The 57,671-nt window shown below is 43.1% G+C and carries 59 protein-coding genes and 1 tRNA gene (2 of these 60 only partly in view); 11 read left to right on the top strand and 49 right to left on the bottom strand.

The window, feature by feature from the left end; genetic code table 11:
* The 22 genes from NRF22_RS04860 to NRF22_RS04755 all read right to left on the bottom strand — a co-directional run.
* A protein-coding gene (locus NRF22_RS04860) for an ABC transporter ATP-binding protein (RefSeq protein ID WP_263779453.1) crosses the window boundary here: on the bottom strand, positions 1–102 show its beginning. It extends 1,713 nt beyond the left edge of the window; only the first 102 of its 1,815 coding nucleotides appear in the window; the start codon lies at positions 100–102; its stop codon lies beyond the left edge, outside the window.
* Positions 102–1,865: an ABC transporter ATP-binding protein gene (locus NRF22_RS04855; protein ID WP_263779452.1), complete on the bottom strand. Its 1,764-nt coding sequence runs from the start codon at positions 1,863–1,865 to the stop codon at positions 102–104. Before NRF22_RS04855 ends, NRF22_RS04860 begins: the two co-directional genes overlap by 1 nt.
* Before the next feature lie 202 nt (positions 1,866–2,067).
* Positions 2,068–3,036: a mannose-6-phosphate isomerase, class I gene (gene manA, locus NRF22_RS04850; protein WP_263779721.1), complete on the bottom strand. Its 969-nt coding sequence runs from the start codon at positions 3,034–3,036 to the stop codon at positions 2,068–2,070.
* A gap of 70 nt (positions 3,037–3,106) precedes the next feature.
* Complete coding sequence (locus tag NRF22_RS04845) at positions 3,107–3,487, bottom strand: DUF956 family protein (protein WP_007744501.1); 381 nt, start codon at positions 3,485–3,487, stop codon at positions 3,107–3,109.
* Between the two features lie 105 nt (positions 3,488–3,592).
* Entirely contained in the window at positions 3,593–4,510 is a 918-nt protein-coding gene (locus NRF22_RS04840; RefSeq protein WP_007744503.1) for a PTS system mannose/fructose/sorbose family transporter subunit IID, read from the bottom strand.
* Positions 4,511–4,529: 19 nt separating this feature from the next.
* Positions 4,530–5,333 (bottom strand): PTS mannose/fructose/sorbose transporter subunit IIC, encoded by an 804-nt coding sequence (locus NRF22_RS04835; protein WP_007744506.1) that lies wholly within the window; start codon positions 5,331–5,333, stop codon positions 4,530–4,532.
* On the bottom strand, positions 5,334–6,320 hold the full coding sequence (locus NRF22_RS04830) for a mannose/fructose/sorbose PTS transporter subunit IIA (RefSeq protein ID WP_007744508.1): 987 nt from the start codon (positions 6,318–6,320) through the stop codon (positions 5,334–5,336). It lies immediately after the preceding gene.
* A 205-nt stretch (positions 6,321–6,525) separates the two neighbouring features.
* A tRNA-Pro gene (locus NRF22_RS04825) sits at positions 6,526–6,599 on the bottom strand.
* A 35-nt stretch (positions 6,600–6,634) separates the two neighbouring features.
* Positions 6,635–8,479, bottom strand: a complete 1,845-nt coding sequence (locus NRF22_RS04820) for an APC family permease (RefSeq protein ID WP_263779449.1) — start codon at positions 8,477–8,479, stop codon at positions 6,635–6,637.
* Between the two features lie 68 nt (positions 8,480–8,547).
* The gene (locus NRF22_RS04815) at positions 8,548–9,393 is read right to left on the bottom strand and encodes a peptidylprolyl isomerase (protein WP_007744512.1); all 846 of its coding nucleotides are present in this window, start codon (positions 9,391–9,393) and stop codon (positions 8,548–8,550) included.
* Between the two features lie 103 nt (positions 9,394–9,496).
* Complete coding sequence (locus NRF22_RS04810; protein ID WP_263779448.1) at positions 9,497–11,317, bottom strand: oligopeptide ABC transporter substrate-binding protein; 1,821 nt, start codon at positions 11,315–11,317, stop codon at positions 9,497–9,499.
* Between the two features lie 144 nt (positions 11,318–11,461).
* Positions 11,462–12,367 carry an ABC transporter permease gene (locus tag NRF22_RS04805; RefSeq protein ID WP_007744515.1) on the bottom strand — a complete coding sequence of 302 codons (906 nt, stop codon included), beginning with the start codon at positions 12,365–12,367 and terminating at the stop codon, positions 11,462–11,464.
* A 12-nt stretch (positions 12,368–12,379) separates the two neighbouring features.
* On the bottom strand, positions 12,380–13,339 hold the full coding sequence (locus NRF22_RS04800; RefSeq protein WP_007744516.1) for an ABC transporter permease: 960 nt from the start codon (positions 13,337–13,339) through the stop codon (positions 12,380–12,382).
* Positions 13,340–13,341: 2 nt separating this feature from the next.
* Entirely contained in the window at positions 13,342–14,343 is a 1,002-nt protein-coding gene (locus tag NRF22_RS04795; RefSeq protein ID WP_007744517.1) for an ATP-binding cassette domain-containing protein, read from the bottom strand.
* Entirely contained in the window at positions 14,340–15,380 is a 1,041-nt protein-coding gene (locus NRF22_RS04790; protein WP_412178717.1) for an ABC transporter ATP-binding protein, read from the bottom strand. The genes NRF22_RS04795 and NRF22_RS04790 overlap by 4 nt, the downstream gene beginning before the upstream one ends.
* A gap of 106 nt (positions 15,381–15,486) precedes the next feature.
* Entirely contained in the window at positions 15,487–16,491 is a 1,005-nt protein-coding gene (locus NRF22_RS04785) for an NAD(P)-dependent oxidoreductase (protein ID WP_263779447.1), read from the bottom strand.
* 26 nt (positions 16,492–16,517) lie between these two features.
* Positions 16,518–17,588: an AEC family transporter gene (locus NRF22_RS04780; RefSeq protein ID WP_263779446.1), complete on the bottom strand. Its 1,071-nt coding sequence runs from the start codon at positions 17,586–17,588 to the stop codon at positions 16,518–16,520.
* Positions 17,589–17,676: 88 nt separating this feature from the next.
* Entirely contained in the window at positions 17,677–18,033 is a 357-nt protein-coding gene (locus NRF22_RS04775; RefSeq protein WP_007744524.1) for a type II toxin-antitoxin system PemK/MazF family toxin, read from the bottom strand.
* Positions 18,026–19,186, bottom strand: a complete 1,161-nt coding sequence (gene alr, locus NRF22_RS04770) for an alanine racemase (protein ID WP_263779444.1) — start codon at positions 19,184–19,186, stop codon at positions 18,026–18,028. The genes NRF22_RS04775 and alr overlap by 8 nt, the downstream gene beginning before the upstream one ends.
* Positions 19,167–19,562, bottom strand: a complete 396-nt coding sequence (acpS, locus tag NRF22_RS04765) for a holo-ACP synthase (protein WP_007744528.1) — start codon at positions 19,560–19,562, stop codon at positions 19,167–19,169. Before acpS ends, alr begins: the two co-directional genes overlap by 20 nt.
* On the bottom strand, positions 19,559–21,136 hold the full coding sequence (locus NRF22_RS04760) for a DEAD/DEAH box helicase (protein ID WP_007744530.1): 1,578 nt from the start codon (positions 21,134–21,136) through the stop codon (positions 19,559–19,561). Before NRF22_RS04760 ends, acpS begins: the two co-directional genes overlap by 4 nt.
* A gap of 112 nt (positions 21,137–21,248) precedes the next feature.
* A complete protein-coding gene (locus tag NRF22_RS04755; RefSeq protein WP_263779443.1) occupies positions 21,249–22,634 on the bottom strand; it encodes a UDP-N-acetylmuramoyl-tripeptide--D-alanyl-D-alanine ligase in 1,386 nt (461 codons plus the stop codon).
* A 409-nt stretch (positions 22,635–23,043) separates the two neighbouring features.
* On the opposite strand from NRF22_RS04755, the gene NRF22_RS04750 reads away from it, so the two are divergent.
* The gene (locus NRF22_RS04750) at positions 23,044–24,270 is read left to right on the top strand and encodes an MFS transporter (protein WP_263779442.1); all 1,227 of its coding nucleotides are present in this window, start codon (positions 23,044–23,046) and stop codon (positions 24,268–24,270) included.
* 9 nt (positions 24,271–24,279) lie between these two features.
* On the opposite strand, the gene NRF22_RS04745 is transcribed toward NRF22_RS04750, so the two are convergent.
* Complete coding sequence (locus tag NRF22_RS04745) at positions 24,280–25,794, bottom strand: ABC transporter permease/substrate-binding protein (RefSeq protein WP_263779441.1); 1,515 nt, start codon at positions 25,792–25,794, stop codon at positions 24,280–24,282.
* A 55-nt stretch (positions 25,795–25,849) separates the two neighbouring features.
* Between NRF22_RS04745 and NRF22_RS04740 the strand changes: the two genes are divergently transcribed.
* Both NRF22_RS04740 and NRF22_RS04735 read left to right on the top strand, forming a co-directional pair.
* Positions 25,850–26,434 carry a TMEM175 family protein gene (locus tag NRF22_RS04740; protein ID WP_263779440.1) on the top strand — a complete coding sequence of 195 codons (585 nt, stop codon included), beginning with the start codon at positions 25,850–25,852 and terminating at the stop codon, positions 26,432–26,434.
* A 70-nt stretch (positions 26,435–26,504) separates the two neighbouring features.
* Positions 26,505–26,945 carry a universal stress protein gene (locus NRF22_RS04735; protein ID WP_263779439.1) on the top strand — a complete coding sequence of 147 codons (441 nt, stop codon included), beginning with the start codon at positions 26,505–26,507 and terminating at the stop codon, positions 26,943–26,945.
* 42 nt (positions 26,946–26,987) lie between these two features.
* On the opposite strand, the gene NRF22_RS04730 is transcribed toward NRF22_RS04735, so the two are convergent.
* The 6 genes from NRF22_RS04730 to tpiA all read right to left on the bottom strand — a co-directional run bounded on the left by NRF22_RS04730 (position 26,988) and on the right by tpiA (position 33,879).
* Positions 26,988–29,129, bottom strand: a complete 2,142-nt coding sequence (locus tag NRF22_RS04730) for a copper-translocating P-type ATPase (RefSeq protein ID WP_412178716.1) — start codon at positions 29,127–29,129, stop codon at positions 26,988–26,990.
* Positions 29,126–29,569 (bottom strand): CopY/TcrY family copper transport repressor, encoded by a 444-nt coding sequence (locus NRF22_RS04725; RefSeq protein WP_263779437.1) that lies wholly within the window; start codon positions 29,567–29,569, stop codon positions 29,126–29,128. The genes NRF22_RS04730 and NRF22_RS04725 overlap by 4 nt, the downstream gene beginning before the upstream one ends.
* A 67-nt stretch (positions 29,570–29,636) precedes the next feature.
* Positions 29,637–30,269, bottom strand: a complete 633-nt coding sequence (locus NRF22_RS04720) for an NAD(P)H-binding protein (protein ID WP_263779436.1) — start codon at positions 30,267–30,269, stop codon at positions 29,637–29,639.
* A 55-nt stretch (positions 30,270–30,324) separates the two neighbouring features.
* The gene (eno, locus tag NRF22_RS04715) at positions 30,325–31,671 is read right to left on the bottom strand and encodes a phosphopyruvate hydratase (protein ID WP_007744552.1); all 1,347 of its coding nucleotides are present in this window, start codon (positions 31,669–31,671) and stop codon (positions 30,325–30,327) included.
* 102 nt (positions 31,672–31,773) lie between these two features.
* Entirely contained in the window at positions 31,774–32,982 is a 1,209-nt protein-coding gene (locus NRF22_RS04710) for an ABC transporter ATP-binding protein (RefSeq protein ID WP_007744554.1), read from the bottom strand.
* 162 nt (positions 32,983–33,144) lie between these two features.
* Positions 33,145–33,879, bottom strand: coding sequence for a triose-phosphate isomerase (gene tpiA, locus NRF22_RS04705; protein WP_007744555.1), 735 nt, complete (start codon positions 33,877–33,879; stop codon positions 33,145–33,147).
* Positions 33,880–33,899: 20 nt separating this feature from the next.
* On the opposite strand from tpiA, the gene NRF22_RS04700 reads away from it, so the two are divergent.
* Positions 33,900–34,880: a beta-1,6-galactofuranosyltransferase gene (locus NRF22_RS04700; RefSeq protein WP_263779435.1), complete on the top strand. Its 981-nt coding sequence runs from the start codon at positions 33,900–33,902 to the stop codon at positions 34,878–34,880.
* On the opposite strand, the gene NRF22_RS04695 is transcribed toward NRF22_RS04700, so the two are convergent.
* From NRF22_RS04695 to murB, 5 genes are read right to left on the bottom strand one after another with little or no spacing between them, the layout of a single operon-like run.
* Positions 34,852–35,160, bottom strand: coding sequence for a hypothetical protein (locus NRF22_RS04695; RefSeq protein WP_007744557.1), 309 nt, complete (start codon positions 35,158–35,160; stop codon positions 34,852–34,854). The genes NRF22_RS04700 and NRF22_RS04695 overlap by 29 nt on opposite strands.
* Positions 35,160–36,170, bottom strand: coding sequence for a YbbR-like domain-containing protein (locus NRF22_RS04690; RefSeq protein WP_007744558.1), 1,011 nt, complete (start codon positions 36,168–36,170; stop codon positions 35,160–35,162). Before NRF22_RS04690 ends, NRF22_RS04695 begins: the two co-directional genes overlap by 1 nt.
* Positions 36,157–37,035, bottom strand: coding sequence for a diadenylate cyclase CdaA (gene cdaA, locus NRF22_RS04685; RefSeq protein ID WP_007744560.1), 879 nt, complete (start codon positions 37,033–37,035; stop codon positions 36,157–36,159). Before cdaA ends, NRF22_RS04690 begins: the two co-directional genes overlap by 14 nt.
* 15 nt (positions 37,036–37,050) lie before the next feature.
* Positions 37,051–39,168 (bottom strand): cation:proton antiporter, encoded by a 2,118-nt coding sequence (locus NRF22_RS04680; protein ID WP_263779434.1) that lies wholly within the window; start codon positions 39,166–39,168, stop codon positions 37,051–37,053.
* Positions 39,168–40,073: a UDP-N-acetylmuramate dehydrogenase gene (murB, locus tag NRF22_RS04675; RefSeq protein ID WP_318528712.1), complete on the bottom strand. Its 906-nt coding sequence runs from the start codon at positions 40,071–40,073 to the stop codon at positions 39,168–39,170. The genes NRF22_RS04680 and murB overlap by 1 nt, the downstream gene beginning before the upstream one ends.
* Positions 40,074–40,118: 45 nt before the next feature.
* Between murB and NRF22_RS04670 the strand changes: the two genes are divergently transcribed.
* Positions 40,119–40,943: an exodeoxyribonuclease III gene (locus NRF22_RS04670; protein WP_263779433.1), complete on the top strand. Its 825-nt coding sequence runs from the start codon at positions 40,119–40,121 to the stop codon at positions 40,941–40,943.
* Here the strand turns inward: NRF22_RS04670 and NRF22_RS04665 are convergent.
* From NRF22_RS04665 to NRF22_RS04625, 9 genes are all read right to left on the bottom strand, one after another.
* Positions 40,940–42,073 (bottom strand): toxic anion resistance protein, encoded by a 1,134-nt coding sequence (locus tag NRF22_RS04665; RefSeq protein ID WP_007744568.1) that lies wholly within the window; start codon positions 42,071–42,073, stop codon positions 40,940–40,942. The two genes, NRF22_RS04670 and NRF22_RS04665, sit on opposite strands and share 4 nt — an antisense overlap.
* A gap of 8 nt (positions 42,074–42,081) precedes the next feature.
* Positions 42,082–43,218 (bottom strand): hypothetical protein, encoded by a 1,137-nt coding sequence (locus tag NRF22_RS04660; protein WP_263779432.1) that lies wholly within the window; start codon positions 43,216–43,218, stop codon positions 42,082–42,084.
* Positions 43,219–43,307: 89 nt separating this feature from the next.
* Complete coding sequence (locus NRF22_RS04655; RefSeq protein WP_162141368.1) at positions 43,308–43,451, bottom strand: hypothetical protein; 144 nt, start codon at positions 43,449–43,451, stop codon at positions 43,308–43,310.
* The gene (locus NRF22_RS04650) at positions 43,423–44,040 is read right to left on the bottom strand and encodes an N-acetylmuramoyl-L-alanine amidase family protein (RefSeq protein ID WP_263779431.1); all 618 of its coding nucleotides are present in this window, start codon (positions 44,038–44,040) and stop codon (positions 43,423–43,425) included. Before NRF22_RS04650 ends, NRF22_RS04655 begins: the two co-directional genes overlap by 29 nt.
* A gap of 11 nt (positions 44,041–44,051) precedes the next feature.
* Positions 44,052–44,585, bottom strand: a complete 534-nt coding sequence (locus NRF22_RS04645; RefSeq protein ID WP_007744576.1) for a 3'-5' exonuclease — start codon at positions 44,583–44,585, stop codon at positions 44,052–44,054.
* Complete coding sequence (tsaE, locus tag NRF22_RS04640; protein WP_007744578.1) at positions 44,582–45,040, bottom strand: tRNA (adenosine(37)-N6)-threonylcarbamoyltransferase complex ATPase subunit type 1 TsaE; 459 nt, start codon at positions 45,038–45,040, stop codon at positions 44,582–44,584. Before tsaE ends, NRF22_RS04645 begins: the two co-directional genes overlap by 4 nt.
* Positions 45,041–45,055: 15 nt before the next feature.
* Complete coding sequence (locus NRF22_RS04635; protein WP_007744579.1) at positions 45,056–45,904, bottom strand: amino acid ABC transporter substrate-binding protein; 849 nt, start codon at positions 45,902–45,904, stop codon at positions 45,056–45,058.
* A gap of 2 nt (positions 45,905–45,906) precedes the next feature.
* Positions 45,907–46,548 carry an amino acid ABC transporter ATP-binding protein gene (locus NRF22_RS04630; RefSeq protein ID WP_263779717.1) on the bottom strand — a complete coding sequence of 214 codons (642 nt, stop codon included), beginning with the start codon at positions 46,546–46,548 and terminating at the stop codon, positions 45,907–45,909.
* The gene (locus NRF22_RS04625; RefSeq protein ID WP_007744581.1) at positions 46,548–47,198 is read right to left on the bottom strand and encodes an amino acid ABC transporter permease; all 651 of its coding nucleotides are present in this window, start codon (positions 47,196–47,198) and stop codon (positions 46,548–46,550) included. The genes NRF22_RS04630 and NRF22_RS04625 overlap by 1 nt, the downstream gene beginning before the upstream one ends.
* Positions 47,199–47,637: 439 nt before the next feature.
* Here NRF22_RS04625 and NRF22_RS04620 point away from each other — a divergent pair, with 439 nt between their 5' ends.
* The 5 genes from NRF22_RS04620 (at position 47,638) to NRF22_RS04600 (ending at position 52,555) form a co-directional block, all read left to right on the top strand.
* Positions 47,638–48,648: a LacI family DNA-binding transcriptional regulator gene (locus NRF22_RS04620; protein WP_007744582.1), complete on the top strand. Its 1,011-nt coding sequence runs from the start codon at positions 47,638–47,640 to the stop codon at positions 48,646–48,648.
* 119 nt (positions 48,649–48,767) lie between these two features.
* Positions 48,768–49,523 carry a sugar phosphate isomerase/epimerase family protein gene (locus NRF22_RS04615; protein WP_007744584.1) on the top strand — a complete coding sequence of 252 codons (756 nt, stop codon included), beginning with the start codon at positions 48,768–48,770 and terminating at the stop codon, positions 49,521–49,523.
* Position 49,524: 1 nt separating this feature from the next.
* Positions 49,525–50,787: a hypothetical protein gene (locus NRF22_RS04610; protein WP_007744585.1), complete on the top strand. Its 1,263-nt coding sequence runs from the start codon at positions 49,525–49,527 to the stop codon at positions 50,785–50,787.
* A 25-nt stretch (positions 50,788–50,812) separates the two neighbouring features.
* Positions 50,813–51,595 carry a glucose 1-dehydrogenase gene (locus NRF22_RS04605; RefSeq protein WP_007744586.1) on the top strand — a complete coding sequence of 261 codons (783 nt, stop codon included), beginning with the start codon at positions 50,813–50,815 and terminating at the stop codon, positions 51,593–51,595.
* Between the two features lie 24 nt (positions 51,596–51,619).
* Entirely contained in the window at positions 51,620–52,555 is a 936-nt protein-coding gene (locus NRF22_RS04600; protein ID WP_007744591.1) for a phosphoglycerate dehydrogenase, read from the top strand.
* A gap of 93 nt (positions 52,556–52,648) precedes the next feature.
* Here NRF22_RS04600 and NRF22_RS04595 read toward each other — a convergent pair whose 3' ends face one another.
* The 3 genes from NRF22_RS04595 to NRF22_RS04585 form a co-directional block, all read right to left on the bottom strand.
* Positions 52,649–53,590 (bottom strand): nucleoside hydrolase, encoded by a 942-nt coding sequence (locus NRF22_RS04595; RefSeq protein WP_263779430.1) that lies wholly within the window; start codon positions 53,588–53,590, stop codon positions 52,649–52,651.
* 38 nt (positions 53,591–53,628) lie between these two features.
* Positions 53,629–54,339, bottom strand: coding sequence for an aspartate/glutamate racemase family protein (locus NRF22_RS04590; protein ID WP_263779429.1), 711 nt, complete (start codon positions 54,337–54,339; stop codon positions 53,629–53,631).
* A gap of 107 nt (positions 54,340–54,446) precedes the next feature.
* Positions 54,447–54,806, bottom strand: a complete 360-nt coding sequence (locus NRF22_RS04585; RefSeq protein ID WP_263779428.1) for an iron chaperone — start codon at positions 54,804–54,806, stop codon at positions 54,447–54,449.
* A 311-nt stretch (positions 54,807–55,117) separates the two neighbouring features.
* Here NRF22_RS04585 and NRF22_RS04580 point away from each other — a divergent pair, with 311 nt between their 5' ends.
* A complete protein-coding gene (locus tag NRF22_RS04580; protein ID WP_007744597.1) occupies positions 55,118–55,858 on the top strand; it encodes an SDR family NAD(P)-dependent oxidoreductase in 741 nt (246 codons plus the stop codon).
* Positions 55,859–55,939: 81 nt separating this feature from the next.
* Here the strand turns inward: NRF22_RS04580 and NRF22_RS04575 are convergent, their stop codons facing one another.
* The 3 genes from NRF22_RS04575 to NRF22_RS04565 all read right to left on the bottom strand — a co-directional run.
* Complete coding sequence (locus tag NRF22_RS04575) at positions 55,940–56,428, bottom strand: VOC family protein (RefSeq protein ID WP_263779427.1); 489 nt, start codon at positions 56,426–56,428, stop codon at positions 55,940–55,942.
* 69 nt (positions 56,429–56,497) lie between these two features.
* Positions 56,498–57,340 carry an alpha/beta hydrolase gene (locus tag NRF22_RS04570; protein WP_263779425.1) on the bottom strand — a complete coding sequence of 281 codons (843 nt, stop codon included), beginning with the start codon at positions 57,338–57,340 and terminating at the stop codon, positions 56,498–56,500.
* A 26-nt stretch (positions 57,341–57,366) separates the two neighbouring features.
* Positions 57,367–57,671, bottom strand: the 3' portion of a protein-coding gene (locus NRF22_RS04565; protein WP_263779424.1) for a Gfo/Idh/MocA family protein. It continues 691 nt past the right edge of the window; only the last 305 of its 996 coding nucleotides appear in the window; the start codon falls outside the window, past its right edge; the stop codon is at positions 57,367–57,369.

Below are 57,671 nucleotides of genomic sequence, written 5' to 3'. Positions count from 1 at the left end.
TTTAATCAAACGCCAGACAACAGCTAGCTGTTCATGTACTGGAATTGATTGCGACCAAATGCTGTTATTTTTTTTGTTTTTTTCTACAGTATTATCTGCCATTAGTTATCACCTCCAGTCAGTTTAGCTTCATAATGAGAGGCCATCTCCTGCTGATGGAAGGTATCTGCATAGTAGCCGTTTTGTGCAAGAAGTTCTGCGTGGCTGCCGCGTTCGATGACCCGTCCATGCGCAAAGACAAGAATTTCGTCTGCGTTAATAACCGAAGAAATTCTGGAAGCAGAAATAATTGTCGTCTGATCTTGACGCTGATTTTTCAAAGCTCCCAAAATCTCTTTTTCTGTACGAGCATCAACAGCTGAAAGAGCGTCATCTAAAATAAGAATTGCTGGATCGACAATCAATGCGCGGGCAATGGCAACACGCTGCTGCTGGCCGCCAGAAAGGCTGATGCCGTTTTCGCCGACTTCAGTCTCATATCCATTCGGCATTTGCAAAATATCGTCATGCAGCGCAGCTAATTTGGCAACTTGCTCGATTTCTTTTTGCGGTAGCTTTGGATTTGAAAAAGCAATATTTTCCGCAATACTGGTCGAAAAAAGGAAATTATCCTGGCTGACATAACCCAAGGAACTCAAATAGGCCGAGAGCTTATAATCGCGGATATCGTGTCCAGAAAAGTCAATCTCACCATCATATGAATCGAATTCACGCAAAAGCAGGCGTAATAATGTCGTTTTTCCGGATCCCACCGGGCCCACTAAACCCAGGGTCTTGCCACGGCCGACCTTGACATCGATATTTTTTAAAACCGTCTTGTTACCATCCGGATATGCGAAGCCCTTCAAACGAATATTCAATTCGCCTGGCTTGACCTGGGCAATGCCATTAGGATCATCGTGGATAGCACTTTTCTCATTCATCAAGTCCATCACACGATCATAAGAAGCATTGCCTCGCTCTAGAACATTGAATAATTGTCCCAAAGCAAACATCGGCCAGACCAATTGACTCAAGTAGGCCGCAAAACTAACTAATTGGCCAATAGAAATTGTCCCCCGCAGAACAAATTCGCCACCCAAGATAATCGTTAGCACATATGAAAAGGACATCACAATCGTTGCCAGCGGGTCAAAAAGAGAATCGACGCGAGCAACATGCGAATTCGTTTTAATCTGTTCGTCAGTCTGATGATTGAAATAATCGATATCTTCCTTAGACTGGCCAAGCGTCTTAATAACTTTCATACCCAAGAAGGATTCCTGTGTATGATCCGACATCTTGGAAAAACCTTCCTGATAAGCTGTAAACGCTTTACGCAGTCTCGGCATAATCAGTGAGACACCAAAAGCCAAAAATGGCAGCGGAATAATCGCAATCAGCGTTAAACGCCAGTCAACGGTTAAAATCATTGATGCCAAAACCAGAATGATGTTTGCCGATGAATCAAAAGTCATTAAGATGCCGCCGGAAGCAACTCGCTGGATCGAAGACAAATCATTAGATGCGTGGCTCATTAAATCGCCAGTCCGGTATTTTTGATAAAAGGGTGCATCCATTTCCATGTAGTGATCGTAAAGACGTTTGCGCAGCGTCCGTTCCAACAAGGCAGCACCCTTAACGATGTGCGTGTTCCAGCCATAACGAAAAACATAAGACGATAGAAAAAGCAAAGCCAGAATCAGCAAAAACACCAGCAGATATTGCCAGGTCAGATCTCTTTGAACGACTTTGTTTGTAAATAGGCCGATCATGTAGGGCGGGATGACATGCGACAAGTCAGTCAAGAACAGCAAAAATATCCCAACCGCGTACATCCGCCAATGTTCTTTAAAGAACCATTTTAACTTCAAAAATATACTCATAAAAAACTTGCTCCGAATAAAAAGTCGAATTAAAAATCCCGATAGCTTCCATTCTATCTCATTGCGTCAAGCCCATGTTTACAGCTATGATACAAATTTTTCCGCTCGCTAAAATCTGCTCGCTGCCAATTGGATTTGTGATCTAGCCTAAAAAACTGCTGTCATTGCAATGATCAACAATAACAGCAGTTTAAAATTCAACTTAATCGACGGCTTCAGAAGCAATTATGTGTAATTGGCCTTCAATTTGCCAATCAGATACAGTTGCCAGAATCAAAAAATGCATCCCCTTTTGCAGCAAATGTGATTCGTGATTGATAACAAGACTGCCCGAACCAGAAATAACGGAGCAGAGTGTATAGGCACCAATCTCATGATGCAAGACTAGACTGTCGAAAATTTCCCAGCCCCAGACTGCAAAGTAAGGTGAAAGGGGTGGTTCAACATAATTTGTTATGACATTGTCTCCGATCCGTTGATAGGAGATCTGCAGTTCTGGCGCCTTGAAAGGTACCGTTATCACCTCTTCAGACTTTTGAATATGCAAGGATCGTTTTTCATGAGTCTGCTGATCCACTCGGTCATAGTCATAAAGACGATAAGTCGTGTCCGAACTCTGCTGAGTTTCAAGCGCGACAATTCCTGCATTCAAGGCATGGACCGTACCACTGGGAACATAGACAAAATCACCAGCCTTCACAGGCAGCCTTTTTAAAAAATGTTCCCAATCGCCCGCTGCAATCATCTTTTTCATCTCATCTCGAGACTTGGCCTGATGGCCATAAATCAGATAGGCGCCTGGATCAGCACTGATAATATACCAACATTCCGTTTTCCCTAATTCATGCTCATGTTCTTCAGCATAGGCATCATCGGGGTGTACTTGAACCGAAAGGCTGTCTTCGGCATCAAGAATTTTCGTGAGTAAAGGGAAGGGTTTGTCAGCATTATGGCTACCAAACAATTCGGGCTCGTGCGCCCATAAATCATCTAAAAACTGTCCACGATAAGAACCGTTCTCTACTTGCGATCTACCATGAGGATGAGCTGAAATGGCCCAACACTCGCCAATCCTGCCATCTGGCAGATCGTAGCCGAACATATCAGCCAACTTACGGCCACCCCAAATTTTTTCATGAAAAACCGGTTTGAAAAATAAGACATCCACAATATTTCCTCCATCCGGACAGCCGTCAATGCAAATGCAATTTAGTCAAGGAGGTCAAACATTTGTTCAGTAATTATGCTTTTTTATGGCTAAAAAGCGCTTTGATACCACGTCTGATTACTTGAAAAAAAGTCAGCGAACGTACCATGTGACCAGGTTTCACATACTTCTGCATGGCTTTCAACACTTTTTGAGGCTGACGCGAAGCAAAGGTATAACTACCGTTATGGTTCGTCTGCACCGTATAGCGCGGAATCCATTTGCCCTTAAACATCACTGAAGCAATGACGTAGTTAACATCTTTCCAGGGGATCTGAATATACTTTCGCAAATCTTTCTCGTTGTAAAATTCAAAACCCTTGTTGCCAATCATGATCTTGCCGTATTCAGATAAGCCTAAAAAAGACGTTGCCGGAATAACTAAATCAACTTTCGAATTAAGCGACTGTACCATTTGGTTCTCCTTTTTAATAACAGCGAAACTAGCTTTTCAGCAAAAGAACGATCCCATTCAGTAAGCCTGAACTAAGATCGTTCTTAAATAACTTATAAACTCGGCTTACAAGATATTCAATACGTGAGCCACAATACCAAAGACGAAGATACCAATAATAATGATAATTGGCGAAACCTTTTTCTTTAATAGCCACATGCAGAAGAAAGTCAGCAATAAAGCTGCCAGTCCTGGAATCAAAGAATCCAAGTTATTCTGCAAGGTGGTAACACGTGTTGCACTCAGCGCCAAACCGCTCTGATATTGAGTGAAAGCTTCCTGCAATCCGTTGTGGGTCAAAGGAATCTTGGTCCAATCAATGTAAGCACCTTTAGCTAAACGCACATTAGAAACGACTGGCGTAAATCGAATTGAAACCCAGCGCTGTACCAAGGCTGCCAGAACAAACATACCCATGATTGAAGCGCCCTTTGTCACATCCTGCAGCAAACCGCCGGAAAGGTCTTCTGTAATTCGAGACCCGGCCCGATAACCAAATTCCTGGGTATACCACATAAATCCCCAACGAATAATGTTCCAAAGAACAAAGAACAAGATTGGTCCAAGAATATTACCGCTTAAAGCTAATGAAGCACCTAAAGCACCTAAGATAGGACGAACCGTGTACCAAAAGACTGGATCACCGACACCAGCCAGCGGACCCATCATGCCGACTTTAACACCTTGAATGGCAACATCATCAACAGCTGCACCGTTCGCACGGTCCTCTTCCAAGGCCAAAGTCACACCGATAACCGGTGAAGCCAGATAAGGGTGAGTGTTAAAGAATTCAAGGTGCCGCTTCAGGGCGGCTATCCGATCATCTTTATTTGGATATAATTTCTTGATAGCTGGGATTAAGGAAAATACCCAGCCGCCGTTTTGCATACGCTCATAATTCCATGACCCTTGGATAAAGGTGGAACGCCAAGCAACAGCTAAACGGTCTCTCTTAGTTAAATGAACCTTTTTTTCATCTGCCATTTTCTATTCCTCCTTTTCCTCAGTAATCATTCAAGATATTGTCAATCGGATCACCAGCATTGCTGCTGCCACCGCCATTTGACGAACTGCCTTTTTTAGAAAGATCAAGATAGATCAAGGCAAGCGAGATACCAATAGCACCAATCGCAATCAAAGTCAGATTTGTGACGGTTGCAATAACAAAACCGAGAATAAAGAATGGCCAAACTTCGCGGCTGGACATCATGTTGATAACCATTGCATAACCAACAGCCACAACCATGCCACCACCGATTGTCATACCGGCGTTCAGCCATGCAGGCATCGCACTTAAGACACCTCTAACGGCGCTAGCCGGAATGAAGAGCAATAGTGCAGCGGGAATTGCTATACGCAGGCCCTGCATGCAGATCGCAATAATATGCCAGAGATCAATACTCCCAATATCACCACGATCCGCGGCCCGGTCCATGATATGGATAATCGGTACGGCTAAGGTACGTGCGACCATTGTTAGGAACAAGCCAGCAACAGCCAGCGGAATCGCTAGGCCGATCGCAGAAGAAACACCCTTAGTTCCTTGTCCACCCAAAACCAGAATAATTGATGAAGCAACTGAGGCCAGAGCGGCATCAGGGGCAACTGCGGCACCAATGTTAGCCCAGCCCAAAGCAATCAACTGCAAGGATCCGCCTAACATGATACATGGAACCAAATCACCGGTAACGAGCCCGATCAATGTACAAGCGACCAAGGGCTGATGAAACTCAAACTCGTCTAGGATACCTTCCATACCAGCAAAGAAGGCAACTATGACAACTAAAATCATTGATATGACTGACATTTACTCTTTCTCCTTCGTGTCATCCAGCTGGAATCCGGCTTTTTTAATCATTGGCATCAGATCCTGACTGTTATCTGCAGGCACCTTCCGAACATCAAACTTGACACCCTCATCACGCAGATGTTCAAAAGTCTTGACATCATTTTCATCAACGGCCAACACATTGTTGATCATGGTCTTGCCTTCTGAATGGGCTAACGAACCAATGTTCAACTCAGGTATTTTGACACCGCCATCTACCGCGCGGGCAACATCTTGTGGTGTTTCAAAAAGAAGCAGGAAACGCTGATTACCAAACCTTGGATCATGCCAAATCTCTATCAATTTCTCAATCGGTATAACATTGGCTTTAACTTCTGGGGGAGCCGCTTCTGTAATGAGCGACTTCCTTAATTGGTCCTTGGCTACCGCATCAGAGACAACGACAATCCGTGTCGGATGAACCGACTTAGACCAAGCAGTTGCCACTTGTCCGTGCAGCAGGCGAGAATCCAGCCGAGCAAGACTGATCTTCAATTGCCCATTGCCTTGAGCAACCATTGCTGGTGCCGGTTTGGGCTGAGATGCGTTTCCAGTATCATTCCCAGCCAAGCTCTCAGGCTTGATACGAACACCAGCCCGGCCTTCACCAAGGATGTGAGCTGCAATCTCGTGAGCGCTATTTAAACTCAAACGCGAAGAGTAAGCTTCAATCAGCATCGGCAAATTCAAACCGGTGACAATCGCCATCTTATCCTTGTGTTCTTCGTAAATAGCATTCGATTGATTGAATGGAGAGCCTCCCCAAAGATCAATCAGGAACAGAACTTCATCGTCACTCCCAAAGCCGGCAATGGCAGCTTCCAAATGTTTTCTTAAGTCTTCCGGCCCTTCATTGGGCATAAAAGTAACAGCAGTTACTTCTTTTTGCTCTCCGAAAATCATAGACCCCGACTGAAGAATACCCTTGGCAAATTCGCCATGACTTGCGATGACTATTCCAACCATCGTGCTATCCTCCTTAACTTCCATTCTGGAAGTTTCTTCATCGTACTTGATCTATTCTAATCTCTTTCTGAGATAATCGCAAGCGCTTACATATTTAAGCGCTTACATTTTGTAAATTTTTCATATTTTCTAAAAGAGATACGAAAAAACAGGCACAAAGTCCTGCTTTAGCATCGAATATCCTGAATTAAAAACATTGATCTGATCGGGATGACGGGATTCGAACCCATGACCCCCACGTCCCGAACGTGGTGCTCTACCAAGCTGAGCTACATCCCGTACATGCGGTTTTTAAACCCGCAATAACTATTGTATCAGTCTCTGAGGTGATAGTAATAAGAAGAAATTGTGATATCGTCACGAGAGATAAAAGCACTTCTCAGCCTAAATGCAGTCTGGTTGTGCATAGCATTCTGCCACCAATGCTTGGGAACAAACTGCGGCACCATAATCGTCAAAGACCAATTGCGTTTGGCTGCCTGCTTGCTCATGGAGTCAATGAATTCACGTGCAGGCTGAATGACCGAGCGATAACTGGAATGGATGTCCACATAACGAATACCCGGGAAATACTTTTCAAATTCCTCGGCAGTCTCTTTCTCTTTTTTGATATTTGTATCAAAAGAGACATGCATGCCGATAACCTCGTCCCCAATGGACTTGGCATAATCCATAGCAGAAATTGTGACCCGCGTAACATTACCCATAAACACAATCACCATCGCACCGTCATAATTATGTCGATGCAAGCGGGCTGTAGAAGGTGTTAATTTCAACTGTTTAGCAATGCTAACATAATGTGAATGTACATCATTAAAGAAGTGCAGAAGTATTGGCATAATGATTAAGTAAGGCCAAACACCACCAAAATGCAGTGCGAACATCGAAATAACCAGCACCAAAGAGATCAAAGCACCTATGAAGTTAACAAACGCTTTAAAAATCCACAGTCGGCCGCGTGCGCGCCACCAGTGAATAATCATGCCGGATTGGCTCAAAGTGAAAGGTACGAAGACACCAACTGCGTACAAAGGAATCAGAGCCTCTACTTTGCCCTTAAATACCAGCAGCAGGACAATCGCACCAATTGACAAACTCACAATACCATTAGAATACCCGAGACGATCACCACGGTCTTTAAACAAATGAGGCATAAATTTATCGTTGGCCATATTATAGGCCAGCATCGGAAAGGCCGAAAAACCCGTATTCGCGGCCACAGTCAGGATAAGCGCAGTTGATAGTTGGAAAAGATAAAAGCCAATTCCGCCCGCTCCAAAGATACTACCGGCGATTTGCGCCATGACAGTTGTTTGGCCATTAGGCACAATTCCCAAAAAATAACTGAAGAATGTCACAGAAACAAAGAATAGCCCTAACACGATGACAAGAATAACCAATGTCTTTGACGCGTTACGTTCCTTTGGACTATGAAAATTCGGAACTGAATTCGATATAGCTTCCACACCTGTTAATGACGAAGAACCAGAGGAGAATGCCCGCATAAACAAAATGAAGCCCACGCTCATGGTTGGTGCTATTTTTTCAGCCATTGTAGGTGCTTGATAAACAATTTGGCCCAGGCCAATCCGTACAAAACCGATAGCTAACATTGCGAACATGGCCACAATAAAGAAATATACCGGTATCATCAAAAAATTAGCAGATTCGCTCAATCCACGCAGATTCATCAGCATTAGAAGGATGACAATGATAATAGAAATTAGTGAAAGGTGCCGCACTTCTGGAATCGCTGAAGAGATGGCATCAGTGGCTGAAGCGGCCGATACAGCCACAGTCAGCATATAATCGACTAATAAGGATCCACCGGCAACTAAGCCGGTCCAAGAGCCCCAATTTTGAGAAGCCACGGCATAAGCACCGCCACCTGACGGATAAGCGTGGATGATCATCACATAAGAAAGTGCAATCGCACCCAATAGTAAAAGAACCAAGCCCGCGATTGGCAACTGCAGCCACAAAGCCGCCGCGCCACCGGCAAGCAAGGCCGTGGTAATCATTTCAGTTCCATATGCAATGGATGATAGTGCATCAGACGACAAGAGCGCCAATGCCTTAAATACATTCAGACTTTGAGAGCCTGTATCGTTAGTCTTTAATGGCTTCCCGATCAGTACTCTCTTCAAATACTTCAACATGACTAGATCATTATAGTAGCTTCACTCTTTTTTGTCAGACAAATATAAAAATAACCACACCTAGGTGATTATTTACTTTCTTCGACTGTGACCTTAGTGATTTTAATCGGGTTCTTAGGGAAAGTCTTTTCGGAAGTTGTGGCATTGGTTGTCACATCCGCTTTAGCAATCTGATCAACAATGTTCATGCCGGAAATTACCTGACCAAAAACTGTATAACTGCCATCCAAGCTCGGTGTGCCGCCATTTTTATAAGCATCATATATCTTAGTCGGATAAGCATTTTTATCCGTGATCTGTGCCTGTACATTGCTGCTGCTCTCTTCAATAAAGAACTGTGAGCCATTCGTATTAGCAGTCCCGGCATTCGCCATACCAATCGCACCACGAATGAAATATAAATTAGGGCTGATCTCGTTTTTAAACCCTGTACCAGCATCAATTTTAGCGTTCTTGTGTGCACCAGAGGCCCAGATCGATTGGCCGCCAGTACCAACATTTTTCGGATCACCACTTTGAATCATAAAATCTTTATAGACACGGAAGAATTCCAATCCATTGTAATAGCCCTCTTGAGCATGAGTCAGAAAGTTCTCCGCTGCCAAAGGCGCGTATTTATTGAAAATTTTAGCTACAACCGTTCCGGCTGTGGTTTCAAAAGTAACTTTTGTTTCTCCGCTGCCGATTGTTGTTGTTAATTGAGGTAAAGCCATGTTGTTCAACTCACTTTTGGAATATTTCGCATTTAGTGCACTACTGCTGCTAGAACTGGTATCACTGGCTGCCGTACTACTGGAAGATGAGGCAGCCTCACTAGCACGATTCTGCTGATAAATCGCAACGCTTTCCCATATAAAGAAAACCGCCACTAGGACCGATCCTAAAATAATTAAAATCTTATTTTTTTTATTCATAACCTATCCATCATAACGGTATTGCCCAAAAATTTCATTAAACGGGCATAAAAAAAACTCGCGTTTCGCGAGTCTTTGAATTTTTTTATAGATACTCGAGAGATTACTTTTTCGCAAGAGTCTTAGAAACAACTTGCATAGTCGCCCAAGAATTACCCTTAGTACCACCAGGGTTGTTACCATATGCCGAAGAGTAAGTCTTAATACGGTTATTATTCGGAATCCAGTTAATAGAATAAGAAGTTGGAATAACGAAAGCTGTATCATAAACATACTTTTGATACTTTTGGAACTGCTTGACACGATAAGAAGCCTTCAAAGACTTTTGGTTGTTAGTAGCATTCAGCAAAGAAGTCAAGCGCTTAGAAGCAAAATGGCCAAAGTTGAATGGTGCAGTAGCGGAGAAGAGATCAGTCTGTGATGGTTCAGAAGATGTGGACCATGCACCATCGGTGAAGTCCCAGCTTTGATCAGCGGTCGGATCAGTCATCATCGAAACCCAAGTGTTGAAATCAGTCAGTTTGCCCTTATAAAGCTTAACGGTAATACCAACCTTCTTCCACTGTTGGATGTAGTTCTGCGCAATGATTTCTGAATTGGCAGCACCGGAACGTGCCAAGTATGTCAGAGTCAAACGCTTTCCAGTAGATGGGTCAATACGGAAAGTCTTCTTGCTGTTCCATTTGAAGCCAGCTTTAGTCAAAAGACTGTTAGCACGTTTCAAATTCTGAGCAGCGGCATATCCAGGAACTGAAGAATCCCAGAACTTACCAAAAATAGGAGGTACAGTCGTGTTAGCAGGAACAGACAAGCCATTGTTATATTTCTGCAAAACTTGAGCTGTGTTACGTGCATAACCGATAGCCTTACGCAGATCGGTCTTTTGCAATGGCGTCTTACGGTCGGTGACGTTCATACTTGTCTTGGCATCATAATGTCCCAAGTTGAAGTACAAAGCTGAGAAGTATAGCGCTTGATTTCCAGTAATGGTATAGCCCTTAATACGGCGAGCCTGCTTATACTGATCATTGCCCAATCCTTGGTAAATATCGTATTGATGTGAACGCATAGATGCAACAGCTTGAGCAGTAGAAATGATAGTAACATTCACACCGTTCAGCTTTGGTTTAGCGCCCCAATAGTATGGGTTACGTTCGTAAGCAATTGATTCACCTGGAACAATTTTCTTAACACGGAAAGGTCCAGTAGTCAATGGGCGTGTAGTCGTCTTGGCATCAGAAACTAGTTTCTTAGGATCAACTGACTTCAAATACTGATATGGTTCAGCTGATTCCAAGAAAAAGCCATTTCCCGATTGAGTAAAACCAGGACGCATCGTCTTAAACTGAATGCGCAAAACTTTCCCATTTTCACCATCTGGATAAGTAATACCAGAAATTGTCTTTGCCTTACCAGCATGATAATCAGCCAAACCAACAATATCAGCTAAAGAGTCTGTCCATCGAGATGAACCATAGGCTGGATTTGCAATCAATTCATATTCATATTCGACATCTTTGGCAGTTACTTGAGAACCGTCAGACCATCGAAGATTTTTACGCAAAGTAATCGTTGCAGTCTTATTACTGTTGTTGAAGGTGATGTTAGCAGGGCCGCCCTTTTTGAATTTGAACTGTGAATCAGTCCAGAACAATGATTCAAGAGCTGGTGCCTCAACATCGGCATCAGTAGCCTCTTGTGAAAGTGCCTGAACCCACTGCCCAACGAAGGGCGTATCAGATACCTCAGCTACTTTAACAGTGCCGCCCTTAATTGCTTTTTTCGAGCTCTTATAGGTCACAGGGAACGGATTTTTAATTTTGGTAGCAGCACTAGCGGTTAGTGGAGCAACAGTAGCAACTGCTGATCCAGCTAACGTAGCGAATGCAGTGGTACCGGCAAACCATTTAGAAATTTTTTTCATAAGTACATTCTCTCCTTATCCTTCCAAAGAATTGAAAATAATATTATACGAATATTAAATAGTTGTCAACTAGTTTGTTATCTTTTTTACCGATAAAATGGACCAGAAACTATTTGAATGTTAGCTTGTCTGACAAATTAGCGATCAAGCCAAAGATTGGCGTTGATCAGCCACACGGCGCAATGCTTGACCGATAAAGATCAGTGAAACAGACAACGCAAGAATCAAAAAGGAAGCTGGCAGCCACATCCATGGGCTTTGTGTCATAACCTCTGGATCAGTCGCTTTATTAACCAAGGTTCCTAAAGACGGCGTTGTGTATGGCAAGCCATAGCCTAAGTATGAAATACCTGTTTCCAAGCCAATATTGCCAGCGAAAGCCAAAGCGGTTTGTGCATAAAACTGAGAACTCAAATTAGGAAAAATCTGTTTCCACATAATAGCTAACGAACTCGACCCGCTGAGCTTGGATGCTTTAACATAATCGTTCTCTCGTTCGGCAAAAGTCAAGGCTCTGAAAAAGCGCATGGAACCAATCCAAGAAAATAGAGAGATGACCCAAACCAAGGTCCAAATACTGTAGTTATTGATGATCGTTAACAAAGTCAGCAGGATCATCAGAGTTGGGACAATCGACAGATAGTCGGTAATTCTCATCCAAATCCAATCAAAGAAACCACCATAGTAGGCAGACATTAATCCTAGAAAAATGCCGACAGCCATGATCACAATCGTGACAGGGATCGAAATTGACAACGAATTTCTAGCAGCGATGACAACCAGCAGAAATTCATCACGTCCCCCATCGTCAGTACCCAAAATATGACCATTTGTGAATGGGGCAAGATTCGTGTCCATGATATCAACATTTGAAAAAGCATCTCTTGGGATAAACATTGATCCGATAAAGACACCAAAAACAACAATTACGAGAAAAAAGAAGCTAATCATTGCGATCTTATCTCGTTTAAATTCACGTACAGCTGCTTTCAAAAAAGAGTGAGCGTGCGCTTGCGATTCTGATTGTTCTATTTTTTTTGCTTTTGCCATATCAGCTCCTCCTTATTTAATCCTGATTCTTGGATCAACCCAAGACATAATAATATCGTTCAGCATGGATCCAATAAGTGTCAAGGTTCCAGAAAACAGCATGATGGCATTCATTGTTGTATAATCACGCGTCGTGATAGATTGAACGAATAGCCTGCCCATGCCTGGATAACCGAAAACAGTTTCCAGAATAACCGCACCGGAGAAAATCCCAACAAGATCAAAACCGAAGGTAGAAGCAACCGGGAGCATTGAATTTCTAAAAATATGACGCCAGAAAACACGTTTATTAGAAACACCCTTAGCTCTGGCTGTCCGAACATAATCAGCTGAGCGGGCATCAAGCAATGAGGTCCTTAAGGTATTGAACAGTGAGACGGTACTGAAAAGAGCAACTGACAGCGCCGGCAGGATCAAATGATAAAAGCGGCTGCCCAATACGGGCCAAAAACCGTTAGCATCGATGCTGACAGAACCTGTCGTAGGAAACCAGTTCAGTGTGAATCCAAACAAGAAGAGCATAAAGATGTAGATGACGAATGCCGGGATACCACCTGTAATTGAGTTATAAGTAGTCCAGAAACGGTCTCTGAAAGATCCTTCATGGGTCGCAGAAGCAACGGCCGTCGGAATACCAATTGTATAAACTAGGCCTAAGCTCAACAAGCCAAGCCAAACGGTATTCTGGATTCTTTGGCCCAGTAAGGTCGCGACAGGCTTCTGCAAAACAAAGGAATTTCCTAGATTACCATGAAAAATATTATTAATCCAACGAAAATATTGTGTTGGCCATGGATCGTCCAAACCTGCTTCCCGACGAAGCCTTAATAGCGTATGAATATCAGTGTGCGCTGAGAAACGTCCCGTAAATGGGTCTCCTGGCATCATCTTTGCAAGTGCAAATAGCAGGATCGTCATCAAAATTAATTGTGGAATCATAATTAAAAAACGACGAAGTATTAATTTCCACATTGTTACTCTCCTCCCTTTGCCAAAGCATCAGCCTCAGCTTTGCCCGAAGCCACACCTGCCGCTTCGGCCTCTTCACGCGTCATCGCAACAGAATGCGTATCTGTCAATTTGCGCATCGGATACGGCCTGCCGCTGGCATCATAATAATCTGCATGGTGGTCCTGATACTGCTTCTCAATTGCCAAACGATGCGCTTTATTTTGTTCACGATTGGTGACATCCATTTCCGGAATCGCAGCCAATAGACGTTTTGTATAAATGTGCTGTGGATCATCAAAAACATCATCACGAGTACCGATTTCAACAAAACGACCCAAATGCATAATCGCAATATTTTTCGTCATATGCCGAACGACGCCCAAATCATGGCTAATAAATAAATAGGAAATATTGAATTCTTTTTGAATGTCCTTCATAAAATTCAATACCTGAGCCTGGACTGATAGATCCAAGGCCGAGACTGGCTCATCAGCAACAATGAGCTTGGGATTGGTCGCAACCGCTCGGGCAATACCGATTCTTTGGCGCTGGCCGCCGGAAAACTGGAAAGGATACTGATATAAAGTCCGTTGCGGCAGGCCCACAATATCAAGCAATTGTTTGATACGTTTATCCATAGCATTGTTATCCAAATGCTCAAAGTTGTGCAATGGTTCAGCAATGATCTGATAAACCGTCTTTCTAGGGTTCAAAGAAGACATCGAATCCTGGAAAATCATTTGAACATCTCGGTTATAGTGTATCTTGCGCCGAGACGAAGCTTTGGTGACATCCTGGCCCTTATAGATAACTTTTCCAGCAGTTGCTTTCTCTAAACCAACGATCACCGATCCAATAGTCGTCTTACCAGAACCAGATTCGCCAACCAAGCCATATGTTTCACCCTCATTGATTGAAAAATTAACACCGTCAACCGCATAAACATAGTCTGTAATTCGATTCCAAAAACCTGTCCGAATCGGATAGTGGACTTTGAGGTCTTCAATTCGCAATAATTCCGTCATTTACTTTGGGCCTCCTTTTGTCCGCGGCCGGGTTCAAGGTAGCCATCTTGAAATTTGAAGTCTTTCCATGCGTTGCCACGGACAAAATGGCCTTCTTCCGGTTCGGCCGGAACATCAGAAACTTTTTCTTTAGCGGCTTCCTGCATCCAAGGAACACGCTCCAAAAATAAATCACGCGAATGATCCATTTCCGACAACGCAGGTACAACGCCTGGAATGACGTAAAGTTGATCATTCAGCGTATCCAATGATGGATTAGCACGCAGCAGCGAACGCGTATAAGGATGCAAAGGATTCTCAAAAACTTGTTCGGCAGTCCCACGTTCAACAATCTGGCCAGCATACATAACAGCCACAGAGTCCGCCATTTCGGCCACAACCCCCAAATCATGAGTAATCAACAACACACCAATATTTTTTTCCGCTTGAATTTCCTTAATTAAATCCAAAATTTGTGCCTGAATCGTAACATCCAAAGCCGTAGTTGGTTCATCAGCAATCAGCAGATCGGGTTCATTGGCAATCGCAATCGCGATCATAACGCGCTGGCGCATACCACCAGATAGTTCATGAGGAAACTGATCAGCAACTAATTCAGGTTTGGAAATACCTACTTCATCAAGGAGCTTGATAGTGTGTTCCTGCCATTGTTCCTTAGGAACAATTGAGTGCGCTGACATGGATTCCTGAATCTGGTCGCCAATCTTCATTAAGGGGTTTAAGGCAGACAAGGGATCCTGGAAAATCATGCCGACCTTAACGCCGCGAAGCTCCCTCATTTCTGCTTCCGTTGCGTCAACGATTTGATGACCATCGAGCATAATCGAGCCAGTCACACGCGACTGGTTGGGATTATGCAAAGCCATAACGGACATCGCAAAAGTCGACTTGCCAGACCCCGATTCGCCAACAAGCGCTAATACTTCCCCAGGCTTTACCGAGAGATCAACGTTATAAAGTGCTGTCAGCCATTCACCATTGATTCTAAAATCAACACCGACACCTTTGGCTTCCAGCAAATTTTTGCCAATTATCATTTCAATCCTTTCTCTTTTAGTTTAATTAATAGTATGTAATGACTATACACAAAAAGCAATTATTAATCACAAAGAAAAAGACCAATTCTCAGAAAGGTCTTTTAAATTATTTGGCTTTTAAAACATTTTTGCTGGTACCTGTTGTCAGCACATCGTTGAAATTTTCATATGAAATCGAAATCATGTCGTGCAGCGCTTCTTGCGTATAGGAACCCATGTGCGGTGTGATCAAAACCTTGGGATAGAGCTTTAAGGCACGATCCGCTTCGGAATCACCAGTAGGCTGGCCATTGAAGTTCTTCCCAAAAATACTACCTTCGTTTTCAATCACATCAGTCGCAAAGCCTTGAATCTTGCCGGAGGCCACAGCATCCAAAATAGCAGATACATCCGTAATTTCAGCTCTAGCAGTGTTAACTAATATGGCACCGGTTTTCATCTTAGCCACATAATCCCGATTGAAATAATGGTGATTGCTATTCGGGAAATACGGTACGTGTAATGAGATGATGTCGGATTGGGCCAAAATCTGATCTTCATCAACATATTCCAAAAGTTCTTTACCTGCTTCAGATGGATATAAATCATAGCCAAGAACACGTGCATTGACACCTTTCCACAACAGTGCCTCATCTAGACCAATTCGACCTGTGCCAATAATGCCGACTGTTAAATCATGAATTTCTGTTGCAAATTCATCTGGCTTAATTTTAAAATCCCCAGCAGCTGTACGAGAGGTCGCTAAAGCAATATGCCGTTGCAGCGTCAATCCTAGACTAAAAGCTAGTTCAGAAACCGAAAACGGTGAGTAACCAGGCACATAGGCGACAATCTGACCATTTTTTTCAGCAGCCTTTAGGTCAACATGGTTGTAACCGACCGTACGTGTGAAAACATATTTAACACCGTAAGCCTTCAATTGGTCTAAATTCTGTGCATCACCGACACTGTTGCCACGCAGCAAAACAGCATCACAGCCTTCAGCTGTCTGGACATTATCGTGAGTGAGATTTGCAGCAATCAATTTTAAATCGTAGTGATATTTATTCAAGTCGTTAAAACTTTGGATTTCGTTTTCGCGAACACCATAAGCAGCTATTTTAAAAGTCATTTTTTTCCTCTTAATCTAAAAATTAGTTATTTGAACAGACCTGTCGCACTTAAAATTTGCGTAGCAACGATCCAAAAAGGCATCAGCACTGTGGCGACAACTGTCGATAGCAGCGACGCGTTAGAAGCCAACACGGCCTGCCGGTCAAAAGCGATGGCGTAAGTCGAGGCAACGGCAGCTGTCGGTGTAGCCATCATGATGACAATCGTTTCCAAGGCATCAGCACTCACAGGCAGAACGTGAGTAAGAGCCAGGATAGCCAACAGCACGATATTAATCAAAGGCACCAATAATACCTTATTAAATGAATAGTACCAGGAATCACGATCAACAGCAGCTTTACTTAAGGAAATCGATCCCAACGTCGAACCAATACCCAGCCAGGCCAGAGGTGAAGCCAGGCCGGCCAGATAAATCAGTGGCTGGCTAATCCAAGGCGCGGTCAAATCAATTCGATAAAAAGAAACGCTGCTCTTGACACCGGCTGCATCAACCACATTCATATGTGGAATCCAACTAGCATTTTGAATCAGCCAGAGAATTAAACCAGCAAAAGTTGCAATCACAATCGGATTTAAAAACATCTGTTTGATATTCTTCGCTTCCATTTTTAAGCCAGACATCTTAATGTAGCCGTATGAATAAAGGAAGATACGATAGCCAATATTAAAGACTGAGGCATAAATCACAGCTTTCGATGTCGGCCCAAAAATGCCAGCCACAATTGGAATACCAAAGAAAGTCGTTGAACCAAAATCAGTTAGGACACGCAGCACATCACTCTTATCCTTACCGTATTTCAGGTACATAAATTTTGTCACAAAAATTAAAATGATATAAATGGCGATACCCCATATCAGGACATTCATACTTTGTTTAAATGTTGCGTAATCAATGCCCTGCATAAAGGAATTAAAGGCTAAGGCCGGCAAAGCGACTGCCAGGACAACTTTAGTCAGAACTTTTCCAAAATTTTCACCAAAAATCCCGCGCTTGCGCAGGTAAAAACCTAATAAAATAATCGAAATTGTCGAAACAATCGCCTTTACAACATTCATGTTTTCAAAGGTCGATTGAATCGCATTAGCAATATTCATAATCTTCTCTCCAAGTTATGTTATTTTCTTCACACATAAGATTCAATTGTATCATATCACTTGTGAAAAAAACGACAAAAATAAAAAATCAGTCTAAATTCAGGCTGATTTTAAGTGCTTTAACAACATCATTCAAATTTTTTTCTTCTAAGGTGTCAACAAAATCGTGCAAACGCCGTTTGTCGATCGTTCTGATCTGTTCGAGCATAATAATCGAAGGCTTTTTAAGTTTCGTCGCACGAGCCGGCAGCCAAACATGCGTCGGCAGCTTGGTTTTAGACAATTTTGAAGTCATCGCAGCAATAATCACGGTTGGTGCTTTGATGTTTCCTGTGTCGTTTTGCAAAACCAATACCGGCCGGACACCACCTTGTTCAGAACCGATAACCGGGGATAAATCTGCAAAATAAATATCTCCGCGTTCAGGAACTTTTTTCCTAACCATTATTTGCACCAATGACTTCGGCTAAATCACCTGTATAAATCCGTTTGATACGAGGTGCTAAAGTAGTCTGAATCTCATCCACAATCGTGTGCGAGTATGCCGCAACCGACTCCAATGTAATTTCCTCCGGACCATCTTTGCCAATTAGCGTTACACGCGTCCCGAGCGGGTATTTCTGATCCAAGAGCACCATCGTCTGGTCCATCGTGATTCTGCCCAAAATCGGCATTTTCTTTTGATTAATCAACACGGAACTGCCTTGCATTCGCCGCAGCCAGCCATCATTGTAGCCAAAGGGCATCGTACCAACGTAACCGTCTTGCGGCATCGTTTGTGTGGCGCCATAACTCAAAGCTTGTCCTTTTTTAACGAAACGAACATCAGCTAGTTCCGTATAGAGACCCAACACTTTTTCCAACTGCAAATCCCGAGGCATAGGCAAATCACCGTTACTGACATTCACGCCAGAAATCAGCTGGCCAGGACGGATAGCCGCAAAAGAAATCCGTGGATCTCCGGCGTGCCAGATACAAGTTGCTGAATTAGCCATACTAAACAAGTCAGGATCAAACCCTTGTCTATCAACTAAATCGTGCCAGCGCTGCAGCTGCATATCGAAATAATGCTGACTTTGCTCACCGGATTCATCGGCCGTTGCAAAATGCGTATAAACAGAAAAAAGAGATAGTTGCGGGTTTTGATCAATCAGCTGTTTGGCCGCCGCAATCTGGTCAGCCCGATCAAAACCAATACGTGTCATGCCAGTATCAATGGCAAGACTGAGCATCAGCTGCCCGGATAATATAGGAAGATGCTGCAGCCAGTCAAGACTCGGTACTGTTATCACGATCTTGTTTTTAATGAAAAGATCCAGGTCCTCATACCCCCAGGCGCCTAGTACCCAAATTGGCCTAACAATACCAGCTTGCCGCAGTTCTAAAGCTTCATCAAGATTTGAAACAACAAAGGCATCAGCTGCTGCTGTCGTCTCAAAAGCCTGAGCCAATTGCACGGCACCTAGGCCGTAACCGTTAGCCTTCAAAACCGCATAAACTTTCTTGGCTTTAGTCCATCGTCTGATTGCCTGTAAATTATGTGTGGCGGCGTCCAAATCAACGCTCAACCAAGTGGGTCTATGAATTGCTGTTACCATCTTCAACCTCGATTAATACCTCAGTAGCTACCAAATCTAATTTTAGCTTATGCGAGATTGAAACCTGACAATTTTTTGCGTTAATTAGGCGGGATTTACGAAAAACATTAATGGCCGGTTTGCCATATTCATCATCTAAAATCTCAATATCTGTAAAATTGACGTGTTTGCCAATTCCGAATCCGGTCGCTTTAGCATAAGATTCTTTTGCAGAAAAACGGCTCGCCAAATACTCGTAGTAGGCTGCGCCTTTCCTCTGACTGAGCTGTTTTTTTTCAGATTCGGTCAGTACTTTATCCAAAAAACGGCTGTGTTTTTCAACAGCCGTTTTAATGTCGCTTATAGATTCAATATCGATACCGATTCTAAAACTCATGATTTTTTAACAATTTTAAATTCACGTTTTTTAGGTGCAGCCTTAGCAACGCCTTTAGGGCGTGCCTGGATTTTTTGGTTACGACGATCAGCTGGTTTGTGGCCACGGTCAATCGTAAACTCGCTCTTAAAGCCGCCACGACGATCACCACCGCGTCCGCCACGACCATGACTGCTATCACTACGGCTGCTGCCAGAAAAACGGTTTCCGTGGCTGCTGCTATGACCATGATCCGATCCGCCGCCATGGCGATGCGGCAGAGGTTTCTCTGCTGCAATATCAACTGGCCGCGTCCGTTCACTGTCTTTTGACAAAGCATTCAACAATGCCGCTGCCAGAATCTTGCCATCATACTGATCGGCAAGTTCCGCAGCTTCGTCCTCAACTTTGTCCAAACTGGTCTTGCCCAGTACTTCAAATGCAGCCGACTTAGCATTTTTTAAACGTGCCAAATGGGCTTCTTCAGCTGTAGGCGGCTTCAAAGCTGCCATGCGCTTGTTCGTCAGTTTTTCGATGGCTCTTAGATAATCAATTTCACCACGTACTACAAACGTGACTGAAATGCCATGATGTCCGGCACGGCCGGTACGGCCGATACGATGCACATAAGAATCCGGATCCTGCGGAATATCATAGTTGTACACATGTGTCACACCAGAGATATCCAAACCACGAGCAGCGACATCTGTTGCCACTAAGAACTGTAATTCGCCTTTCTTAAAGGAACGGAGTGTCCGCATACGTGCAGCCTGGTCCAAGTCGCCATGGATACCAGCAGCTTTATAGCCGCGCAGCTGTAATGCTTTGGTCAGTTCATCAACACGACGCTTTGTCCGGCCAAAGACAATGGCTAATTCCGGTTGTTGAACATCAAACAACCGCGACATTGCATCAAATTTCTCATATTCACGAGTGTTAACCAAATATTGGTCAACAAGGTCAATGGTCAAGCCCTTAGAAGCGATGTGAATCTCTTCAGGGTCTTCCATGAACTTAACACCTACCCTTTTGATATCTTCCGGCATTGTGGCCGAAAAGAGCAAAGTCTGGCGTTCGTCTGGTGTATAGTGGATAATCGTCTCAATATCGTCTAAGAAACCCATATTCAGCATTTCATCGGCTTCATCCAAGACCAGCGTGTGAATAGCGCGCAAATCAATCGTGTGGCGATTCAGATGATCAATCAAACGGCCCGGTGTTCCCACCAAAACCTGTGGGTGATCTTTTAGGGCGTGGATCTGGCGGCGAATGTCATAACCGCCAAAGACAACTTGTGTCTTGATATGTTTTTCTTCACCAAGCTTATTCAGCTCTTCTTCAGTCTGCATAGCCAACTCACGCGTCGGACTGATAATCAGCGCTTGAATCCGAGGGTCTGTCGGATCAGCCTTTTCGATGATTGGCAAACCAAAGGCAGCCGTCTTTCCTGTACCGGTCTGTGCTTGGCCGATAACATCGACTCCTTGCAGGATCAAAGGAATCGTCTTTTCCTGGATCGGCGTGGCTTCATCATAACCATGCTTTTTGACCGCAGCCAAAAGTTCTGGACTGAGTCCAAATTCTTCAAATTTCAATATTATAATCTCCTAAATTTTCGAAACGTAAATGTGCTGCTAGCAAAATCCGTTGCCTCAACGCAGCGAGTCATTCCTGTTAAGTGTACGGGATTGCTTCGCGTTTTGCAAATTATATTAATGATTGTTCGACTTTCTCCAAATGAAGACCGTGGCTCGCCTTCAAAAGAACCACATCGCCGGATGATAATTGCGCTTTTAAATCTGTGGTTAGACGATCTAAAGACTTTTGATCATAGTGAGGCGCATTAAGATCTCGAGCCAGATTCTGCATGAGCGGGCCAACTAAGTAGACATGATCAAATCCAGCGGTTTGAATAGGCTCCTTGAGCGCCATGTGCATCGCAGCAGCCTGATCCCCTAATTCAAGCATATCGCCAAGAACCAAAAATTTATGTCCCTTTGATGGAAAAGACTGCAAAATATGAATCGCCTCTCTAGCCGCCGTTGGGTTTGAATTATAAACATCAGAAATGATTTTCTCGCCCTGGCTGCCGTTTAAAAGCTGTAAACGGTTTTTCGTCAATTGCAGCTGGTTCAATCCTCTTTGAATATCCGAGGGGGCTAGTTCAAAACACTCCGCTGCCGCAATTGCTGCAGCTGCATTTTTTGCATTAAAAGCACCTAACAAATTCACTTGGTAATGCTGTTGATTGAGATCAAACGACAATGTTGAATTCGACGACACATGTTCTAGCTTGTATCTATTTTGTGCTCCCAGGCCAAATGTGATTTTTCTGCCAGCAAACTGCCCAGCACGTGCCGTTAACAATGGTTCATCCCCGTCATAAATGAATGTGCCGTCTTTCTTTAAACCTGCAATGATTTCCATTTTCGCGTCTGCAATGCGCTGCCGCGTTTTAAAAAAAGCGATATGTGCTTCGCCAATCATCGTAATCAAAGCGATGTCTGGTTGAACCAGGCCAGAAAGCGCCGTTAGCTGCCCAGGACGGTCCATCCCTATTTCAAATACAGCAATCTGTGTATCCTCAGGCATATCTAAAATTGTTTTTGGCAAACCGATTTCGTTATTGTTGCTTGCTTCGGTATGGTGGACACGATATTTTGTTGCCAAAATCGAGGCAATTAAATCTTTCGTTGTCGTTTTACCATTGCTGCCAGTCACGGCTATGCGAGTTGGATTAATCCGTTTCAAATAGTCTGCTGCCAATTGCCAAAAAGCGAGCTGTGTATCTTCTACCTGAATGATAGGAAGCTTGCTATCCACAAAATGATCAGCTAGAGATGCTGCAGCGCCTTTTTTGGCAGCAGCATCAATAAAAAGATGGCCATCTACGCCAGCAATTGTATAACCGGCGAATTTTGCATGTATTTTTGGATGATCATGATCAGATATAGGTAGAAACAAACCGTTCTGTCTAATTCGGCGGCTATCAAAATCAACACTTGTGACAAAAAGCTGTCGGGCCTTTCCCTCATCAATATTCAGCAGTCTGCCATGAACAATCTCGTTTACCTGACTAAGTGAATATTTCATTGTTAATGATCGCCTCTCATTGCCACTCTTTAATTTTATCGGTATTGACAACTAAACGGCAACTTTTCTTGAGCCACGGCCGAATTAAGCCTTATTTGGACCGATTTGAATAGCGTATAATTAGATTAGCTGGGTGCAGCCGCAATGAAATATTTTGCAAAAGCATATCAACAGCTGAAAAAACAGATCAGCTGTTGAGTACGCATTGAAGATCGAAAGATTTTTGCCAAACAAAATCACAAATAAGCAAGCGGTTGTATCGTGTGCCAAGAGCTGCAAACATACAACTCCAGCAGCCGAAGGCCTTATGAATATACAGCCGAACAGTTAAATAAACCACACAATACCATTCAGTTTAAAAACAGCTTGTTTGCGATCGAAAAATATGAAAACGATTTAAGGGGTAAGCATGCTGAAAAGACTCAACGATCTGCCAAGTTGGAAAAGAAATATTTATATTCTATGGTTCGGAACCTTTATTATTGGGGTCGGATCGGGTGAGGTACTGCCTTTTTTGAGTCTCTTCACCGAAAGTCTTGGCAACTTTACTCGTTCCCAAGTCAACCTTTATTCCGGTATTGCTTTTTCATCCACCTTCTTAATGACAGCCGTTGTATCACCGATCTGGGGGCGTCTGGCAGACCGTGTTGGCCGAAAGCCGATGCTGATTCGGGCGGCCTTAGGCATGGCGATTGTGTATACGCTGACCGGTTTTTCAACAAGTGTCTGGCATTTAATCGGTTTGCGCTTTCTAATGGGCTTTTTTAATGGCTATGTCTCTAACGCCAATGCCATGGTCGCAAAAGACACACCTAAAATAGAAGCCGGGCATTCCCTTGGCATTGTTGTGACCGGATATACATCAGGCGCCTTATTAGGACCACTGCTGGGAGGCATTTTGGCCAATCTTTTTGGTTACCGAGTTCCTTTTTTTGTAACGGGTATCATTTTCTTTATTCTGACTTTTTTGACCATTTTTGGAATTCATGAAGATAAAACGACTCTGATCACAGAGAAACCCCAGGGTAAACAGCCCTCTGCTTTAAAGTCTGTGAACTTTCCATTAATGACAGTTGGTTTGTTTATCACATCCATGGTGGTCAACCTGGTGACAAATTCTATCAACCCGATCCTATCTCAATACGTCCGCGAATTGATTTCCCCGCACCTTAGCCAATTATCTGTAATTGCCGGCTTAGTGGCTGCTGCGCCAGGCATCACCGCTGTTATTTTTGCACCGCGCTTTGGCCGCTTGGGTGATCGTATCGGATCAGACAAAATTCTAATTGGCGGCTTTATGCTTGGTGTCTGTTCAATGATACCAATGGCCTTTGTGTCAAACGTCTGGATTTTATTTGTGCTTCGTCTCTTTATCGGCCTGACCAACGCCGCTATGAATCCTGCTATTCAAGCAATTATGGCACACGAAACACCACAAGAATTTACAAGCCGTATCTTTTCTTATAATCAAAGTTTTTTGGCCATGGGAAATGTGTTAGGCCCTCTGCTAGGTTCCTTCGTTGCCAATATCGTTGATTATCGCGGCGTCTTTATAGTCAGCGGCATTATGATGCTGTTGAATATGGCTAGTTTCTTTGCTTTTTCCAAGCCTCTGCGTGTACGCGCAAATAATTAAACAAAGCCATTATCTCAACAAGCCGGTCACTTTCAAATAATGTTTTGCAACACGTGCTGGCGAATAGTGGCGCACATTAACCAGATAATTCATATGCTGCATTTGTACCTGAGTAATATGGCCAGCCAAGTGGTTCAATGCGGACACAATCTTGGGATGGCTTTTTGCAAAACGTGTTTTCATCAAAGGAGCACCTTGATAAACGGGAAAAAAGTGATGCTGGTCTTTTAAGACAACCAAATGATATTGTGCCAGCTGTGAATCCGTTGTGTAGGCATCAACTAAATTGCTTTGATTGTCATTCAGGGCTTGATAACGCAAATCAGGATCCATTGAAATGGTAGGAATATTAGGCAGGTGGTAATTCTTAACCAATCCTGGCCAGCCGTCGGGCCGATCCAAAAATTCACCGGTCATGCCGGCTTTGGGATTTGGCAAATTAATCAGGTCGCTAATGTTTTTCATATGATATTGCAAGGCTAGACTTTTTTTGACTGCAATGCCATAGGTATTATTGTAAGCAAGCGGTTTTAACAGGGTCAGCTGTTGTGCGGCCATGGCTTTTTTAGCTGCTTGATAAGTCTGTACCGCACCACTGCCAGTGGGCAATTTAATCGGTTCTTTGGCTAACGTCTGCGTGATTGTCCCTGTAAACTCAGGATAAAGGGATATTTTATCTGATTTTAGCGCCGAAAAGAGAAAACTCGTTTTGCCGAAGTTTGCTTTTAAGGTAACTTGTGCTTTTGGATCTGACTGCTTGATCAAATCCTGATACATATTGATTAAAATTTCAGGTTCACTACCCAATTTCCCGGCAATCACGATACGATCCTGCTGACCACTAGCCAGCGCCGGCCAAGCTGTCGCTGTTATCATGCCAAATGACACAACTGCAAGCATCGCAATTGCTAATTGTTTTGGCAGCCGGGTCGTTTGATTAATCAGCCAGCCAATCAAAATAGCCATAAAAGTAGAGGCCAAGGCACCAATTATAATCAGATTTGTGTTATTCCGGTCAATGCCCAACAAGATGAAATCACCCAATCCACCACCACCTACCAGTGCTGCCAAAGTAGCTGTACCGATTGTTGTGACAGCTGCCAGACGAATGCCGGCAATAATGGCGGGCTTGGCCAGAGGCAGTTCGATTGACCTTAAAATTTCAAATCGTGAGAGTCCTAAAGCACGGCCAGCTTCGACAAGGTCGGGGTCTACCTCTTTTAAGCCTAAATAACTGTTTTGGAAGATTGGCAGCAGAGCATAAACAGATAAGGCAATCAGTGCTGGCATAAAACCAATCCCAACTAACGGAATCAGCAAGCCTAATAAAGCTAAACTAGGAATCGTCTGCAAGCTGCTAGTAGCTTGCAGCAGCCATTCTACGAGACGAGCATGACGAGAAACATAAATCGCTAAAGGAATCGCGATCAAAGAAGCAATCAAGAGTGCAAAGAAAGTCAGCTGCAAATGCTGCCATAAAGCTAAATAAAATTGTGATTGACGATCCAAAAAAGTATTGATCATAGATATCCTTATTTTAAGTCAGAATAAAAAAATCCCAGCGGTTTAAAATAGACCCATGAACAAAAACAGACTCGAAGCTTTCACAGACGCCATTATTGCCATATTGGTAACCATTATGGTCTTGGAATTTCATGTTCCTCACACCGCTAGCTGGCAAGCCTTAGTGCAGGAAAATGGCGTCTACTTCCTCGCTTATATCATTGCTTTTGCTGATGTCGGGGTTTCTTGGTACAACCATCATTATTTATTCGCTATTGCCCAAAGAATCAATAAAAACGTTTATTGGTCAAACATGTTATGGGTTCTCGCTTTATCCTTGATTCCCTTTGCAGTAGCCTTTATCGGAGCACACCCCAATAGCAGGGTGCCGGCCATTTTTTATTTATTGGTCAATGCTGCTTGGGCGGCGAGTTATTTAAATCTTTCCAAACAAATCGCGGCTATCAATCAAGAAAGTGCGGAGGCCATCAAGCAAATGCCCGTATATAAATTCTTGCGTTCTATCTGGTGGATTGCTTACCCAATATCGCTGATTATCTTATTTTTCTGGCCGCCAATCGTGCTGCTTCTAGCTGCTGTAGAGATTACAATTACGGCGTTTAAGTCCAACAATCCAGAACTCGACAAACTGGAAAAATAGCACGATAACTATAGTATTTTGCCACTAACAGAGAATTGATAATCCTTTAAAAAGTGTTTAAACTGAAGGTATGGAAAACGCATACAATACAATTTTAATTGCGACCGACGGCAGTAAAGAAGCAACAGATGCCTTCAAAAAAGCCGTCACAATGACCCTGCTGCATGGTGAGGATACCAAGCTCGTTATTACGCATGTGATTGATACTCCTTCACTGCAATCTATGGGCACCTTCGATGATACTTTTCTAGAAAAATTGACTAAAGAAGCCACAGAAGATCTTGAAAAACTGAAAAAAGAGGCTATAGCAGCCGGCGTCAAAGATGTACAGATTCACGTGGAATATGGGTCTCCCAGACAGCTGATCGCTTATCAGATTCCAAAAAAATATAATGCCGATCTGCTTATCCTTGGTGCTACCGGCTTAAATCAATTTGAAAAACTGCTGATCGGTTCAGTTACGTCCTTTGTTGTCCGGAATGCTAAAATCGATGTTCTGATCACAAAATAAAAACGTATCCACTTGTTGGACGCGTTTTTTGTTTGACCGTTTTTAGGCTTTCAGCGTTAAAGCGTTCGCTGCGACCACGATCGAAGACAGAGCCATCAAAATCGCGCCGACGGCCGGTGATAAAACGATACCAATTGGAGCTAATACGCCAGCTGCCAGCGGAATAGCAATTAAGTTATAACCGGCTCCCCACCACAGATTCTCAATCATCTTTTTAGTCGTGGCCTTTGCAATATCAATAAAACGGATAACATCAGATGGGTCAGATTTAACCAGAACGACATCGGCTGAATCAATTGCTACATCAGTACCAGCACCAATGGCAATTCCCACGGTAGCACGAGCCAGACTTGGTGCATCGTTGATACCATCACCAACCATCGCAACCTTATGTCCTTTTTCTAAAAGAGATGCAATGATTTTTTCCTTATCATCAGGCAATAATTGCGGGTAGACATCCTCAATGCCCAAGTTGGACGAAACAAGCGCAGCGGCACCAGCATTGTCGCCGGTCAGCATCGCAGGTTTGATACCGCGTGTCTTTAACGCAGCAATAAACGTCTTGGCGTTGGATCGAATCTGATCACCTTGTGCAACATACGCTAGTGCTTTTTCGGCGTGTACCAAGTATGATAGAGAATTTCCTTGGGCCTCTAATTGATCATTTTTTTGCTGATCAAAAGCGATCCCTTGCGTCTTAAGATATTTTGCTGAAACCACAAGATATGGCTGGCCATCAACTATACCAGACAATCCGGCGCCGGGAATGGTTTTATAATCAGAAACATTAGTTAAGGGTAATTGCTGATGTTTAGCAAAACTGATGATGCTTTTGGCCAAGGGGTGACTGGATGCCTGCTCCAAGCTTGCAATAATTGCTAAAGTCCGATCATCGCTGTAATCATTGACGACAAATTTACCTTCTGTTAAAGTACCAGTCTTGTCCAAAGCAATCGTATCCAACTTAGTCGCATCTTCAATCGCTTGACGGTTGCGCACGAGCAGCCCTGTCTGAGCACTAATCGATGTGGAACGGGCAACCACTAGCGGAATCGCGATTCCCAAAGCATGCGGGCAGGCAATCACGAGAACGGTAACCAAGCGCTGCAGCGCACTGTCAAAATCATGTGTGACCAACAGCCAGATAACAAAGGTCAGAATTCCGACCACCAGCGCAACATAAAATAGCCAGGAAGCAACTGTATCCGCCATATTTTCGGACTTCGATTTCTGCTTTTGGGCATTGCTAATCATTTCCATGACTTGTGCCACAAAACCAGATTCGCCAGTACCAGTCACCTGCACTTGCAAACTGCCGTCCCCATTCAAGGACCCGCCAATGACTCGATCACCAACTTTTTTGGCCACGGGCCGGCTTTCACCAGTCAGCATTGACTCATTCACCGCTGATAAACCACTAATAATTTTGCCGTCAACGGGTACCTTTTGACCATTTTTAACGAGTACCGTATCACCGATTTTAACTGTAGACAAAGGCATCAGCATTTGATGACCGCCAGCATGAATCACAATGGCTTGAGCTGGGAGTAATTCAGCCATTTTTTCAACAGCACTGCCAGCTTTATTTGTGGCGGTCTGCTCAATCCAATGCCCTAAAAGCATGACATCGATCAAAGTAGTCAGCTCCAGCCAAAAGTCCATCCCCATGCCCGTAACGAGGGCATATACACTATAAAGATAAGCCACGATAATAGCCATGGCAATCAAACTCATCATCGCCGGCTTGTGCATTTGTAATTCCATGCGAGCATGTTGAAGAAAGAGACCACCGCCATATACGAAAATGACGGTCGCAATCACAGATGCGAGCCATTGAGAAGCCGGAAAAAGAATAATCGGCGTTTTGAGCAGGCCCATCAGATTTGATAAGAGCAGAACTGGAATTGTGAGAACCAACGAAACCCAAAATTTACCCTTGAAATCGGCGGCGGCCATCATATCAGCATGATCCATCTTCATACCTGGGATATCATGATGCTGGGCATGGCTGCTCATATCATCCACGTCCATATCCATGTGAGCCATTTTCATTCCTGACATACTATGGCTGTGATCAGCGGCTTTAGGGGGCATATCCATATGCTGATGCATATCGGCCATGGACTTGTTTTCACCACTATCAGATTTACCCATATCCATATTTTTCATATCATCCATGCTCATTTGCAGGCCATTCCTTTCCCCGGCAGACAATCGCAAGCTACCATATCAGGTGCATCAACTTTTTTTGCTGTCAATATAGTGATCATTTCGTCAATGTCGGACTTGGAAATATCCGTGTTCTCTACTAAATGTGTTAAAACCATGCCTTTTTTCATCGCACACATCGAGCTGAATAAATCATCCCCAGCACTCAGCATGGCATCGCTTTCAGAAATTAAAGGCGCAAAACTTCGGCCGCGAACAACACCGTCATCGGTCAAGTAGCCTTTGTTTTCTAAACGCCGCATTAAGGTCTTAACAGTCGAAGGCTGCCAATCTTCCTGCTGGTCCAAATTCTCAATTACCTCAGCCGTAGTCGCCGAACCAAGAGACCAAATAATCCGCATCACACGCCATTCAGCGTTTGAGATAGGTTCTTTTTTTAAGTTTACATTTGTCATCTAATTAAAAGTCTACACTTGTAAACTAAAATGTCAATAAAAAACACTCTTTCGAGTGTTTAATTCTTTAATAAAAACTTGGTTTGGCAAAATTAGTATTTGGTTCAACAACGCCGTTGGATTCGCGAATGCCCAGCTTTGGATCTTTGATCAGATCAATGACATATTGAGAAACAGCCTGACGCGCAACTTGAGCTCCGATTAAAGGCTGACCTTTCTTTTGGATCTCATATTTATAGTTGCCATCCTGGTCATAAAGCCAAGTCATACGCATGTATGTGTAATCAAGATCAGAGTTTTCAAGCTCCGTCACAGCTTGTTTATGCGAGCGGTAGCCAGATCCGATCATCATCTGATTCCATTTGCCAAAGGCGCCAGCTACCTCATCATAGACACCAAGTAGTCCAGCAACGATTAAACGCTTTTTACCCAGTTGATCCATGACTGTAATCACATTTTTAATCGCGATTGGATCGTCAAAATCCATAAAAACAACATCCGCATCAGCGATGGCCATTTTCACATCCGTGGCTTTGCTGGCATCACCATCGACAAGACGCACACGCGGCGCACTGTCAGTCAACAAACGCTGTGTCGCCTGACGCGCAAATAAGATTAATTCGGCATCTGTCTGATCCTCTAACATTGGAATCAAAAAACGTGGAATATGTCCAGCAGCACCGATAATTGCAACTTTCATTTTTCCTCCTTATAAAAAAATCGAACTGTTAAGTCCGATTTTATGAAACACATGATTAGCCTTTGTGGCTTTGAATTTCTTTTCTTGCTGCAGCATCCAAGTTGTAGAAAGAATTGATTCCTTTATAAACCGAAACACCTTCAGGTTCGCCCTGATTCAATTCATCTTCAATTCTCATTAACTGGTTGTACTTAGCAATACGATCAGTCCGGCTCATCGAACCAGTCTTGATCTGACCTGCGTTAGTCGCAACAACTAAATCAGCAATCGTGGTATCTTCAGTCTCGCCGGAACGGTGAGAAACAATTGCGGTATAACCAGCTTCTTTGGCCATCTCAATGGCTTCAAAAGTCTCGGTCAAAGTACCAATTTGGTTTAATTTGATTAAGATCGCGTTAGCAGCGCCAAGTTCGATACCCTTCTTCAGGTAATCAGTGTTTGTAACGAAGAAGTCGTCACCAACAATCTGAACTTTTTTACCAAGGGTCTTGGTTAATGTTACCCAGTCGTCCCATTCGTTTTCATCCAACGGATCTTCAACAGAAACAATTGGGTACTTGGCAACCAATCCTTCGATATACTTTTCAAAGTCTGGTGCAGTGAACTCTTCGCCGGTCGACCACTTCAACTTGTACTTCTTGGTATCAGCATCATACAATTCAGATGCAGCTACATCAGTTGCCAAAGCAATATCTTCACCCGGCTTGTAACCAGCTGCCTCAATAGCCTTGACCAAGAATTGTAAAGGCTCTTCATTGTTGGCAAAGTCAGGGGCAAATCCGCCTTCATCGCCAACACCGGTATTTTTGCCAGCAGCTTCCAATAACTTCTTTAAGTTATGGAAAGTCTCAGATCCCATACGAATAGCTTCTTTAACTGACTTAGCGCCGACAGGCATAATCATAAATTCCTGAAAATCAACTTTGTTATCAGAGTGCGCGCCACCATTGATGACATTCATCATTGGTGTTGGCAAAACGTAAGAATTTGGTCCGCCCAAGTACTGATACAAAGGCAAACCCGATTCTTCAGCGGCTGCACGGGCAACCGCAATCGAAACTGACAAAATGGCATTAGCGCCAAGCTTGCCTTTATTCGGTGTACCATCCAAAGCGATCATGGCCAAGTCGATGCCCCGCTGATCGGCGGTATCAAACTTGCCGACCAATGCTTCGGCGATCGGGCCATTGACATTAGCAACGGCTTTTGTAACACCCTTTCCTTGATAGCGGCTTTTATCGCCGTCACGCAATTCAACAGCTTCATGCTCTCCAGTAGATGCACCTGAAGGTACAATTCCGCGGCCAAAGAAACCGTCTTCTGTGTAAACTTCAGCTTCAACAGTAGGATTTCCGCGTGAGTCAAGAACTTCACGCGCATAAATACTTGCAATTAATGACATTATTTTCCTCCATGCAACACCTAATATTTTAACAGACCTTTACATGTGAAAAATCTAAATGTAAATAAAAACACAATCAAACCTGATTGTGTTTCAACAAATTTAATAGCGTTTAGAAAACTTTTGGCCTTCCAGCTTCGTACCCTTGGTATTGGCCAAGTCCGACTCAGTTTTTGTTGGGCTTTTATAAACAGTCTCGCCATCCGGTACAACTACCAATTCCGTCTCGGGATCAAAGAAATGGGCATTGGGCATTTCAAAAGTCAGCTCAGCCTCATCGCCTGTTTGTGAAATTTCTCTAGCGCCCACACGAGCGACGAACTGCTGGCTATCAAGCTGGAAATAGTACATCGTCTCAGCACCTAAAGGTTCTACAAGATCCAAACGGACTTTGACAGTATCACCAGGATATGTGTCCTTGGCAATCGGTTCTGTGTGAATATCCTCCGGCCTAATACCAAAGATAATCTCTTTGCCTTCATAACCGCGTTCTTTTAGAAAATGAGCAGTCCCTTTTGGCATTGTGAGCTGGATTTTTTTGTCCTTGGAAACCAGTTGAGTACCAGACACTGTGAGGTTCAAAAAATTCATTGACGGCGAACCCATAAAACCAGCAACGAATTTGTTGCCTGGATGATTATAGAGGTCTTCTGGCGACCCGTCCTGCTGGATGACACCATGGTCGATCAAGACAATGCGATCGGCCATCGTCATCGCTTCGATCTGGTCATGCGTCACATAAATAAAATTGTTGCCTAATTCCTGATGCAGTTTGGCAATCGTCGAACGCATCTCAACACGCAGCTTAGCATCCAAATTGGATAAAGGTTCATCCAGCAACATGACTTTAGCATCGCGCACCATAGCACGTCCCAGTGCAACACGCTGACGCTGTCCACCTGATAAATTAGCTGGTTTGCGATCCAAAAAATCTGTTAAACCCAGCAGGTCAGCTGCTTTATCCACAGCCGCTTTAATTTTGTCTTTAGGCTCTTTGCGCAGTTTCAAACCAAAAGCCATATTGTCAAAGACGGTCATGTGCGGGTATAGCGCATAATTCTGGAAAACCATTGCAATGCCGCGGTTCTTGGGTTCGACATCGTTCATCACTTTGCCATCCATTTTGAATTCACCGCTCGTAATATCTTCCAAGCCGGCAATCATACGCAGGACAGTCGATTTACCGGATCCCGAAGGACCGATAAAAACTGTAAATTCACCATCCTTAATTTGCAGACTATAATCAGGAACAGCCGCCACGACCTGCCCAGGGTAAATCTTGCGTATGTGTTCCAACGACATTTCAACCATATTATTCTCCTTGGGGAAGACATAATTTGCTAGCTGCACCACCGCTTGGCAGCTTCCCATTCATCTCAGAGTTTCATGATTTTAGACTAGCATCAATATGTCGTGTTAATCTAAAAACGCTTTAATTATAAAAGAAAATGCAATTAATGTAAACGTTTTCATTCATTTTTTAACAACTGCTGCGCGCTGCATAATTTTAACCAGTTCCCAAAAAGTCTGAAAGTCCAGCGAGGCCCTGCCAACTAAGCTGCCATCAATATCCGGCTGAGCGATAAGATCGGCCAAGTTATCTCTGTCGACAGACCCGCCGTAAAGAATTCTGATTGCTTGTGCGGTCGGTGCGCCATAAAGACGGCGAACCGTTTTTCGAATCTGCTGGGCAACATCTTGTGCGCCCTTGGTACTGGCTGACATGCCGGTACCAATCGCAAAAGTAGGTTCAAAACCAATAATGATCCCCTTCATCTGCTCTTCTGTGATACCTTCCAGAACCGGTTCGACCTGTTCCATCTCTTCAACGTCCACAATCACGTCCAAACCATCATTCAAAGCTGTCCGTACTTTTAAATTCACGGTCGAATTGGTCTCGTTGAACAATTCCCGCCTTTCAAAATGGCCGAGCATGACGTAATCAACACCAATATTAGCCAGTGCTTTAGGAGAAGTTTCGCCTGTAAAGGCGCCGAAATTCTCCCAATGCGCATTTTGAGCAACGATCGAAATAGGGCTGTCGTCCGCTATTTTAATTAAGTCGGGTAAAAACAAATCTTGGGCAGCAATGCCAACTTCGACAGTCTGGTTATGTCCTAAGCGAGCAAGCAGTTTCTGCAAAAAAAGATCAGCTTGATCACGTAAAAAATTCATCTTCCAATTAGCAACGATAATCGGTTTTCTCATATTTCCATTATAGTTGAGTTATGAATTGGGTGACCTTGACAGTTGAACCTTGGATGCCGATAGGCGCCGACAAAGCAAAAGAAGATTTTGCACAGATTGCAGCGGCGATGGGTTTTCGTGTTTTGAAAATTGATCGCGCAAACAAAAAAGCCGATTTAGTCGGTGTCCAGGCGGGTGATTTGATCATCCATCAATATCCTAGCTATCTTGGTGACGACTGGGAACTGGCTTTTGAACACGAACTGCAGCAGAAAGGTATTCTGTTTGGTGTTCTCATTCATGATTTTGAGCCTTTGCGTTTAACAGCTCAAGCAAAAAATTCGGCTGCTTTTCAAATCATGCATCAAGCTGATTTTTCAATCGTTCACAATCAGCGTATGGCAGACCGATTTTCAAGCATTAATGCACATATTTTTAAGATTCAGCTCTTTGATTACTTAACCGAGCATACGATTCCGGAGAAAAAAGCCATCCACCACGCACTGCTTTATGCAGGCAGCTTGGTCAAAGCCGCTTGGCTGAAACATTATTCCCTGCCAATTCCTTTAACAGTCTTCGGTCGGGTTCCGCGCGCTTGGGACTTTTCAGCATCTAAAACCATCCAAATCAAGAATCCTATAGATCCGTCTATCTTACCCGCTTCCTTGCCGGCTGCCTGGGGACTTGTCTGGGATAAGGATTTGGATCCGAACAAGACACACTATCAAGACTACGAAAAAATTAATTCACCGCATAAGTTAAGCCTTTATTTAGCAGCCGGAATTCCCGTTATTGTCTGGCAGCGGTCTGCTTTGGCCGAATTTGTTCGAGAACACAGGTTAGGTCTGCTGATTAATGACCTCACCGATATTAGCGAAGACGCACTATCACATTGTCAGATTAATTTTGACCAGTTATCTAAAATTTCTAAACAATTACAGCGAGGTTATTTTAGCCAAAAAGTTTTGCAAAAAGTGATTGACATGAAAAAAGCTATCCCAGACGGTTGTCGTCCAAAATAGCCTGCATTTCTTTTTCAATTTCTGGTGGTTTTTTCCATTCCTCCCAGCTGGTCATCGAAAAACCGGGGTCGGAATAGTGTGCATTAATGTATTTTTCTACTTTATCCACGTGGTTAGAGTGAGGAATATTGAGTTTTAATATTCTAACCTGTTGAATGAAATGTTTTTCAGCAGCATATTCGGCTCTGCCATTCATAATCACGTTGCCCAATTCCTCATAGGTCGTGCCGTCCAGGCGTGTAATCTCCTGGACGAGATCAAACACCATATAATTAGCCATTAATTCCCTCCTGAACTTGAGTTTGCTGAACGAGATGTCAGCGTTACTTCGACAATTCTAGGTGAAATTTCCGTGACACCCTTGGGCAGCGGCAGTCTAATCGTCAGTACACCGCCGGTATTGCTGACTTTGTTGACGTTTACGGTTATTGGAATGGAATCGATGCGGTCAATCACAGAACGATCACCTGTAATCTGCACACTCGAAGTGCTCAAGGTGACATTATATGTCGAAATCGCGCGCGATCCGGTAAATGTCGGATTTAAAGAAACAGTCTTGGTTTCGCGCGTACTATTATTAACGGCATACTGGCTGGTGACATCCAAAGTGGCGATCACGGTACCAGGGTTGATTTCAACAGACACAACGGAACCATTGCGGTCCACTGCCTTCAAGGGCACATTGCGCGTGATACTGGATTGTGTATTGGCCGGCACATCAAGGTTGGTAGACAAGTGGTCAACTATTTTCACTAAATCGCTGGGGCCAACCACTCTGGCTCGGCGCTGAGAAACTTTAAATCCTGAAACAACATACCTGCTGGCAATATTGTCACGATTATAGGTCGAAATAATCGGTACCATTTTAGATACTTTGCGTGAGACGTTAACTGTCAAAGTCGATGGATCTAATTTTGTTACCAAAGTATCTGACAGACCAGTCAGCCTGACAGTGACTCTTTGAGAACCAATTTTTGGATTCCTCAGATTGACCGTTGCACGGATTGTTCTAGAATTTTGAGCCGCCGTGACCAGTCCGGATGGTCCAGTAATATTCACACGAACACTCTGAGGAACACCTGAAAGATAGTATTTATTGTCATTAATTATGGCATTTAAAGGTACGTTCAGGTCAGCAGTCTGCGTTGTAATTAATTGATTTTGACGATTTCGATTTCCCCGAACATTGCCGATCGTACCCGTTACATAGACAAATAATACGATTGCCAGAACAAGCGTTGCAAGCAGCTGAAACCATTTGGTTCGCAAGAGTGAATTAATGGTTTTCATTAGAATCCCCTCCCTTAGATCGATTTCGGTTGTTTTTTTTCATCGGCCCAGCAACCCAGGCTGTTAAATTAGCAAAAATATCGCTTTGATTTTTTTCATTCTCTGGAATCAAACGTTCCCTTAAAAATTGATCATATTGCTCAGGTTTTAAGCTGCGGTGAAGAACACCTTTATGGGCCACTGAAACTTCACCCGTCTCTTCGGATACGATGATAACAATTGCATCCGTCGATTCAGCCAGGCCCAGTCCAGCCCGGTGACGAGTTCCTAAGTCTTTTGAAGTCGTCGGATCGCTTGAGAGCGGCAGATAGGCTGTAGCGGCTACTAGACGATCAGCCCGAATAACTGCCGCACCATCGTGAAGCGGGGTGTTTGGAATGAAGGTGTTAATCAAAAGCGCCGAACTAACACGCGCATCCAGTGCAATCCCTGTCTCGATAATATCTGAGAGACTTGTTTTTTGTTCAATGGCAATCAAAGCACCAATCCTGCGGCGGGATAAATATGGCAATGCCTGGTCTAAGGCTGTCATCACAATTTCTTCAGAAGGTACCGAAGGACCAGAGGGCCTAAAAAAAGACCGCGTCCCTAAGTTCTCCAAAGCACGCCTGATTTCTTGCTGAAATAGAACCACCAGTGCTATCGGGCCCCAATTGATAATCTGATCCAAAAACCAAGAAATTGTCTCCAGGCCAACCCACCAAGCCACCAAGCGCACGACAATTAAGATGACAATTCCGCGAACCAGCTGCATAGCGCGCGTTCCGCGAACCCAGTTAGCGACGTTGTAAAGCACAAACCAGACCACGAGAATATCAATCAAATGAACAAAATTTTCATATGTAAAGATATTTGATAAATCCATTGATTTTAGTATAACTTAACTGCCGTTGGCAGAAAGTGCCGAGGTCTCGGCAAAATTAATCTCTTGCAGTAAAGTCAGGCCAAGCTGCCTGGGAATACGATGTGTTTCAAATAACCGTTTGACTGCATCACGCTCAGCATCAATAGATGTCAGCGAAAAAGCCAGAATCAGCGCATCGTAATTGCGGTTAAATCGTTTGCTGGCCTTGATACGCGATAGCCAGCTTCGATAGTTGATGATTGTGTTAAAAGCTGCCTGACGGTCAAGTTTGTCCAATGTCTGCTGCTCTAAGTGCCCTGCCAGTGCCTTAATACCAGCCTTGGCACGTGCACGATGGACTGCAGCGTTTTCCTTTTTTGCTTGTGCGGCGTTAATCCGGCTGACCTGCAATTCGGTCATCTGCATCATGCGCCGAATCACACGTAAAAACCATTGAAAAGAAAAACTTCGCCGATGACCGATATCACGCAAAGACCAGCGCACGCCTCGCATATTGGCATGGTAAACAGCTGCAGAAATCTTCTTTTGACTATATATTTTTTCAATCGCCTCAACTTCAGCCTGCAGTGCGATCACACGGAAATCCTGCTCGCGTATAGCTAGTTTTTTAGCACCTGGCAAACGGCTTTTAAGCTGTAAATCGTTGATTTTCTGCTGACGCTCAAACACAAGATCGTAGATAGCAGCTTGTTTAGGGTCAACCACTTCGCCGCCGAATTCCGAATCATGCAGCTGAAATTTGAGTGCTTGAATGCCTGATTGTAATTGAAAGATACGAGCTTCGGTCTCGCTGATATATTTATATTGACGTTCCTTTTGACCAAGCTCATTCAAATTAAAATCGGCTTCTTGATTCATCAGCTGAATATCACTCGGCAAAGTCGAAACCGGCCCTGAGAGCTTTGTCAGAATCGGCAGCATAATTGATGCAACAATCAGAGAGAAAATAACGACAACAGCTGCGATGAAGACCATCAGATAGTAATGTGGAAAGACACGGCCGGAGACCATTTGAATTGACAGCACAGCAGCGAGTGCGATCGCACCACGGACACCGGAAAACGCCATAATCATCGTTTGCACAATAGTTGGTTTTGGATTTGTTTTGATATTTCTTTTGTAGCTGATATATTCGTTAATATAAGTCCAAACCGCCCGAATGACAAAGATAATGCACCAAACCAAAATGCCATATAGAATGCCTGTAACCAGATTCAGCTGATCATTGATAATCGCGTCCTCATAGGCATGAGGCAGCTCCAAGCCCAAGATAATAAAAATCGTACCGTTCAAAACAAAGGCCAGAGCCCGCCAGATCGTTTCGGACAAAACGTTGAATTCAAAACTTGCATTGTAATCAGCATTATTGCGTAATTTTGTCAAAATCCCGGCCACAACAACCGCCACAACGCCCGAAGATTGTTCTAGATCTTCGGCGATATAAAAGATCAAAAAAGGCGCCAAAATACTGATAATAACCTGCATGATTTCGTCGTTAGCACCATGCTGACGGATGATTTCCCGTGCCCAGTCAATCATAGAAATCAGCAAAAACCCTGTCAACGCGCCAACAATCGTGATATAGATAAAATTAAAAAAAGCATCATGCATAACAAATGAGCCCAATACTGTAGCGGACACAGCATATTTAAAGGCCACCAGGCCGGAAGCATCATTTAACAGACTTTCGCCCATTAAGACGTGCAGCAGATTGTCCGGTATTTTGATACGGGATAGAATCGTTCCGACAGATACTGGATCGGTTGGCGACAAAGCTGCCGCTAAGGCAATGCTGACTGATAACGGCAGGACCGGTATGAGTATGTGAATCAACCAGCCGCCACCAAGAGCTGTGACAAATACTAGGACAAAGGCGTTTGCAATAATCGGCGCACGCAGCTGCCAAAGTTCTCGTTTGGGAAAACGCCAGGCATCATTAAAAAGGAGCGGTGCAATAAAAATAAGTAAAAACCATTCGGTATCCAAGCCAATGGTCTCTTCAATGAAAAAAGATAACCCGACACCACAGATGATCTGTAATAGGCTGACTGGAAGCAAAGGGAAAAAATGAGCCAATAAGCTGCTGGCAACAATTAAAGATATAACAATTGGAAACAGCAGTAATAAGTCCATTAGTTTTCAGCGAATCCTTTCCCGATCATTTTGATTTCTAATTCCATATTGATATCCTGATTCTGTTTGATCGTGTGCTTGACTAAGTTGATAAGTCTGACATAATCTTCGGTGCTGGCATGATCGACGTTGACAATAAAATTCGCATGTTTCGTGGATAACTGAGCACCACCGATACGAATACCCTGCAGGCCGGCATCTGCCACCAGTTTACCTGCGTAAAATCCCTGCGGCCGTTTGAAAACAGAACCATTGGAGGGCAGATTCAAAGGCTGTTTACTAATCCGCCGAAAATTAAAATCATCCATCCAGCGCCGGATAACAGCCTTATCATCAGGTGCCAGCTCAAAGACCGCTTGGAGAATATAATAACCATTTTGCTGAATACCTGAATTACGGTAAGAAAAACCCAGCTGTTCTTTGGTCAAAACAAGCGAGTGGCCGGCATGGTCCAAAGCGATAACACTTTTCAGCACATCGGCCGTATTGCCGCCATAAGCACCAGCATTCATATAAACAGCACCACCGACTGATCCTGGCAGTCCAGCCGCCCACTCCAGACCCGACAGCCCATGCTCATAGGCAAATTCGGATACTTGAATCATATCAATTCCAGCATCGGCGATAATTTCATTGCCGCGGATTTGAATCTGCTTCATTTTGTCCATGATAATAATCAGACCGGCAACACCTTGATCCGATATCAGCATATTGCTAAGCTGTCCCAACACGTGCACCGGAATATCTTGATCAAAAGCTGCCTGGATTAGACGTTTTGTCTCCTGACTATTCTTGGGAAAAGCCAAATAATCAGCCTTGCCGCCAACCTGAGCAAAAGCGTACTCAGCAATAGGTTTGTCCTTATAAATCTCAATATCTGAAAATTGTTTAGTAAAATCTGCGATAACTTGATTTTATCATTGCAGGCAAACTTGGTTTAGACTGGTTTTATGAACTTTATTTCATGGAATATCGACAGCTTGAATGCCGCGATCGAACATAAATCACCCCGCGGCGAACTCACTTTTGCGCTGTTATCTCAGATAGCCGCCCAAAAGCCGGACTTCTTTTCTATTCAAGAAAGTAAATTACCAGTTACCGGTCTCAACGCTAAACAAACACAGGTTTTAAACGATCTGTTTCCGGGTTATTGCACTTTTGTGAGAAATAGTACGCCACCAGCCAAAAAAGGCTATGCCGGCGTGATTACCTTGGCAAAAGAACAGCCGATTTCTTTCAATTGCCCAACAATTGACGCACCGGACACAATGGATGAAGAAGGGCGCATTATTTTGCTGGAATACCCGGATTTTTATCTCCTGAATGTTTATACGCCTAATTCAGGCGATGGTCTAAAACGTCTCGAGATGCGCGGTCTATGGGATGACAATTTTCGTGTCTATGTCAGCCAGCTGGCCGAAAGAAAAGCCGTTATCTTCTCCGGTGATTTAAATGTTGCCCACGAAGAAATTGATTTGAAAAACCCGTCAACCAACCATCAATCTGCGGGTTTTACGGATCAGGAACGAGCTAAGTTTACTCAGCTTTTAGAAGCAGGATTTACAGATACCTGGCGTTTTCAGCACCCTGATGATGTTGCTTATTCTTGGTGGAGCCAGCGAAATCGCATGGCTAAGCCAAACAACGCCGGCTGGCGGATTGACTACTATCTAGTCAGCAGCACATTAAAAGATAAAATAAAAAAAAGCGGCATGATTGACAGTGGTACTCGTGCAGATCATGCGCCGATTTATTTACAAATGGCCTTTGATTAGTTCAAGTTTTTTCTCGCAGACAAATCTCCGTCATCTCTGGCGACTTTTCTAAGTTCGGTTTTCATCTGCTGTTCCAAGGCAGCCAGATCGTTTTCAGCCGCCAAACGCCGTTCGTGGCCCTGATTTTGAATTTCGATCGTCTGCTGAATTGTCTCAATCAAATTCTGCTGAGATTTCTTTAATGTATCAACGTCAATCACACCGCGCTCTGTTTCCTTAGCTGTATCCAAGGCAGATTGTTTCAGCATCTGAGAATTTTGTTCCAATAAATGATTGGTGGTTTCCGAAACAGCTCGTTGTGTGTTGATCGCATCACGCTGCTTAAATAAGGTCAATGCGATGGCAATCTGGTTTTTCCATAGTGGAATAGCTGTATTAATTGATGATTGAATTTTTGTCGATAACTGCCGGTTGGTCGTCTGAACAAGGCGGATCTGCGGCGCTTGCTGAATCGCAATTTGCCGAGTCAGCTTCAAGTCATAATTGCGTTTCTCCAAGGTGGCAAGCGTCTGGGCAATATCCTGGACCGTCTGGGCATCTAATTGATTCTGTGTTTTTTCGGCCCGCTTTTGAGCTGCAGTCAGAATATTTTCACGAATATCTTTCTCTTTTAATTCCGCTCCGGCAATGTAGAGATTGAGCCGATTGTAGTAGTCAAGGTTTTTAGCGTATAAGCCTTCCAGCATTTTGTTGTCGGCAAGTAAACCCTTTTGCTGATCCGATAATTGTGCAGCAGCACGATCAATCTGCTGACCGACTTTCTCATATTTTGCACGCACTTCTAGAGCTGAACGCCGTACGCGCCCAAAAATCTTAGAAATCAAGCCGGCTTTTTGCGGCGCCAGTTCATCTGGTTTTGACTCATTGATTGTCACAACTAAATCGCGCAGATTATCGCCGATACTGCCTAAATCTTTATTTGAAACACTGTTCAAAACGTTCTGGGAAAAATCGGAAATTTCTTTTTGGACATCAGACCCATAACTCACAATCTGTTCAGGATCCAAGCCATCCAGCTGTTTGGAAATTTCTCTGGCTTGCTTTTGTTCTTCTGGACTCAAAGTTGGCAAAATAGCTCGCTCAGGCGACTTGTTTCCTGTCTTTTCAATTTCGTTATCACCGTTTGCCATTTGTCCTCCTAGACTGTCATACTTATATGTCTGCTATGTGCTTTTAACGACTGGATGTGCGTATACAGTTTCCCGACACTGAGTGAACTCGTATACATTTCACTACTGTTCTCATCCCCAATAATCAGACGAATAGCTTTTTGGCCAGCCAGCTGCAGTTTTAATTCTAGTCTGCTTGGCGCCTTTAAATCATCAACTTTAATATCACTTATATTTTGCCAGGAAATCAGTGATAACAATAAGTCATCTTGACCGGATTTTCTTGGACTAGCGGGTTCTAACCCATAGGCCGTAAAAGAAGCAAAGGGCTGTCTGCCTTGTAATTGTCTTTTAAAAATGGCGACAGGAGATAAATCACTGCTGTCGGCTGAATGTTTGGCTGAACGCGTCCGATCGAAATATGCGTCAATTTTTTCCTTTGCCTTATCCAAAGCTGCACTGCCATTATCGAAAACATAATTCGTCAGCTTGTCTAGACGATTATCCGGCTGCGCCTCATCAGTTGTTTGGCTGTCGGCTTGTTTTTGGTCAACCGGTGCTTGGCCGCCGGATTTGATGTAACTATCAACAATCTTTTTCAGTTCTGGAATCGCGATATTTTTGACTTCGTTTTGTTTAATCGTAAATGACCCGTCAAGCGTGGCCACATATAACTGATAATTTAAGCCTTCTGTCTGTACTTCTGTGTAGTAAATCCGCGGCCATTCATAAATAATCTTGTGACGGAAAAAATAGCGGTGATCAACACGTGCCAGACAGAAATCCGTAATTTCTAAAGAAGCCCAGCGTTTAAAAGCCGTAATCAAAAAATAACCTGCAATGATGAACAGCGTCAGTTCCAAAGTATAGATTGGCCAGCCGCCGATATTTCTCGCCGTAAAAAATCCAATCGGCAGCAAAGCGGCAGCTGTTGGAAACAGTTTCCACCAGTCATAGCGGTAAATCAATATACCGGTCTCTTTCTTTTCTCTTTTTAAGGCTCTTTTCTTCGCAGCACGATTATTTTTCACAATCTGCCGATAAATTACATAAATAATCGCTGCTGGAATGACAAAAGCCATTGCCGCTCCAATCAAGCTGGCCGCGATATTGAATAGAACGTAGATGCCGATAATCCACCAAAAAATTTTCCAAAAAGACTTCATGCCTATATTTTATCGGAATCCGAGAACAGTTTCCGGCCTCCTAATAAAAACAAAATAAAAACCGTCGTATAAACGGTTCAGCGACGGTTTTATGCTTGTTTTGCCTTATCTTGAGACTGTTTTTTGTCCTCATTGAGCTTGATTTTTGCAAATAGGCTATCCATTAACGGATCGCTCTCGCCCATTTCGGCAGTCTTAATCGACTCAAACTTTTCTTTTTTCTTTTTTGCCATTTTCATCACCTGTATCTAGTCTCATTTTGACTTCTCGACGGAAATCGTCCATCGTTTTCGCGTGATACCGCCACCAATGTTCGGGATCCTGATGGTCGCTTGCCAGACCAGCTAAATAGCCTTCATGGTGGCTGATAATACTACCCGGATCAATGTGGTACTGTCGGCACAGAAAAACGGATAGCTGGATATCATTTTGCCATACTTTGTGGAAATATTCATGAAAAACTGACGGATCATAACCAATTAATTGAAAACCATCAGGACCGTAATACAATCCTGCTGGTTCACAAGTCTCAATCCCGATAAAGCTGAGATTAGCGGGGCCGGCTGCACGCCAAGCACGCATCGTCCAAGGCAGATATTGGCAAACAACTTTGTCATCAACGAATGCGTGAACAGCTACTTGGCGATCTATCTGGCCGGCTGCATAAGATCGATCCCACAGATCAAACCAGTCAGCAGCCATAATACCGGGTTCGGCTGTGGAATGAATCATGATACCTGAGGCTTTTAGCGGGTCGCCTTGCATAAAACAATCGTTATGCGTCATGTAGCGGCGAATAATTTTTAATTGCTGATCTGACAAATCTTTGCCCTCTACACCAGTTTGGCAAAATCCTTGATACGATCCTCACCAAAATGATTGATTTCATAAATGAGGATTTCAGCTGCAGCCTGCGCATCAAAACTCGCATTATGGTGATGTTCCAAATCCAGGCCTAATTCAGATGCGACTGTGTCCAATTTATGGTTAACCATGTCTGGATGAAATTTTCTAGAAATTGAGACTGTATCAAGGCTAACATAATGCGGCACCGGCAGACCATAGTAACGCAATGTTTGTTTAAGTACTTGGTTGTCAAAACGAATATTATGGCCGACAACAGTTGGATAATCAGCATAAAGATGCTTAATTTGTTCCCAGACATCCGGAAATTTGGGCGAATCAATAACATCGTCAGCGGTTAACCCGTTAACAGCTGTGTTCCAATAGGAGAAAGTCGTCTCAGGTTTAATCAAAGAATACCAATTATCGACGATTTGATTATCCTTGACAATTGTCAGACCCAAAGAATCCGCTGACCATGCTTCATTATTAGCTGTTTCAAAATCCATCGCAATAAAATTCATAGGCGATCCAGCATTTTCTCATAACGAGCGCCATGAGCGGTTAGACGCACATCTCGATCCTGGCCATCGTAACTGAAGGCAATTTCTAAATACTGATCAGGCAGAATTTCTTTCATGTAATCCGGCCACTCGACCAAAGTCAGGCCGTCAGCACCGATATAATCTTCAAAGCCTTGATCAGCGGCACCAATCGTTTCCAAGCGATAAGCATCAAAATGATAGACCGGGAAAGGCAGCCCGTGGCCCGTATACTGCTGGAGAATTGTGAAAGTCGGTGAATTGACGATTAAATCAGGATCATCAGATAATGCGTGAACCAATTGGCGCGTAAAAGTCGTCTTGCCGGCGCCTAAATTGCCTCGCAATAAAATCAAGTCGCCAGCCGATAAAAAACCCGCCAAATGCTCAGCGAGTTTTTTTGTATCGGCCAATGATTGTTTTTTTAAAAAGATCATCGTTTAAATTTTAACTTATTTCAAACCCTTGTCAGCCCTGCCGAACCATTTTAGCTGCAAAGTACGCATCTTCCCGTTCTGCTGGAATTGTTTCAAAACGTCATTCACACGTTCTCTTAATTGGACATCGGATTTTCTAAAACCAACACCGGTCTCATCAGTCGGATAACCACCCGTGATAATTTGGTAGTTCTGTGAATCCGGCAAGTGGTCAATATAATAGCCGGCATACATGGAATCAACCAGAATTCCTTGAATGCGACCCGCTTTCAGATCCATAAAGGCCTTATCAAAAGTATCGTATTTCGAAGGCTTACCCTTGACGTATTTTTTCAGCAGATTGCCATACTGAGAAAATTGTGTATCAGCTGTTGAAGCATTCTGTAGACCCAATGTGCGGCCTTTCATATCCGCAAAAGATTTCATATTATATTTCGATAATGTCACCAAAACCTGTGTTCCGTGATTATAGGGAATTGAGAAAGCAACTTTCTTTTTACGAGCTGGTGAAATCGTGTACCCATTCCAAATGGCATCAATCTGGCCGTTGTTTAAAAGCTGCTCTTTAGTGGCCCAATTAATCGGTTCCCACTTGACTTTGATACCTAATTTTTTAAAGGTTGCATCAGCCAGGTCGACATCAAAACCAACCAATTTGCCTTGTTTGTTGCGAAAACCCATCGGAATAAAAGTATCATCGAGGCCGATTGTCAGTCTCTTCTGCTGTTTGATTTTATCCCAACCATCCGTCTTGGCTTTTGTTGTACTGCTGGCTAGATAAGTCCAAGCTCCGGCAACAATTGCCAGAATTAAGACAATGATGCCGATGTTTACGTATAATTTTCTTCTTTTATTATTAGTCATTTTTATTCTCTCTTTACTTCTGTTTTGAAATCAAATATTCTATCCGAAATTTTTTCTGCAAAAGGGGCATCATGTGTAATCGCCATCTGCGTCACGCCGCGATCCTTAAGTTCTTGAACCACCTGTACAACCTGATCTGTTGAAAACTCATCTAAGGCCGAAGTCGGTTCGTCGTAGGCCAGAATTTTTGGATCCATGGCTAAGGCTCTAGCAATGGCAGCACGTTGTTTTTGCCCGCCAGATAATTGATAAGGATAAAGGTCAGCTTTATCTTCAATTCCCAGCTCGGCCAAAATATGTCGAACCTTCTCGACCGCCTGCTCCCGCTCGGTCTTTTTAACAAGCGTCGGTGCTAGAATCGCGTTTCCCAGAACCGTATACTGAGGAAACAGATTGAAATCCTGGAAGATAACGCCAACTAAAGCATTGCCGCCTTTTTCTTCAACATTGACTGTCTGTCCATCAATGATCATTTGACCAGAGTCAGCCGTTTCCAAGCCGGCAATGATGCGAAGCAGGGTCGTTTTACCAATACCGGATGGGCCAACGATACTGAGAACCTCACCATCATTCACTTTGAGATTTAAATTTTTGAAAACGTTTTTCCCGTTAAAACTTTTTGTCAATCCTTGCATATCCAGCATCATGCCCACTCCCGATAATTTGATTCGATCTTTTTCATAATGACGGTCGCTAATGCTGTAAATATCAGATAAAGAACTGCCACAATCACATAAGGCATCAGGCTGACATCCGCCACCGCATGTCCTTGTGCAATATAGAGAATGTCGACCAGACTGATAACGTATCCCAGTGACGTGTCCTTGATCAGATTGATCACCTCATTGCCAAATGAAGGAAGCACGATTTTAAACACCTGCGGCAGGATGATTTTGCTGAATGCCTGACGATGGCTGATGCCTAGCACAAAAGCAGCGTCATATTGACCTTGTGGAATAGCTTGAATACCACCTCTAAATATCTCAGCCAGATAGCCCGCATAATTCAGGACGAAAACCAGTACAGCCGCTGTCATTTTCGGAAACACAAGCCGGTTATCTGTCGCGAGTGGCAAACCGAAATAGAAAAACATCAGCTGCAGCATTAGTGGCGTTCCGCGAATAATCCACACATAGGCGTTTAGCAACCAGCGCAGGATGAAAAACTGCGAACGCAGGCCGATGGCAATCAGGATACCCAAGGGTGTAGCACCCAAAAGGGTCAGAATGAATAGGCCAACTGTGATGTTCAGGCCGGTCAAAATATCAGGTAAAATTGAGAAAATGTAGTTCATGCTTTCCTTTCTGGAATAAATAAAAAAACGCCCTCAATCAATAAAGATTGAGAGGGCGTTGTGCGCGGTTCCACCTCTTAACGCTATTAAATTGCTTTAATAGCCTCAGTGAGTCAAAGACTCTGACGATAACGGGTGACCCGGCAGTATTTCGGCTGCACTCACAGGTGTGGTTCGCTTGTATCAATGATCGACTTTCCAGCAGTGCCGATTCTCTTGGCATCTCAAACAAGTTACTCTTCTGTTCGTTGTTTTATTTATTCGATTGCTTAGAAGCTTACTCGGATTAAAATAATTTGTCAATCCTTTTAATGACAGTTATTAAATACCTCCTCCAAACAAGGAAAACGAGCCACAGATATCAATTTATTTCATAAATAAGTCAACATAAAGTCTAAAAAAGCGCAAAATAAATCTAACAATCACTTTAAAATTCATCATGAATCAAGCAAGAAGATCAACAATCAACGACGTTGCCCGTTTAGCAGGTGTGTCGATTACAACAGTTTCTCGTTTTCTTAACCACAACTATACAAAAATGTCTGAAGCAACCCGGCAAAAAATTGATGAGGCCGTGAAGCACAGTGATTACCATGTTAATCGCCAAGCACAAACTCTCAAAAAGCAATCGAGCAGACTGATTGGTGTCGTTGTAGCTGACGTTGAAAACTTTTTCTCATCCTTATTATTTAAAGGAGCTGACGAAGTGCTGGCCAAAAAAAATTTTCAGATCATTTTAATGAATTCCAATAATTCCCAGATTATCGAACGACGACAGATACAGCGCTTGCTTGAATTGCAGATTGACGGGATTCTTCTACAACCAATGAGCAGCAAGTCTAGCAATTACAGTTATCTACAAAAGCAACGAATTCCGCTCGTAATTGTCGATCGACAAATCCAGCCAACTCTCTGGCCAGAGGTTGTGACAGATAACTATGCTTACTCCAAAAAATTAGGTCAATTAATGATTCAGATGCAGTATCCGCAAATTCTTGTTGTCAGCGAACCCATTGACAAAAACTCAGCTCGCCAAGAACGTTATATGGCACTCTTCGATTTGCAAAAACAAAATTCATTTCAATTAGGCCTCGTTGAAATTCAAAAAACAACTAATGATGAAGAAATTTTTCAATCATTGCGAAAAAAAACCAATAACTTTCACACGAAAACAGCGCTCTATGCTCTAAAGGGACCGCTGCTTTTGCGCATTATGCGTATTCTAAACCAGCGGCATGTTAGCGTCCCGGACCAAATTGGATTATCAGCTTTTGATGATTGGGAATGGGCCAAATTAACTCATCCAGTCATGACAACAATTCAGCAAAATCCAAAAATAATTGGATCAACAGCGGCTCAGGTGCTTGTGAAAGAAATAGAAGGGACAAAGCCCATTAAAGCAGAAACTATAATTGTGGAAAGTCAATTAAACGTTGGCCACTCCTTGTGAATTTTTTATGAATCCAATTGACAGTTAAAAAAATGCGTAGTAAGCTAATCTTTGTGCTCAGGGAAAACGTTTTCCTAAAAAGAAGCATAGTTAATTTAAAATTAACAAAGGAGACCTTCTTGAAAAATAATCAAATTGTTATAAACACATTAGTATTACAGCAACAGCACGATAAAGGACAGACACAAACTGCATTGGTAGATCAACTCGTCAATGCGGGCATATGGCGTATTGAGCTTCGCCGCGAATATTTCCATTTCTTTTTGCAAGAAATGGAAGCGCTTAATTATGCAAAATTGGGAAAACGTTTGACCTTATTTTATTCGGTGCCCGATGTCCTGTTTATACAAGGACAAGTAAACCCCAAATTATTACAATATTTCGCTGAAGCCAAGCTATTTGGAGCTAGTTACGTCAAACTGAATGTTGGTGATTTTGCTAGCTTTCACGGCGATCTTCAAAGGGAACTTGGGAGCATTCTGCCCAAGTCAATCGAGCTTAATGTGGAAAACGATCAAACACCTTTGAGTGGATCAGCTGAAAACATCGAGTCATTTCTTAAGAATGCAAAAGACCATCACGTCAAGGTTGGATTCGTTAACGACTTAGGCAATTGGGTTTTCACAAAACAAGATCCCTTCACAGCTACAAAACGATTAAATTCCTTCACAAATTATCTTCATGTAAAAGATTATGTTATGGAAAATGGTCAGCCTAAAACCGTTGCAATTGATCAAGGCAATCTGGATTGGCGAGCATTGCTCAATTTAACAGCCGGTGATTTACCAGTCGCTCTAGAGTATCCAGTTGAATCAATGACACAACTACAATTGGATATCAGTATTTTGGAAAAATACATAGAAAGCCGGCCCTAAAATGACGAATGTAATCATCGGATGTTTGCTGTTATTAACCTTCTTTGCCTTCATCTATTTTGTTATGCGCGGCGGTAATATCATGATTGGCTTCTTTTTCATGGCCATTTTGTGGACTGTGATTGGTGGAATCCCCTATCACACTGCCATCAACGATATATTTTCACAGCCAGCAATGGACTATGGATCAACAATTGTTGTGATCATCTTTGGTTCTTGGTTCGGTCGAGTGCTTGTTGACACGAATATTGCTGGATCGATTAGCCAGGAAACCATTAAAGTGAGCCGCAAGCATCCAATTACTGCAACGATTTTGGTTTGCCTAGTCACAGCCTTCATTTTCACCAGTTCTTACGGTGTCGGCGCTGTCATTGCCGTTGGTGTGATATTGCTACCCATTTTGGAGTCATTAGGCCTGCCAAAAAATATTTCAGTGGTCGCTTTTGTGCTCTCAGTGGGTGCACCAATGTATGTCAACATTGTCATTATTAAACAAATCCAATTGTTTTTCCCAAAAGTTATATATGGTAGCAAATATTTAGCGTATGGCTTTTCGGCGATGGCGATACAAATGCTGTTTGTAATAGCTTTTATCATCTTTCATGCCCAATCAATCCATGCTACTGAAAATACATCTGTCGCCACTATGAACAAGACACCTGTTTATAGTTTTTTCATTCCTATCTTGCCGGTATTGATGAATTTAGTTTTTGGTTGGCAACCAATCCCATCTTTGCTTTTATCCATTATTCTAGCCTTGTTGTTAACTGGAAATATGAAAACCTATCATGATTGTTTGAATTTAATTAATAAAACTATCAGTCAATCAATTTCCGATATCTCCGGTTTATTAGTGATGCTGTTTATTTTAACTATGTTTAGCGCAGCGGCTGTTAAAAATACCGCACGTTTCAGCAGCATTCTACAAAATATCGTCCCACACAGTCCTTGGATTATCGCGATTGTTTTTGCCATTTTGGCTCCTCTGGCACTTTTTAGAGGGCCACTCATGGTTTGGGGGGCCGGATCAGCAACTGCAGCAGTTATTGCCGGAACAGGCTTTTTTAATCAATATTTCGCTTTCGCTTTGATCACAGTACCAGCTGTATCAATGGCTGTTTCAGCGTGTGTGACCCAATCCTGGAACTTATGGGCTATTGAATACACACACTTAAACCCCAAAAAATTTCTGTTAACAGGTGTTCCTTGGGGCTGGACCATTTGTGCCGCCAACTTATTGCTGGCCGTGATTATGTTTAATTAAATGAATAGATTAGGAGATGCAAGATATGGAACAAGCTAATCATTTTGACACACAATACTTTCGCTTAGATGGTAAAAATGCCATTGTCACAGGCGGGGCATCCGGGCTGGGACAATACTATACACGGGCCCTGATGCAATCGGGTGCTAATGTACTGGTTGTCAGCCGTAGCGAAACTGGTTGGCAGGAAACGGCCGAATCAGTCAAAGGCAGTGGACAAAAAATAAAATTTTTAAAACAAGATATCACCGATGCCGATGCACCAGCCACCATTGTTAACTACGCCGAAAAGATATTCGGCAAGATCGATATTCTTGTTAACAACGCCGGTATGCAACGGCGCAATAAATGGCAGGATTTTAATGATCAGGACTGGCGGGCTGTGATTGATTTAAATCTCAATGCTGTGTATTTTTTGTCCCACGCCGTTGCTAAAGTCATGGCTGAACAGCATGCTGGCAAAATTATCAATATTGCTTCGATGCAATCATACCGAGCGGGCAAATTTATTTTCCCTTATACAGCTAGTAAACATGGCATCATCGGTCTAACCAAGGCCTACGCAGATGCCTTGGCAGCCAGTAATATCCAAGTCAATGCTTTGGCACCAGGATATATTAACACGCCCATGACACAGGCCTTACGTGACGATAAAGGGAGAAATGAAGAAATTTTGTCCCACATTCCAGCGGCACATTGGGCCGATCCATCAGAATTGATGGGCGCAATTGTTTTTCTCGCCAGCACGGCTTCGAATTATATTACCGGTGTCACGCTGCCAGTAGATGGCGGATATCTACTGAGATAAAAAACCAAAAAAGGAGAAAGAACCATGAAAGTAGTTGTACCTAAAAATTTATCACAAGCAGGGAAAGATTATTTGTTAACACATCATTTCGATCTGATTACAGTACCAGACGATCGACAGGAAACCATTTTAAAATACGGTCAAGACGCAAATGGCATTATTCTAATGACCGACCCTTTTGATAATGAGACGTTAAAACAATTTCCTAATTTGAAAATTATTGCTCGCCATGGTGTGGGATTCGATAATGTTGATCCAACATTTGCAGCCAAACAAGGTGTTGTTGTCACAATCACACCGACAGCAAATGCAGCAACCGTGGCCGAAACGACTTTAGCTGAAATTTTTGATCTATCGAAAAACTTAACACGCGTTTCACATGAAATGCGCCTGGGAAACTTCGCCTACAAGACCACTCATATGGGTTTTGATTTAAATGGTAAGACACTTGGCGTCATGGGGTATGGCCGAATCGGCCGAATCGTTGCCCAAAAAGCTGAAGCCCTAGGGATGAAGGTCTTAATTTTTGATCCGTTTATTAAGGACAGCCAGGTCGGAAAGCTAGTTGACCGAGACAGCTTAATCAGTCAAGCTGATATTATTACACTTCATTTGGTTGTCAATGAACAAACTACGCATTCGTTTGGAAAGCGCGAATTCAGTCTCATGAAAAAGACGGCTTCCTTGGTTAATTTGGGTCGCGGGGCTCTAATTGATGAAACAGCGCTTATAAAGGCCTTAGCCGAGCATCAAATCCGTGCCGCAGCCTTAGATGTGTTTGATGCAGAACCGTTGCCGTTAAGCAGTGCGTTTTATCAACTCGATAACGTACTGTTAACACCGCATATTGCTTCTAATACGAAAGAATGCATGGAAAGAATGGCTGTTGATTCAGCAAGTGAAGTTGTACGTGTTCTGTCTGGTAAAAAAGCCAAATGGGCCGTGAATCAAGTGGAATGAGAATATATAGTTAACTAAAAAACTACCATTTACTATGGTAGTTTTTTAACAAAAATATGTGAATTATAGATTTAACCAAGATTATCTGGCACACTAATAGATTTTTTTACCTAATTCATCAATTAATTGGAAGAAACGGTCGTGATCTACCTTGGTAACAAGGGTGATCGGCCGACCATCGGCTGTTTCAAAAGTCCGGCCGTCTGACGGGCTGCTGACTGAAACATCACTCAAAACTTCTTTAGTTTCGGCCACGTCATGATAACCGCTGTATATGGTCGTCAACACATCCCACATAAAATAAGTCGAATTTGTCTCAAAATGATCCAAAGGCGGTACTAGCGCATAACCCTGACCGATCAAATCCAAAATCGGATACTTGCGCTGTGATGCCCAGTGACGACGAATATCACGCGTCAATGGGACCTGGCGCGTACTTTCCAGCCCAACCATATGAATCTTGATGGACGAATCCCAGACATCTTTAACGGCCTGCGGATCCCAGTAAGCGTTCCACTCGATTGTGCCATCTTGCTCAGGTTCGGCTACGTTGCCCTTGTTGTCTAAAGTACCGCCCATCCAATAAAGCTCGTCAATTTTATCTATAATCGTCGGATCAATTTTTAAAGCACGAGCCAGATCACTCAAAGGCCCAGTCATGACCAAAGTGGTTTTGCCTGTCTGAGCCTGCAGTTTATCAATTAAATCCAGATGCGCCGCTTTATCAGCGACAGCTGTCTGAATATGGCCGCTTTCGTTTAACAGTGGAAAGGCATCAAAAGAAAATGCATCCATGCGCCATTCTTTAGGAAAAGGATGAACAGCACGCGAGTCAGATGCTGCCGGCTGAATTTGGAGACCATGGCCAAAACGGTCAATCAGCTTTCTCGTTGCCGACAAGGCCGGTTCCAAATAAGAATCAGCACCCATGACGCCCACGCCGGTCAGGTTAATATCCTCCATTTGCATCAGCAAAAGCAGCGAAACTAAATCATCGACACCGCCATCATGACTAAAGTACACATTTTTCTTCATTAGTAATTTTCTCCTCCTAAAAAGATTAACAAATTCGTTCAGCTAAATTGTAAAGAACGTGCCAGTTGCACCGCTCGACGTGCTAACAATTGCTGAGCATCGATCACGCGGTCCGATTCATAGGCTTCGCGCTGCTGAGCCACCGATAACTCTGTACAGGCTAAAATCACACAATCACACTTTTCATCGATGAGCATGTGCTCAATCAAGGCGTGGAAACGTACCCGGTTCACTTGGTCGGCTTCTTTAACATCCTTGTAAATGACATCCATGACTTTCCGCTGCCAAACAGGGTCGGGCAAGATTGTCTGATAGCCCAATGCAGCAATATGTGGTTGGTAAATAGCTGCCTCAATCGTACCGGAAGTCGCTAATAAGCCAACACGCAAATTCTTAGAAGAAAATTGTTTGCAAGCGGCCGCAGCTAAACTGGGCATATCTAAAATCGGCATGTGTGCGGCTTTTTGCAACTGGGGCAGAAAATTATGTGCCGTATTGCAGGTAATCAAAATAAAATCGGGAGAAAGCTGGTTCATTTGCTGGACATCTTCGATTAAAAAAGGCAGTGGATTTTGATCAGACCGCCCTAGAATATAGGCCGTGCGATCTGGTATGGCTGCGTGATTAAAAACAATGTAATTCAAATAATCTTGGTCATTTTGTGCCCTAGCCAATTGATTAATACTGTCAATAAATGCCTCAGTCGCACGCGTACCCATGCCGCCTAAAATACCGAAAAAATTTTTCATGCTATACCTCGCAAATCTATTTAACGAGAATATACACTAAAGCTCTTTGAATATTGACGAGCATGTCATAAATCTTAACAGCACAAGGAATCTTAGCGGCTCAAAGGTCATGCAGAATATCCGCCTGTTGTTTGCTGCGCAAGCCGCCAAACAACAATATCTGAAATTAATTGATAATCGATTGGCTGGTCAAAAGGCAGCTGAATCGTACCCTTGGAAGTTTTATAATTTTTCAGCCGGTCGGCAAAAACCGCGGGAGCTTGACCGCCCGGGTATATGCCGATGTGATTTTTAAAGGCCGCAAAATGAATAAGATTCGTCCCTTGCCAAAAAGTCGGCATGCCATAAGAAATTTTTTCGGTTGCGTCTGGTGCGGCGGCTCTAATTGTTTGACGGATTTTCTGAAGAACCGGTTGTAAAGACTCCGCCTGTGCAGCTATATAATCATCAATATTGCTAGTTGCCATATGATTATCCTCTGTGAAAATTTTTAAGCATTGCTTTGTCTATGTTGGTGCAGTCTTTGATACTCCTTTACCTATCAAATGCCGCTTATGATAGCCAAGGAGAGTCTCAAGACAAGCATATTGTAACCTTATTGCCGGCGTTTTGGCTTGGTCTGAACCTCCCTGGCAATAAGAAAACAACATCAGTTCAGATAATATGTTATTATTATCACATACTGTTTACGCGGGCTTTTCCAGAAACAGTATTGCAAATATAAGCGTTTTCAATAAACGCAGCATTGTCCGCAATCTTCTCATTGGAGAGAATGACTATGAAATTAAAAGAAAAGGTGGCTATTGTCACCGGCGGTACATCAGGTATCGGAGAAGCTTCAGCGATATTGTTCGCTGCTGAGGGCGCAAAAGTGGTCGTTGCTGGCCGTAATCAGGAAAACGGCCGTGCGGTCGTTCAACATATCAAAGATCAAGGCGGCGAAGCCGTTTTTGTTCAAGCCGATATGTTAAATACCGATGACATTGATAAGCTGTTGAACACCACAATTGAGGCATACGGCAAAATCGACATTTTATTCAACAATGCAGGTATTTCAGTGGCCAAACCGCTTGAGGAAATGACCTACGAAGAGTTTGACGATGTCATGGATACTAATCTGAAAGCACCTTTTCAGATGTGCAAACAAGCGATGCCTTATTTGATGAAAACCAAAGGTACGATTCTTAATACAAGCTCCATCGCAGGCCTCTCGACAAATTCAAATAGTTATGCCTATAGTGCTTCAAAAAGTGCCTTGATTTCTCTAACCAAGGTCTTGGCGCGCGATTACGCTGCAAAAGGTGTTCGCGTTAATGCCATCTGCCCGGGCATTACCGAAACACCGATCTTAAATACCGTTAATGGCGAACAGATGTCATACCTGGAGGCTATCATTCCAATGCAAAGAGTTGGACAGCCGATAGAAATTGCCAAGCCTGCATTATTCTTGGTCTCTGATGATGCATCATATATCACTGGTTCGACTTTAGTTGTTGACGGCGGAATCACTTTAGTCTAACAATCGAATTGACTACTAAAAACCTTCCAAATCTGGGAATTTGCCTGACGAGGAAGGGTTTTTATACAAATTTGAAAAATTTTATTCGTCTTTTTCTTGAATATTCCCCACAATCTGATATGACTGATCCGTATATTGCATGATTTCAATTCTATTTCCTTCTGGATCATGAATCCACATTTGCCAAGTATGGGAATTGCCAATACTGGGTCCAGAATCGATGGCAATATCTTTATTGATGAGCTTCTCTTTAGTCTGCTGAATATCGTCAACCAGCAAGCTGAAGTGCGAATAACCAACATATTCATTAAAATGCGTATGTGGTTTCTGTTCATCGAAGGCTGGGAAAAACTCAACAAATTGGCCAGGTGCTAATTCAAAATAAATAATTGCAATGCCTTGTGGATCTTTTTGTGCCCTTTCGTAAAAAGGATGGCCTTTTTGATCTCGATAGACACTGTTTCTAACCAGCATCTTAATATTTCCCTCAAGCTTATCTACGTAAAATTCGCGGATCGTCTCGATGTCCTTTGCGTAAAACGACACATGCATTAACGATGTGAATAACATATTTTTTCCTCACTATTTTCTAATTTTTCAACTTGCATTTGTCAAACTTTGCCAATACACGACACCGGATCACGATCGAATAAAGCAATTATTAATAAATTTTCTAATTGGGATGTTGTAAACTTCATGATCATAAAAGTCGATACCGTGGGTGCCGTTTGGGACAAAATTCAAAATTATTGGGACACCATTCCGCGTCAAAGTATCTGCAAAGCGCTGTGAAAACGCCGGTGGTACAAAACTATCTTTTTCTCCATGCAATAGATAAAAAGGCGGCTGTGTACCATCAATGTCGGATAGAGGATCATAAGATTGCAAAAGTTTGAGAAGCTTGTCCTCGTTATCTTCACCAAAAGATAATTGGTCAGCACTTTGGTCGCCTATCTTCATCAATTGTCCTGTATTGATCTGTACTCGATGAAATTCATAAAGGTTAATTGGTGCATAAAAACTAACCACACCTACAATTCGATAAAAAGCCGATAAATGTCTTTGAATACCAATTTGACTGGCCAATAAGCCGCCGTGAGTCTCTCCCCAAAGCACTATTCTTTGAGTATCTATGTGCCAGTCTAGGCTGTGTTGACTCAAAAAATTAATTGCATCAACGCAATCTTCTAAGTTTTCCGGATAAACCACCTCGTCATTCAAACGGTAATTAAGGCTCACAACCGCATAGCCATCTTGTAATACATTTAAAATTTCACTCAAATGATGTGTCTTATCACTTTTGATAAAACCACCACCATGGATAAAAATTACAATCGGATATTTGTCCTTTTTAATTGACGGCAGGTATAAGTCTAATTTATTTCTTTTGGAGTCATTCTTATATGAAATATCAGAAACAAGCCTACCATCACCTTGTAAATCATATTTGCCTTCCGTGAAATTGTACTGTTTAAATATCAACTAAAAATCCCTCCTGCTATGAGATATTAATCTTGATCATCTGCTGTAAATCTGATTCCCGCGTCCTGACGAGCCGTTTCTAGAACTTTCATAACATTCAGAGTGACATTTAAATTTGCAGCAGCTAATGTATCATTTTTTTCGTTAATTATTTTGAAGATCTGAATAAATTCATTTTCCATGGCATCATCATAATGATTCAAATTGATAGTTTGTGTTGGTTGACCAATTTGTGTCAAGCTAACATTCTCAACCTGAGAAGGAATCGACTCTACATCAATGTGTCCCTTAGTTCCTTGGACGGTCATGAACGGTGAACTTTCAGAATCTT

It is taken from the genome of Oenococcus kitaharae, from assembly GCF_025758695.1.
Classification (GTDB): Bacteria; Bacillota; Bacilli; order Lactobacillales; family Lactobacillaceae; genus Oenococcus; species Oenococcus kitaharae_A.
This window is presented reverse-complemented; position numbering and strand designations above follow the sequence as displayed.

Coding starts and splice junctions, on each gene's coding strand:
- NRF22_RS04855 (WP_263779452.1), bottom strand. CDS start 1,865: ATGAGTATATTTTTGAAGTTAAAATGGTTCTTTAAAGAACATTGGCGG.
- NRF22_RS04845 (WP_007744501.1), bottom strand. CDS start 3,487: ATGGTACAGTCGCTTAATTCGAAAGTTGATTTAGTTATTCCGGCAACG.
- NRF22_RS04840 (WP_007744503.1), bottom strand. CDS start 4,510: ATGGCAGATGAAAAAAAGGTTCATTTAACTAAGAGAGACCGTTTAGCT.
- NRF22_RS04835 (WP_007744506.1), bottom strand. CDS start 5,333: ATGTCAGTCATATCAATGATTTTAGTTGTCATAGTTGCCTTCTTTGCT.
- NRF22_RS04830 (WP_007744508.1), bottom strand. CDS start 6,320: ATGGTTGGAATAGTCATCGCAAGTCATGGCGAATTTGCCAAGGGTATT.
- NRF22_RS04820 (WP_263779449.1), bottom strand. CDS start 8,479: ATGTTGAAGTATTTGAAGAGAGTACTGATCGGGAAGCCATTAAAGACT.
- NRF22_RS04815 (WP_007744512.1), bottom strand. CDS start 9,393: ATGAATAAAAAAAATAAGATTTTAATTATTTTAGGATCGGTCCTAGTG.
- NRF22_RS04810 (WP_263779448.1), bottom strand. CDS start 11,317: ATGAAAAAAATTTCTAAATGGTTTGCCGGTACCACTGCATTCGCTACG.
- NRF22_RS04805 (WP_007744515.1), bottom strand. CDS start 12,367: ATGGCAAAAGCAAAAAAAATAGAACAATCAGAATCGCAAGCGCACGCT.
- NRF22_RS04800 (WP_007744516.1), bottom strand. CDS start 13,339: ATGTGGAAATTAATACTTCGTCGTTTTTTAATTATGATTCCACAATTA.
- NRF22_RS04795 (WP_007744517.1), bottom strand. CDS start 14,343: ATGACGGAATTATTGCGAATTGAAGACCTCAAAGTCCACTATCCGATT.
- NRF22_RS04790 (WP_412178717.1), bottom strand. CDS start 15,380: ATGATAATTGGCAAAAATTTGCTGGAAGCCAAAGGTGTCGGTGTTGAT.
- NRF22_RS04785 (WP_263779447.1), bottom strand. CDS start 16,491: ATGACTTTTAAAATAGCTGCTTATGGTGTTCGCGAAAACGAAATCCAA.
- NRF22_RS04780 (WP_263779446.1), bottom strand. CDS start 17,588: ATGAATATTGCTAATGCGATTCAATCGACCTTTGAAAACATGAATGTT.
- NRF22_RS04775 (WP_007744524.1), bottom strand. CDS start 18,033: ATGGTTAGGAAAAAAGTTCCTGAACGCGGAGATATTTATTTTGCAGAT.
- alr (WP_263779444.1), bottom strand. CDS start 19,186: ATGGTAACAGCAATTCATAGACCCACTTGGTTGAGCGTTGATTTGGAC.
- acpS (WP_007744528.1), bottom strand. CDS start 19,562: ATGAGTTTTAGAATCGGTATCGATATTGAATCTATAAGCGACATTAAA.
- NRF22_RS04755 (WP_263779443.1), bottom strand. CDS start 22,634: ATGAAATATTCACTTAGTCAGGTAAACGAGATTGTTCATGGCAGACTG.
- NRF22_RS04750 (WP_263779442.1), top strand. CDS start 23,044: ATGCTGAAAAGACTCAACGATCTGCCAAGTTGGAAAAGAAATATTTAT.
- NRF22_RS04745 (WP_263779441.1), bottom strand. CDS start 25,794: ATGATCAATACTTTTTTGGATCGTCAATCACAATTTTATTTAGCTTTA.
- NRF22_RS04740 (WP_263779440.1), top strand. CDS start 25,850: ATGAACAAAAACAGACTCGAAGCTTTCACAGACGCCATTATTGCCATA.
- NRF22_RS04735 (WP_263779439.1), top strand. CDS start 26,505: ATGGAAAACGCATACAATACAATTTTAATTGCGACCGACGGCAGTAAA.
- NRF22_RS04730 (WP_412178716.1), bottom strand. CDS start 29,129: ATGAGCATGGATGATATGAAAAATATGGATATGGGTAAATCTGATAGT.
- NRF22_RS04725 (WP_263779437.1), bottom strand. CDS start 29,569: ATGACAAATGTAAACTTAAAAAAAGAACCTATCTCAAACGCTGAATGG.
- NRF22_RS04720 (WP_263779436.1), bottom strand. CDS start 30,269: ATGAAAGTTGCAATTATCGGTGCTGCTGGACATATTCCACGTTTTTTG.
- eno (WP_007744552.1), bottom strand. CDS start 31,671: ATGTCATTAATTGCAAGTATTTATGCGCGTGAAGTTCTTGACTCACGC.
- NRF22_RS04710 (WP_007744554.1), bottom strand. CDS start 32,982: ATGGTTGAAATGTCGTTGGAACACATACGCAAGATTTACCCTGGGCAG.
- tpiA (WP_007744555.1), bottom strand. CDS start 33,879: ATGAGAAAACCGATTATCGTTGCTAATTGGAAGATGAATTTTTTACGT.
- NRF22_RS04700 (WP_263779435.1), top strand. CDS start 33,900: ATGAATTGGGTGACCTTGACAGTTGAACCTTGGATGCCGATAGGCGCC.
- NRF22_RS04695 (WP_007744557.1), bottom strand. CDS start 35,160: ATGGCTAATTATATGGTGTTTGATCTCGTCCAGGAGATTACACGCCTG.
- NRF22_RS04690 (WP_007744558.1), bottom strand. CDS start 36,170: ATGAAAACCATTAATTCACTCTTGCGAACCAAATGGTTTCAGCTGCTT.
- cdaA (WP_007744560.1), bottom strand. CDS start 37,035: ATGGATTTATCAAATATCTTTACATATGAAAATTTTGTTCATTTGATT.
- NRF22_RS04680 (WP_263779434.1), bottom strand. CDS start 39,168: ATGGACTTATTACTGCTGTTTCCAATTGTTATATCTTTAATTGTTGCC.
- NRF22_RS04670 (WP_263779433.1), top strand. CDS start 40,119: ATGAACTTTATTTCATGGAATATCGACAGCTTGAATGCCGCGATCGAA.
- NRF22_RS04665 (WP_007744568.1), bottom strand. CDS start 42,073: ATGGCAAACGGTGATAACGAAATTGAAAAGACAGGAAACAAGTCGCCT.
- NRF22_RS04660 (WP_263779432.1), bottom strand. CDS start 43,218: ATGAAGTCTTTTTGGAAAATTTTTTGGTGGATTATCGGCATCTACGTT.
- NRF22_RS04655 (WP_162141368.1), bottom strand. CDS start 43,451: ATGGCAAAAAAGAAAAAAGAAAAGTTTGAGTCGATTAAGACTGCCGAA.
- NRF22_RS04645 (WP_007744576.1), bottom strand. CDS start 44,585: ATGAATTTTATTGCGATGGATTTTGAAACAGCTAATAATGAAGCATGG.
- tsaE (WP_007744578.1), bottom strand. CDS start 45,040: ATGATCTTTTTAAAAAAACAATCATTGGCCGATACAAAAAAACTCGCT.
- NRF22_RS04635 (WP_007744579.1), bottom strand. CDS start 45,904: ATGACTAATAATAAAAGAAGAAAATTATACGTAAACATCGGCATCATT.
- NRF22_RS04630 (WP_263779717.1), bottom strand. CDS start 46,548: ATGCTGGATATGCAAGGATTGACAAAAAGTTTTAACGGGAAAAACGTT.
- NRF22_RS04625 (WP_007744581.1), bottom strand. CDS start 47,198: ATGAACTACATTTTCTCAATTTTACCTGATATTTTGACCGGCCTGAAC.
- NRF22_RS04620 (WP_007744582.1), top strand. CDS start 47,638: ATGAATCAAGCAAGAAGATCAACAATCAACGACGTTGCCCGTTTAGCA.
- NRF22_RS04610 (WP_007744585.1), top strand. CDS start 49,525: ATGACGAATGTAATCATCGGATGTTTGCTGTTATTAACCTTCTTTGCC.
- NRF22_RS04605 (WP_007744586.1), top strand. CDS start 50,813: ATGGAACAAGCTAATCATTTTGACACACAATACTTTCGCTTAGATGGT.
- NRF22_RS04600 (WP_007744591.1), top strand. CDS start 51,620: ATGAAAGTAGTTGTACCTAAAAATTTATCACAAGCAGGGAAAGATTAT.
- NRF22_RS04595 (WP_263779430.1), bottom strand. CDS start 53,590: ATGAAGAAAAATGTGTACTTTAGTCATGATGGCGGTGTCGATGATTTA.
- NRF22_RS04590 (WP_263779429.1), bottom strand. CDS start 54,339: ATGAAAAATTTTTTCGGTATTTTAGGCGGCATGGGTACGCGTGCGACT.
- NRF22_RS04585 (WP_263779428.1), bottom strand. CDS start 54,806: ATGGCAACTAGCAATATTGATGATTATATAGCTGCACAGGCGGAGTCT.
- NRF22_RS04580 (WP_007744597.1), top strand. CDS start 55,118: ATGAAATTAAAAGAAAAGGTGGCTATTGTCACCGGCGGTACATCAGGT.
- NRF22_RS04575 (WP_263779427.1), bottom strand. CDS start 56,428: ATGTTATTCACATCGTTAATGCATGTGTCGTTTTACGCAAAGGACATC.